Annotated in this window: 55 protein-coding genes, 1 tRNA gene and 1 riboswitch (2 of these 57 running past the window's edge); of the genes, 30 read left to right on the forward strand and 26 right to left on the reverse strand. The window is 67.4% G+C overall.

Translation table 11 applies throughout. The features are described 5' to 3' along the window. The 10 genes from cyoD to murJ form a co-directional block, all read right to left on the reverse strand. A protein-coding gene (gene cyoD, locus IB227_RS03400; RefSeq protein WP_132864505.1) for a cytochrome o ubiquinol oxidase subunit IV crosses the window boundary here: on the reverse strand, positions 1 to 30 show its 5' portion. It extends 312 nt beyond the left edge of the window; 30 of the gene's 342 nt are visible here — the first part of the coding sequence; its start codon is at positions 28 to 30; the stop codon falls past the left edge of the window. Further along, positions 30 to 659 (reverse strand): cytochrome o ubiquinol oxidase subunit III, encoded by a 630-nt coding sequence (gene cyoC, locus IB227_RS03405; protein ID WP_192286311.1) that lies wholly within the window; start codon positions 657 to 659, stop codon positions 30 to 32. The genes cyoD and cyoC overlap by 1 nt, the downstream gene beginning before the upstream one ends. Then, positions 656 to 2653, reverse strand: coding sequence for a cytochrome o ubiquinol oxidase subunit I (gene cyoB, locus IB227_RS03410; RefSeq protein WP_132864507.1), 1998 nt, complete (start codon positions 2651 to 2653; stop codon positions 656 to 658). Before cyoB ends, cyoC begins: the two co-directional genes overlap by 4 nt. A gap of 2 nt (positions 2654 to 2655) precedes the next feature. Beyond that, entirely contained in the window at positions 2656 to 3717 is a 1062-nt protein-coding gene (gene cyoA, locus IB227_RS03415; protein WP_192286312.1) for a ubiquinol oxidase subunit II, read from the reverse strand. Positions 3718 to 3990: 273 nt separating this feature from the next. After that, positions 3991 to 4066 (reverse strand) — tRNA-Thr (locus IB227_RS03420). Positions 4067 to 4101: 35 nt separating this feature from the next. Next, entirely contained in the window at positions 4102 to 5052 is a 951-nt protein-coding gene (gene ispH, locus IB227_RS03425; RefSeq protein ID WP_132864509.1) for a 4-hydroxy-3-methylbut-2-enyl diphosphate reductase, read from the reverse strand. Positions 5053 to 5103: 51 nt separating this feature from the next. Further along, positions 5104 to 5610, reverse strand: a complete 507-nt coding sequence (lspA, locus tag IB227_RS03430) for a signal peptidase II (RefSeq protein WP_192286313.1) — start codon at positions 5608 to 5610, stop codon at positions 5104 to 5106. An 87-nt stretch (positions 5611 to 5697) separates the two neighbouring features. Continuing rightward, positions 5698 to 8532 carry an isoleucine--tRNA ligase gene (gene ileS, locus IB227_RS03435; protein WP_192286314.1) on the reverse strand — a complete coding sequence of 945 codons (2835 nt, stop codon included), beginning with the start codon at positions 8530 to 8532 and terminating at the stop codon, positions 5698 to 5700. Continuing rightward, positions 8529 to 9476 carry a bifunctional riboflavin kinase/FAD synthetase gene (locus IB227_RS03440; protein WP_192286315.1) on the reverse strand — a complete coding sequence of 316 codons (948 nt, stop codon included), beginning with the start codon at positions 9474 to 9476 and terminating at the stop codon, positions 8529 to 8531. The genes ileS and IB227_RS03440 overlap by 4 nt, the downstream gene beginning before the upstream one ends. Positions 9477 to 9542: 66 nt before the next feature. Continuing rightward, on the reverse strand, positions 9543 to 11135 hold the full coding sequence (murJ, locus tag IB227_RS03445) for a murein biosynthesis integral membrane protein MurJ (RefSeq protein ID WP_192286316.1): 1593 nt from the start codon (positions 11133 to 11135) through the stop codon (positions 9543 to 9545). 116 nt (positions 11136 to 11251) lie between these two features. On the opposite strand from murJ, the gene rpsT reads away from it, so the two are divergent. Beyond that, positions 11252 to 11521, forward strand: a complete 270-nt coding sequence (gene rpsT, locus IB227_RS03450; RefSeq protein WP_057629708.1) for a 30S ribosomal protein S20 — start codon at positions 11252 to 11254, stop codon at positions 11519 to 11521. 212 nt (positions 11522 to 11733) lie between these two features. On the opposite strand, the gene obgE is transcribed toward rpsT, so the two are convergent. The 3 genes from obgE to rplU form a co-directional block, all read right to left on the reverse strand. Continuing rightward, positions 11734 to 12792: a GTPase ObgE gene (obgE, locus tag IB227_RS03455; RefSeq protein WP_132864514.1), complete on the reverse strand. Its 1059-nt coding sequence runs from the start codon at positions 12790 to 12792 to the stop codon at positions 11734 to 11736. Between the two features lie 182 nt (positions 12793 to 12974). Next, positions 12975 to 13235 carry a 50S ribosomal protein L27 gene (gene rpmA, locus IB227_RS03460; protein WP_132864515.1) on the reverse strand — a complete coding sequence of 87 codons (261 nt, stop codon included), beginning with the start codon at positions 13233 to 13235 and terminating at the stop codon, positions 12975 to 12977. 17 nt (positions 13236 to 13252) lie between these two features. Continuing rightward, positions 13253 to 13561 (reverse strand): 50S ribosomal protein L21, encoded by a 309-nt coding sequence (rplU, locus tag IB227_RS03465; protein WP_057634525.1) that lies wholly within the window; start codon positions 13559 to 13561, stop codon positions 13253 to 13255. A 280-nt stretch (positions 13562 to 13841) separates the two neighbouring features. Between rplU and uvrA the strand changes: the two genes are divergently transcribed. Together uvrA and IB227_RS03475 are read left to right on the forward strand one after the other, a co-directional pair. Continuing rightward, complete coding sequence (uvrA, locus tag IB227_RS03470) at positions 13842 to 16802, forward strand: excinuclease ABC subunit UvrA (RefSeq protein WP_192286317.1); 2961 nt, start codon at positions 13842 to 13844, stop codon at positions 16800 to 16802. Further along, entirely contained in the window at positions 16802 to 17209 is a 408-nt protein-coding gene (locus IB227_RS03475) for a thioesterase family protein (protein ID WP_192286318.1), read from the forward strand. Before uvrA ends, IB227_RS03475 begins: the two co-directional genes overlap by 1 nt. An 85-nt stretch (positions 17210 to 17294) precedes the next feature. On the opposite strand, the gene IB227_RS03480 is transcribed toward IB227_RS03475, so the two are convergent. Further along, positions 17295 to 17828, reverse strand: coding sequence for a peroxidase-related enzyme (locus IB227_RS03480; protein ID WP_132864519.1), 534 nt, complete (start codon positions 17826 to 17828; stop codon positions 17295 to 17297). 118 nt (positions 17829 to 17946) lie between these two features. On the opposite strand from IB227_RS03480, the gene IB227_RS03485 reads away from it, so the two are divergent. Next, entirely contained in the window at positions 17947 to 18879 is a 933-nt protein-coding gene (locus tag IB227_RS03485) for an AraC family transcriptional regulator (protein WP_192286319.1), read from the forward strand. On the opposite strand, the gene IB227_RS03490 is transcribed toward IB227_RS03485, so the two are convergent. Beyond that, entirely contained in the window at positions 18858 to 19310 is a 453-nt protein-coding gene (locus IB227_RS03490; RefSeq protein WP_192286320.1) for a copper chaperone PCu(A)C, read from the reverse strand. The genes IB227_RS03485 and IB227_RS03490 overlap by 22 nt on opposite strands. Before the next feature lie 37 nt (positions 19311 to 19347). Between IB227_RS03490 and IB227_RS03495 the strand changes: the two genes are divergently transcribed. The 4 genes from IB227_RS03495 to IB227_RS03510 all read left to right on the forward strand — a co-directional run bounded on the left by IB227_RS03495 (position 19348) and on the right by IB227_RS03510 (position 22934). Next, positions 19348 to 20130, forward strand: coding sequence for an enoyl-CoA hydratase/isomerase family protein (locus tag IB227_RS03495; RefSeq protein WP_132864522.1), 783 nt, complete (start codon positions 19348 to 19350; stop codon positions 20128 to 20130). Between the two features lie 67 nt (positions 20131 to 20197). Continuing rightward, complete coding sequence (gene tesB, locus IB227_RS03500) at positions 20198 to 21097, forward strand: acyl-CoA thioesterase II (protein WP_132864523.1); 900 nt, start codon at positions 20198 to 20200, stop codon at positions 21095 to 21097. 3 nt (positions 21098 to 21100) lie between these two features. Then, positions 21101 to 21610 carry a DUF2007 domain-containing protein gene (locus tag IB227_RS03505; RefSeq protein ID WP_132864524.1) on the forward strand — a complete coding sequence of 170 codons (510 nt, stop codon included), beginning with the start codon at positions 21101 to 21103 and terminating at the stop codon, positions 21608 to 21610. A gap of 124 nt (positions 21611 to 21734) precedes the next feature. Beyond that, complete coding sequence (locus IB227_RS03510) at positions 21735 to 22934, forward strand: sigma-70 family RNA polymerase sigma factor (protein ID WP_192286321.1); 1200 nt, start codon at positions 21735 to 21737, stop codon at positions 22932 to 22934. Positions 22935 to 23001: 67 nt separating this feature from the next. On the opposite strand, the gene IB227_RS03515 is transcribed toward IB227_RS03510, so the two are convergent. Next, entirely contained in the window at positions 23002 to 23577 is a 576-nt protein-coding gene (locus IB227_RS03515; RefSeq protein ID WP_192286322.1) for an EF-hand domain-containing protein, read from the reverse strand. Between the two features lie 150 nt (positions 23578 to 23727). Here IB227_RS03515 and IB227_RS03520 point away from each other — a divergent pair, with 150 nt between their 5' ends. The 3 genes from IB227_RS03520 to IB227_RS03530 all read left to right on the forward strand — a co-directional run bounded on the left by IB227_RS03520 (position 23728) and on the right by IB227_RS03530 (position 26250). Then, on the forward strand, positions 23728 to 24489 hold the full coding sequence (locus IB227_RS03520; RefSeq protein ID WP_132864527.1) for an arginyltransferase: 762 nt from the start codon (positions 23728 to 23730) through the stop codon (positions 24487 to 24489). 94 nt (positions 24490 to 24583) lie between these two features. Next, on the forward strand, positions 24584 to 24961 hold the full coding sequence (locus IB227_RS03525) for a hypothetical protein (protein WP_192286323.1): 378 nt from the start codon (positions 24584 to 24586) through the stop codon (positions 24959 to 24961). A 116-nt stretch (positions 24962 to 25077) separates the two neighbouring features. Continuing rightward, complete coding sequence (locus IB227_RS03530) at positions 25078 to 26250, forward strand: endonuclease/exonuclease/phosphatase family protein (RefSeq protein WP_225591691.1); 1173 nt, start codon at positions 25078 to 25080, stop codon at positions 26248 to 26250. 207 nt (positions 26251 to 26457) lie between these two features. Here the strand turns inward: IB227_RS03530 and purT are convergent, their stop codons facing one another. Continuing rightward, positions 26458 to 27642: a formate-dependent phosphoribosylglycinamide formyltransferase gene (gene purT / locus IB227_RS03535; protein WP_192286325.1), complete on the reverse strand. Its 1185-nt coding sequence runs from the start codon at positions 27640 to 27642 to the stop codon at positions 26458 to 26460. Positions 27643 to 27855: 213 nt separating this feature from the next. Here purT and IB227_RS03540 point away from each other — a divergent pair, with 213 nt between their 5' ends. Genes IB227_RS03540 through IB227_RS03575 form a run of 8 tightly spaced genes read left to right on the forward strand, consistent with a single transcriptional unit; the run spans position 27856 to position 33490 of the window. Beyond that, a complete protein-coding gene (locus tag IB227_RS03540; protein ID WP_132864531.1) occupies positions 27856 to 28737 on the forward strand; it encodes an SPFH domain-containing protein in 882 nt (293 codons plus the stop codon). A 10-nt stretch (positions 28738 to 28747) separates the two neighbouring features. Further along, the gene (locus IB227_RS03545) at positions 28748 to 29032 is read left to right on the forward strand and encodes a hypothetical protein (protein ID WP_192286326.1); all 285 of its coding nucleotides are present in this window, start codon (positions 28748 to 28750) and stop codon (positions 29030 to 29032) included. Then, positions 29029 to 29211, forward strand: coding sequence for an Arc family DNA binding domain-containing protein (locus IB227_RS03550; RefSeq protein WP_132864533.1), 183 nt, complete (start codon positions 29029 to 29031; stop codon positions 29209 to 29211). The genes IB227_RS03545 and IB227_RS03550 overlap by 4 nt, the downstream gene beginning before the upstream one ends. Further along, the gene (locus tag IB227_RS03555) at positions 29208 to 29390 is read left to right on the forward strand and encodes a DUF4177 domain-containing protein (RefSeq protein WP_132864534.1); all 183 of its coding nucleotides are present in this window, start codon (positions 29208 to 29210) and stop codon (positions 29388 to 29390) included. The genes IB227_RS03550 and IB227_RS03555 overlap by 4 nt, the downstream gene beginning before the upstream one ends. Further along, on the forward strand, positions 29390 to 30682 hold the full coding sequence (locus IB227_RS03560; RefSeq protein ID WP_225591579.1) for an alpha/beta fold hydrolase: 1293 nt from the start codon (positions 29390 to 29392) through the stop codon (positions 30680 to 30682). The genes IB227_RS03555 and IB227_RS03560 overlap by 1 nt, the downstream gene beginning before the upstream one ends. After that, positions 30679 to 31245, forward strand: coding sequence for a PH domain-containing protein (locus IB227_RS03565; RefSeq protein WP_192286327.1), 567 nt, complete (start codon positions 30679 to 30681; stop codon positions 31243 to 31245). Before IB227_RS03560 ends, IB227_RS03565 begins: the two co-directional genes overlap by 4 nt. Positions 31246 to 31254: 9 nt before the next feature. Then, entirely contained in the window at positions 31255 to 32073 is an 819-nt protein-coding gene (locus IB227_RS03570) for a M15 family metallopeptidase (protein ID WP_192286328.1), read from the forward strand. Next, on the forward strand, positions 32054 to 33490 hold the full coding sequence (locus IB227_RS03575) for an FAD-binding oxidoreductase (RefSeq protein ID WP_318639521.1): 1437 nt from the start codon (positions 32054 to 32056) through the stop codon (positions 33488 to 33490). Before IB227_RS03570 ends, IB227_RS03575 begins: the two co-directional genes overlap by 20 nt. Positions 33491 to 33640: 150 nt before the next feature. Here the strand turns inward: IB227_RS03575 and IB227_RS03580 are convergent, their stop codons facing one another. From IB227_RS03580 to IB227_RS03600, 5 genes are all read right to left on the reverse strand, one after another. After that, positions 33641 to 34315 carry a DNA-3-methyladenine glycosylase gene (locus tag IB227_RS03580; protein ID WP_192286329.1) on the reverse strand — a complete coding sequence of 225 codons (675 nt, stop codon included), beginning with the start codon at positions 34313 to 34315 and terminating at the stop codon, positions 33641 to 33643. 4 nt (positions 34316 to 34319) lie between these two features. After that, the gene (locus tag IB227_RS03585; protein WP_192286330.1) at positions 34320 to 34691 is read right to left on the reverse strand and encodes a DUF423 domain-containing protein; all 372 of its coding nucleotides are present in this window, start codon (positions 34689 to 34691) and stop codon (positions 34320 to 34322) included. A gap of 102 nt (positions 34692 to 34793) precedes the next feature. Next, a complete protein-coding gene (locus IB227_RS03590; protein WP_192286331.1) occupies positions 34794 to 35936 on the reverse strand; it encodes an SRPBCC family protein in 1143 nt (380 codons plus the stop codon). Positions 35937 to 36215: 279 nt separating this feature from the next. Then, on the reverse strand, positions 36216 to 36857 hold the full coding sequence (locus tag IB227_RS03595; protein ID WP_132864540.1) for a response regulator transcription factor: 642 nt from the start codon (positions 36855 to 36857) through the stop codon (positions 36216 to 36218). Beyond that, a complete protein-coding gene (locus IB227_RS03600; protein ID WP_132864541.1) occupies positions 36857 to 38056 on the reverse strand; it encodes a sensor histidine kinase in 1200 nt (399 codons plus the stop codon). Before IB227_RS03600 ends, IB227_RS03595 begins: the two co-directional genes overlap by 1 nt. 153 nt (positions 38057 to 38209) lie before the next feature. On the opposite strand from IB227_RS03600, the gene IB227_RS03605 reads away from it, so the two are divergent. The 5 genes from IB227_RS03605 to IB227_RS03625 all read left to right on the forward strand — a co-directional run bounded on the left by IB227_RS03605 (position 38210) and on the right by IB227_RS03625 (position 41211). After that, complete coding sequence (locus IB227_RS03605) at positions 38210 to 38800, forward strand: GNAT family N-acetyltransferase (RefSeq protein ID WP_132864542.1); 591 nt, start codon at positions 38210 to 38212, stop codon at positions 38798 to 38800. A 2-nt stretch (positions 38801 to 38802) separates the two neighbouring features. Continuing rightward, entirely contained in the window at positions 38803 to 39564 is a 762-nt protein-coding gene (gene minC / locus IB227_RS03610) for a septum site-determining protein MinC (protein ID WP_192286332.1), read from the forward strand. 33 nt (positions 39565 to 39597) lie between these two features. Continuing rightward, complete coding sequence (gene minD / locus IB227_RS03615; protein ID WP_132864544.1) at positions 39598 to 40410, forward strand: septum site-determining protein MinD; 813 nt, start codon at positions 39598 to 39600, stop codon at positions 40408 to 40410. A 2-nt stretch (positions 40411 to 40412) separates the two neighbouring features. Further along, positions 40413 to 40664, forward strand: coding sequence for a cell division topological specificity factor MinE (gene minE, locus IB227_RS03620; RefSeq protein WP_132864545.1), 252 nt, complete (start codon positions 40413 to 40415; stop codon positions 40662 to 40664). Positions 40665 to 40743: 79 nt separating this feature from the next. Beyond that, a complete protein-coding gene (locus tag IB227_RS03625; RefSeq protein WP_192287261.1) occupies positions 40744 to 41211 on the forward strand; it encodes a hypothetical protein in 468 nt (155 codons plus the stop codon). Between the two features lie 124 nt (positions 41212 to 41335). On the opposite strand, the gene IB227_RS03630 is transcribed toward IB227_RS03625, so the two are convergent. Then, positions 41336 to 42625 carry a HAMP domain-containing sensor histidine kinase gene (locus IB227_RS03630; RefSeq protein ID WP_192286333.1) on the reverse strand — a complete coding sequence of 430 codons (1290 nt, stop codon included), beginning with the start codon at positions 42623 to 42625 and terminating at the stop codon, positions 41336 to 41338. Then, positions 42622 to 43314, reverse strand: coding sequence for a response regulator transcription factor (locus IB227_RS03635; protein ID WP_192286334.1), 693 nt, complete (start codon positions 43312 to 43314; stop codon positions 42622 to 42624). The genes IB227_RS03630 and IB227_RS03635 overlap by 4 nt, the downstream gene beginning before the upstream one ends. A 250-nt stretch (positions 43315 to 43564) precedes the next feature. On the opposite strand from IB227_RS03635, the gene IB227_RS03640 reads away from it, so the two are divergent. From IB227_RS03640 to IB227_RS03660, 5 genes are all read left to right on the forward strand, one after another. Continuing rightward, a complete protein-coding gene (locus tag IB227_RS03640) occupies positions 43565 to 45202 on the forward strand; it encodes a glycosyltransferase family 39 protein (protein ID WP_225591694.1) in 1638 nt (545 codons plus the stop codon). A 133-nt stretch (positions 45203 to 45335) separates the two neighbouring features. Next, complete coding sequence (locus tag IB227_RS03645) at positions 45336 to 46106, forward strand: phosphatase PAP2 family protein (RefSeq protein ID WP_192286336.1); 771 nt, start codon at positions 45336 to 45338, stop codon at positions 46104 to 46106. Continuing rightward, the gene (locus tag IB227_RS03650; RefSeq protein WP_192286337.1) at positions 46103 to 47764 is read left to right on the forward strand and encodes a phosphoethanolamine--lipid A transferase; all 1662 of its coding nucleotides are present in this window, start codon (positions 46103 to 46105) and stop codon (positions 47762 to 47764) included. Before IB227_RS03645 ends, IB227_RS03650 begins: the two co-directional genes overlap by 4 nt. Positions 47765 to 47945: 181 nt before the next feature. Beyond that, positions 47946 to 49949: a M2 family metallopeptidase gene (locus tag IB227_RS03655; protein WP_192286338.1), complete on the forward strand. Its 2004-nt coding sequence runs from the start codon at positions 47946 to 47948 to the stop codon at positions 49947 to 49949. A 68-nt stretch (positions 49950 to 50017) separates the two neighbouring features. Next, positions 50018 to 50716, forward strand: coding sequence for a hypothetical protein (locus IB227_RS03660; RefSeq protein ID WP_192286339.1), 699 nt, complete (start codon positions 50018 to 50020; stop codon positions 50714 to 50716). A 362-nt stretch (positions 50717 to 51078) separates the two neighbouring features. On the opposite strand, the gene IB227_RS03665 is transcribed toward IB227_RS03660, so the two are convergent. After that, a complete protein-coding gene (locus IB227_RS03665; protein WP_192286340.1) occupies positions 51079 to 51495 on the reverse strand; it encodes a hypothetical protein in 417 nt (138 codons plus the stop codon). Positions 51496 to 51565: 70 nt separating this feature from the next. Beyond that, positions 51566 to 52786, reverse strand: a complete 1221-nt coding sequence (locus IB227_RS03670) for a multidrug effflux MFS transporter (RefSeq protein ID WP_192286341.1) — start codon at positions 52784 to 52786, stop codon at positions 51566 to 51568. 326 nt (positions 52787 to 53112) lie between these two features. Next, a riboswitch (glycine riboswitch) is annotated at positions 53113 to 53221 on the forward strand. Positions 53222 to 53331: 110 nt separating this feature from the next. Between IB227_RS03670 and gcvP the strand changes: the two genes are divergently transcribed. Then, on the forward strand, positions 53332 to 56152 hold the 5' portion of the coding sequence (gene gcvP / locus IB227_RS03675; RefSeq protein ID WP_192286342.1) for an aminomethyl-transferring glycine dehydrogenase. 44 nt of this gene lie beyond the right edge of the window; 2821 of the gene's 2865 nt are visible here — the first part of the coding sequence; the start codon lies at positions 53332 to 53334; its stop codon lies beyond the right edge, outside the window.

Below are 56152 nucleotides of genomic sequence, written 5' to 3' on the forward strand. Positions count from 1 at the left end.
ACCGTGTGCATGATTGTCATGTGCGGACATTACATAGCTCCCGACAGGTAGACGACAGAGAACACGCCGATCCAGACCAGATCCAGGAAGTGCCAGAACAGGCTCAGGCACGCCATGCGGGTCTTGTTGCGCGGGGTCAGGCCATCGCGCTTGAGCTGGATGAACATCACCAGCAGCCACAGCAGGCCGGCGGTCACGTGCAGGCCGTGGGTGCCGACCAGGGCGAAGAACGCCGACAGGAAGGCACTGGAGTCCGGACCGTTGCCGTTATGGATCAGGTGGTTGAACTCCCAGATTTCCATGCCCATGAAGCCTGCGCCCAGCAGCCAGGTGATGGCCAGCCAGAAGAACATCAGGCCCTGCCTGGACTGGTGCATGGCGATCATGCCCAGGCCGAAGGTCAGCGAGGACACCAGCAGCAGCGCGGTTTCCCAGGCCACGAACGGCAGCTCGAACAGCTCCTTCGGGCCCGGACCACCATTGGTGCCGCCGGACAGCACCACGTAGGTCACGAACAGCGAGGCGAAGATGAGCAGATCGCTCATCAGGTACACCCAGAAACCGAAGACGGTGTTCTCGCCCGAATCGTGGTGCTCGTGGTCGTGGCCGGCTGCATCTGCAGCCGAACCGTGGTTCAACGTGTGGGCGTTCGTGCTCATGCCTTCACCTCGGTCTTCACCAGCCCCTGTGCTTCCAGGTGGCGGCGGTGTTCGTTCTCGATACGTTCCACTTCAGCGGCCGGCACCCAGTAGTCCACGTCCTTGTCGAAGGTACGGACGATGAAGGTACCGATCATGCCGACCAGGCCGATGATGGCCAGCCACCAGATGTGCCAGACCATCGCAAAGCCCAGCACCAGGCTGAACGCGCCGATCACCACGCCGGCACCGGTGTTGCGCGGCATGTGGATGTCGGTGTACTTGGCCGGCTTCGGCCAGGCTTCACCACGCTGCTTGCGCTGCCAGAAGTCGTCGTGCTCCTCGCCCTTGGGCAGGGTCGCGAAGTTGTAGAACTGCACCGGGGAAGCGGTTTCCCACTCCAGGGTACGGGCATCCCACGGGTCGCCGGTCAGGTCCATGTTCTTCTTGCGGTCGCGGATGGACACGTAGATCTGGATCACCTGGCACAGGATGCCCAAGGCGATGATCGCAGCGCCGACGGCGGCGACGACGAAGAACGGCTGGTACTCCATGTTCGGGTAGCTCTGCATGCGGCGGGTAGCGCCCATGAAGCCCAGGGCGTACAGCGGCATGAAGGCCACGTAGAAGCCGATGAACCAGCCCCAGAACGCACGCTTGCCCCAGGTCTCGTCCAGCTTGAAGCCGAACATCTTCGGCCACCAGTAGGTGATGCCGGCGAACATGCCGAACACCACGCCGCCGATGATGACGTTGTGGAAGTGGGCGATCAGGAACAGCGAGTTGTGCAGCACGAAGTCGATGGCCGGGATCGCCAGCATCACGCCGGTCATGCCGCCGATGGTGAAGGTGACCATGAAGCCGATCGTCCACAGCACCGGCGAGGTGAAGTGCACGCGACCGCGGTACATCGTGAACAGCCAGTTGAAGATCTTCACGCCGGTCGGGATCGAGATGATCATCGTCGTGATGCCGAAGAAGGCATTGACGTTGGCACCCGAGCCCATGGTGAAGAAGTGGTGCAGCCACACGATGAAGGACAGCACGCCGATGCAGGCCGTCGCGTACACCATGCCCTTGTAGCCGAACAGGGTCTTGCGCGAGAAGGTCGCGATCACTTCGGAGAACACACCGAATGCCGGCAGCACCAGGATGTAGACCTCCGGGTGGCCCCAGATCCAGATCAGGTTGATGTACAGCATGGCGTTGCCGCCACCGTCGTTGGTGAAGAAGTGCGTCCCCAGGTAACGGTCCAGGGTCAGCAGCACCAGGGTGACGGTCAGCACCGGGAAGGCGGCGATGATCAGCACGTTGGTCACCAGCGCGGTCCAGCTGAAGACCGGCATGGTCATCAGCTTCATGCCCGGGGTGCGCATCTTGAGGATGGTGATGAAGAAGTTGATGCCGCTCAGCGTGGTACCCAGGCCGGACACCTGCAGCGCCCAGATGTAGTAATCCATGCCCACGCTTGGACTGTATTCCAGCCCCGACAGCGGCGGGAACGCCAGCCAACCGGTCGCGGCGAACTCACCGATCCACAGCGAGATCATCATCAGGCCGCAGCCTGCGACGAACAGCCAGAAGCTCAGCGAGTTCAGGAACGGATAGGCAACGTCGCGCGCACCGATCTGCAGCGGCACCACCAGGTTCATCAGGCCGGTGATCAGCGGCATGGCCACGAAGAAGATCATGATCACGCCGTGGGCGGTGAAGATCTGGTCGTAGTGGTGCGGCGGCAGGTAGCCCTCGGCGCCGCCGGCGGCGACGGCCTGCTGGGCACGCATCATGATCGCGTCGGAGAAGCCGCGCAGCAGCATCACGAACGCCACGATCAGGTACATCGCGCCGATCTTCTTGTGGTCCACCGAGGTGAACCACTCCTTCCACAGGTAGCCCCACAGCTTGAACTTGGTGATGGCACCCACGACTGCCAGGCCACCGATGATCGCGCCGATCAGGGTGGTCAGCACGATCGGATCGTGCGGCAGTGAATCAAATGAGAGTTTTCCGAGCATCGTCATTCTCCCGAGCCACCGTGGCCAGCGTGAGCGGCCCCGGCGTTCGCGTCTGCATTGTGACCGTCGTGGCCGTCAGCCTCGCCTGCGGCGGGGGCCGCTGCGGCGTCGTGACCTTCGTGGCCCATGGCTTCATGGTTCATCGCCTCGTGGCCTGCGCCCTCGTGCGACATCGCCTTGCCGTCATGCTTCATGCCGAAGTGGTGGTTGTCGCCCACGTGCTTGGCGATGATCCAGTCGAACAGGCCCTTCTCGGTGCTGCCGTAGTAGGTCACCGGGTGCCAGTCGTGGTTGCGCTCGGCGCTCAGCTCGGCGAAGGACGCCTGGTCCATCACCTTGGCATCGGCGCGCACCTTGGCCAACCAGGCCTGGTACTCGTCGTTGCTGACCGCGTGCGCGTCGAAATGCATCTTGCTGAAGCCCGCGCCGCTGTAGTGCGAGGAGCGGCCGTGGTAGGTACCGGCTTCGTCCGCGATCAGGTGCAGCTTGGTCTCCATGCCGGCCATCGAGTAGATCATGCTGCCCAGATGCGGAATGAAGAACGCGTTCATCACCGTGTCGGCGGTGATCTTAAGGTTCAGCGGGGTGTGCACCGGGAAGGTCAGTTCATTGACCACGGCGACGTTTTCTTCCGGATAGACGAACAGCCACTTCCAGTCCAGCGAGATGGCCTCGACCACGACCGGCTTGGCGTCCGACTCCAGCGGCTTGTACGGGTCCAGGGCGTGCGAGGAGCGCCAGGTCAGCACGGCCAGCACCAGCACGATCATGCAGGGGATCGACCAGACCACCACTTCGATGGCGGTGGAGTGATGCCAGGTCGGCTCGTAGCGGGCCTTGGTGTTGGAAGCGCGGTACTTCCACGCGAACACCAACGTCAGCACGATCACCGGGATGACGACCAGCAGCATCAGCACCGTGCAGGTGATCAGCAGCGTGAGTTCGTCCCGGGCGATCTGGCCCTTCGGGTCAAACAAGGCCCAGTCGCAGCCCGTCATCAAGACGGCCATCGCGACAATCAGGCCCGGACGCAACAAGCGTCCAAGAGATTTCAACGGAATCATCGGTCGATCCAATTGCGGTGGAGGTACTGGCCCCCACGCCCCATGCCACAAGCGCGAACAGCCGCCCGGGGATTGCCCGCCGGGACGACGCTGAACAGGGAACGTGAGTCAGTGCCGCAATTTTAGGCCTTCACGCAACACTTAGGATAGGCATTGACAATGATTTCACGCAGGAAACAGGCACCTGGACGTGCGACACGTTGTCGCACCGGCGGCGCACGCGCGCAGGCCGGAAAGCAAAAAAGCCGACTTGGCAAAGTCGGCTTTCTGCTTTGGTGCCGGAAACAGGAGTCGAACCTGCGACCTACGCATTACGAATGCGCCGCTCTACCAACTGAGCTATTCCGGCGTGGCCGCGAAGTTTAATGAATGCCGGCGGCGTGGTCAATCGACCAGGCGCAGCCGCAGTTCCTTCGGCAGCGCGAACACCATCGATTCCGGTTCACCATCCAGCTCGGCCACGCCGCTGGCGCCGAGCTCGCGCAGGCGGGCGATCACGCCATCCACCAGCACCTGCGGTGCCGAGGCACCGGCGGTCAGGCCGATGCGCTGCTTGCCGGCCACCCAGGCCGGATCGATCTCCTGTGCACCGTCGATCAGGTAGGACTCCACGCCTTCACGGCGGGCCAGTTCACTGAGGCGGTTGGAGTTGGAGCTGTTCGGCGAACCGACCACCAGCACCAGGTCGCACTGCTTGGCCAGGTCACGCACCGCGTCCTGGCGGTTCTGCGTGGCGTAGCAGATGTCGTCGTTCTTCGGGCCCTGGATGGCCGGGAAATGGGTACGCAGGGCTTCGATCACCGCGCGGGTGTCATCCACCGACAGCGTGGTCTGGGTGGTGTAGGCGAAGTTCTCCGGCTGGCTGACCTGCAGCGCCTCCACGTCCTCCACGCTCTCCACCAGGTAGATGTGGCCCTTGCCCTTCTCGCGGTTCCATTGGCCCATGGTGCCTTCCACTTCCGGATGGCCTTCGTGGCCGATCAGCACCACGTCGCGGCCGGCGCGGCAGTGCCGCGCCACTTCCAGGTGGACCTTGGTCACCAGCGGGCAGGTGGCGTCGAACACCTTCAGGCCGCGGCGCTCGGCTTCGCCGCGCACCGCCTGCGACACGCCATGCGCGCTGAAGATCACCGTGTTGCCGTCCGGCACTTCGTCCAGTTCCTCGACGAAGATCGCCCCGCGCGCCTTCAGGTCATCGACCACGAAGCGGTTGTGCACCACCTCGTGGCGCACGTAGATCGGCGCCCCCAGCGTCTCGATCGCACGCTTGACGATCTCGATGGCGCGGTCGACGCCGGCGCAGAAACCACGGGGATTGGCGAGCAGAACGTCCATCTTTCAGATACTCCGGCCGGCAATGGCCGGTTTCGGTGAAACAGGTGGGAATTATCCGGCTTTTTTGCCGGACTTGCCTTCAAACAGGCCCGACACGGCGATGCCGATGGCGCCAGCCACGATCGCCGAATCGGCGATGTTGAACGAGGGCCAGTAATGGTTGCCCACGTACCACTGGATGAAGTCCACCACGTGACCGTGGATCTGCCGGTCGATCACGTTGCCGATCGCGCCGCCGATCACCAGTGCATACGGCAATGCGCTGCGCCAGTTGGCACGCGGCGTGCGCGACAGCCAGAACGCCATCAGGCCGCTGATCGCCACCGCCAGGAAGGTGAAGAACCACAACTGCCAGCCACCGGCGTCACTGAGGAAGCTGAACGCCGCGCCGGTGTTGTAGGTGCGGTACCAGTTCCAGAAGCCGTCGATCACCGGTACCGGGGTGAACTCGGGCAGGCTCGACAGCACCCACGCCTTGCTCCACTGGTCCAGCCCGATCACCGCCACCGATACCAGCAGCCAGATCAACGCATTGGGTTTAACCGCTTTCGACTGCATGTGTGCATCCATAGAAATTCTTCAGGAAAGACGCGGGCGCCCGGCCATGGCCGTCGGCACCCCCGCCCCTTCGACCGCCGTGGCTGGTCAGAACCAGCGGCGATCCTCGCCCGCACCTTCGATGTTGCTGACGCAGCGGCCGCACAGTTCCGGGTGCGCGGCCACCGCGCCGACGTCGGCGCGGTAATGCCAGCAGCGCACGCACTTGGCCTTCTCGGTCGGCTGCGCGCTGACGAACACCTCGTCGGTGGTCGCCGGGCGCACGCTCACGTCGCCGCTGATGAACAGGAAACGCATTTCATCAGCCAGCGGCTGCCAGCGTGCGGCCTGCTCCTCGTTGGCGGCGACGGTGATCTCCGCTTCCAGCGCCGCGCCGATGGCACCGTTGGCGCGCATCGGCTCCAGCACCTTGGCCACCTGCTCGCGCAGCGCCAGCAACTGGTCGAAGTCGGCCGCCGACAGCTGTGCATCGGCCGGCAACGGGGCCAGGCCGTCGTACCAGGTGGTGAACAGCACGTTGCCGGCGCGTTCGCCCGGCAGGTAGCCCCACAGCTCCTCGGCGGTGAAGGTCAGGATCGGCGCCACCCAGCGCACGAACGCCTCGGCGATGCGGTACATCGCGCTCTGCGCCGAACGGCGGCCGCGCGAATCCTCCTGCATCGTGTACAGGCGGTCCTTGGTCACGTCCAGGTACAGCGAGCCCAGGTCCACGCTGCAGAAGTTCAGCAGCAGCTGGACGATCTCGGCCATGTTGTAGCTGGCGTAGGCGAGCTTGATCTTCTCCTGCAGCTCGAACGCGCGGTGCACGATCCAGCGGTCCAGCGCGACCATGTCTTCCAGCGGGCGCAGGTCCCGGGCCGGGTCGAAGCCGTCCAGGTTGCCGAGCAGGAAGCGCGCGGTGTTGCGCAGGCGGCGATAGGCATCGGCGTTGCGCTTGAGGATCTCCTGCGACAGCGACATCTCGTTGCTGTAGTCGGCCGAGGCGATCCACAGGCGCAGGATGTCCGCGCCCAGCTTGTTCATGATGTCCTGCGGCTCGATGCCGTTGCCCAGCGACTTGGACATCTTGCGGCCGTGCTCGTCCACGGTGAAACCGTGGGTCAGGCACTGCCTGTACGGCGCCGCCTTGTCGATGGCCACGCCGGTCAGCAGCGAGGACTGGAACCAGCCGCGGTGCTGGTCCGAGCCTTCCAGGTACAGGTCGGCCGGCTTGCCGAAGCCACGCGCCAGCAGCACGCCTTCGTGGGTGACGCCCGAGTCGAACCAGACATCGAGGATGTCGGTGACCTTCTCGTATTGCGCGGCCTCATCGCCGAGCAGTTCGCTGGCATCGAGCGAGTACCACACGTCGATGCCCTCGACCTGCACGCGGTCAGCCACCTGCTGCATCAGCTCGACGGTGCGCGGGTGCGGCTCGCCGGTCTCGCGGTGCATGAACAGCGCGATCGGCACGCCCCAGGTGCGCTGGCGCGAGATCGTCCAGTCCGGGCGCCCGTCCACCATGCTGGCGATGCGCGCCTTGCCCCAGGTCGGGAACCAGCCCACGGTGTCGATGGCCTTCATCGCATCGGCGCGCAGGCCGGCCTTGTCCATCGAGATGAACCACTGCGGGGTGGCGCGGAACACCAGCGGCGTCTTCTTGTGGCGCCAGCAATGCGGGTAGCTGTGCTGGATTTCGACGAACGCCAGCAGCGCGCCGCTCTGGCGCAGCACCTCGATGATCAGCGGCTGGGCCTTCCAGATGTGCAGCCCGGCCAGTTCCTGCGTGCCGGCCGGCGGCGTCGACGGCAGGTACACGCCCGCACCGTCGATCGGGTTGATCTGGCCGGCGTTGTAGTGCTCCAGCAGGCCATAGGCCTGGCTGACCACATAGTCCTCCTGGCCGTGGCCGGGCGCGGTATGCACCGCACCGGTACCGTCGGCATCGGACACGTGCTCGCCGTTGAGCAACGGGATGTCGCGATTGGCGTAGAACGGGTGCGCCAGCAGCTGGTTCTCCAGCGCCGCGCCCTTGGCATGGCCGTGCACCACCACCTCGGCCACGCCATAGCGGGCCAGCGAACGCTCGGCCAGCGCCGAGGCCAGCACCAGCCAACGCGGCTGGCCGTTGTGGGCCGGGCCCTCGACCAATGCATATTCGATGTCCGCGCCCAGCGACACCGCCAGCGAGGCCGGCAGCGTCCACGGGGTGGTGGTCCAGATCGGCACCGCCACTTCCACGCCCGCCGGCAGCGTGACGCCGAAGCTGGCGGCCAGCGCCTTGGCATCCCGCGCGGCGTAGGCCACGTCCACGGCCGGCGAGGTCTTGTCCTGGTATTCGATCTCGGCCTCGGCCAGCGCCGAGCCGCAGTCGAAGCACCAGTGCACCGGCTTGGCGCCGCGCACCAGGTGGCCGTTGGCCACGATCTTGGCCAGCGCGCGGATCTCGTTGGCCTCGAAGTCGAAGCTCAGCGTCTTGTACGGGTTGTCCCAGTCACCGATCACGCCCAGGCGCTTGAAGTCGCGGCGCTGGATCTCGATCTGCTCCTCGGCGTACTCGCGGCACTTCTGGCGGAACTGGACCGCGTCGAGCTTGACGCCGACCTTGCCCCACTTCTTCTCGACCGCGATCTCGATCGGCAGGCCGTGGCAGTCCCAACCCGGCACGTAGGGCGCGTCGAAGCCGTCCAGGTAGCGCGACTTGACGATGATGTCCTTCAGGATCTTGTTGACCGCGTGGCCCAGGTGGATCTGGCCATTGGCGTACGGCGGGCCATCGTGCAGCACGAACAGCGGCCGGCCCTTGGCGTTCTCGCGCAGCTGCGCGTAGATGCCCTGCTCTTCCCAACGCGCCAGGATGCCCGGCTCGCGCTTGGGCAGGTCGCCGCGCATCGGAAACTCCGTTGCCGGCAGATGGAGGGTGGCTTTGTAATCCTGGCTCACGCGGTGGCTCGCAATCTGTGTTCGGAAAGGATGCGACGCGCCTGTTCGGCGTCGCGGTGCATCTGCTCGGTCAGCGCCGGCAGATCGTTGAACTTCTCTTCATCGCGCAGCTTGGCGACGAATTCCACTTCGATGTGGCGACCGTACAGGTCGCCCTGGAAATCGAACAGGTGGGCCTCCAGCAGCGGCTCCACGCCCTCCACGGTCGGCCGCGTGCCGAAGCTCGAGACCGACGGCCACGGCTGCTCGAAGACACCGTGCACCCAGGTAGCGTAGATACCTGAAAGTGCGGGTGTTTTGGGGAAACGCAAGTTGGCCGTGGGGAAGCCCAGCGTACGGCCCAGCTGCTGCCCGCGCACCACCCGGCCGCCGATCGCGTACGGGCGGCCCAGCAGGTCGGTGGCGTGGCCGAAGTTGCCGGCCACCAGCAGCTCGCGGATGCGGGTGCTGGAGATGCGCTCGCCGTTCAGGTGCACCGGCTCGATCTCGCCGGCCACGAAGCCCAGCTCGGCGCCCATCGCCTGCAGCAGCGCGATATCGCCGCCACGGCGGTTGCCGAAGTGGAAGCGGGGGCCGATCCAGACCTCGCGCGCCCCCAGCCGGCGCACCAGCATGTCGCGCACGAAGTCCTCGGCGGTGATCGCCGCCATCCGGGCGTCGAAACGCAGCAGGCCGACCTGGTCGATGCCCAGCTCGCGCAGCGTGGCCACCTTGTCGCGGGCCAGCATCAGCCGCGGCGGCGGGTTGTCCTTGGCGAAGAACTCACGCGGCAGCGGCTCGAAGCCCAGCGCCACGGCGGGCACGCCCAGCGCGCGGGCACGGGCAACGGCGTGGCGCACCAACGCCCGATGGCCCAGGTGCAGGCCGTCGAAGGCACCGATGCAGACCACGCTTCCCTGCGGGGCAAGCACCCCGCCATCGACGTCTCTAAAAAGCCTGCTCATTCCATCCGGATCCGGCCCTTTCCGGGCCGGTTCTGTCTCATGTAGCCCGGAAGTATAGCGGGCGCCTCAATGCCCGCGCAGGTCGCGCGGGCGGAAGCCCATGGCCACCATCGCCAGCAGGTAGGTCAACCCGCCACCGCCGACCAGCAGCGCCAGGCTGCCGATCCGATGCCACTTGTCCATCGGGGTGAACGCCGGCAACCAGTACAGCAGGGCCAGCAGTACCGCCACCATCGCCGCACAGGACAGCAGCAGGCGCACCACGTACCCGCCCCAGCCGGGTCGCCGCTGGTAGACGCCGGTCTTGCCCAGCCAGTACCACAGCAATCCGAGGTTCAGGTAACTGGACAGCGCGCTGGCGATGCCCAGTGCCAGGTGCAGGCCCGGCTGCTTGGCCAGCGCGGCCATCACTCCCTGCGCCTTCAACGCCTCCGGCACCATGATCTGGTAGACCACCGCCAGCAGGATGAAGTTGAACACCATGTTGGCCACCAGCGCGACCAGGCCGGCGCGCACCGGGGTCTTGGTGTCTTGCCGCGAGTAGAACGCCGGCAGCACCACCTTCAACAGCGCAAACGCCGGCAGGCCGAAGCTCAGGCCATAGACCGACAACGCCGTCATCCGGGTATCGAACGGGGTGAACTGGCGGTACTGGAACAGGGTCGCGATCAGCGGCTCGGCCAGCAGCAACAGGCCAAGCATGGCCGGTACGGCGATCAACAGGGTCATCCGCAGGCCCCAATCCAGCGCGTTGGAGAAGCCTTCCCCATCGGTCTTGACGTGATGGCGGGCCAGCGCCGGCAGAATCACCGTGCCCAGCGCCACCCCGAACACGCCCAGCGGCAGCTCCAGGAAGCGGTCGGCCAGCGACAGCCAGGACTGCGAACCGTCGCTGAGCTTGGCCGCGATCACCGTGTCCAGCATCAGGTTGATCTGCGCCACCGAGGAGCCGAACAGGGTCGGCACCATCAGGGTCAGCACCCTGCGCACGTCCGGGTGGTTCCAGCCCCAGCGCGGCAACGTCAGCAGGTTGATGCCCCTCAGCGAGGGCAGCTGGAACAGCAACTGCAGCACGCCGGCCGCCAGTACCGACCAGCCCAGCGCCAGGATCGGCACCTCCAGCCGCGGCGCCAGCCACAGCGCGCCGGCGATCATGCACAGGTTGAGGATCACCGGCGTCAGCGCCGGCATGGCGAACTTCTGGAAGCTGTTCAGCGCCCCGCCGGCCAGCGCGGTCAGCGACACGAACAGCAGGAACGGGAAGGTCAGCCGCAGCAGGTCCACCAGCAGCCCGTACTTGACCGGGTCGGCGGCATCGGCGTCGGCGAACAGCCAGGCGATCTGTGGCGTGAAAATCAGCCCCAGCGCGGTCAGGACCAGTAGAATGCCCCCCAGGGTCCCGGACACCCGGGACATGAGCTCGCGCAGGTCAGCGTGCGGGCGGGTTTCCTTCACCTCGGTGAATACCGGTACGAACGCCGTGGCGAACGAGCCCTCGGCAAACAGCCGGCGCAGGAAATTGGGCACGCGGAAGGCCACCCAGAACGCATCGGTGGTCGCATTGGCACCGAAGGTGATGGATATTGCCTGATCGCGCACGAGCCCGAGGACCCGCGAAATCATCGTCATGCTGCTGAACGACAGCAGCCCCCGCAACATGCGCGGCGAACTCACTTAACAGCCCCCTTGACAACTCGACTTGACGTTCATTTGGTCTGCCATCATACTTGTGAGCTTGCTGTTCCCACCACATCGATTTTCAGGAAACCACCACTGTGGCCAATATCAAGTCCGCCAAGAAGCGCGCCAAGCAGACCGTTGTGCGCAACGCGCGTAACACGGCTCAGCGTTCGATGCTGCGCACCGCCGTCAAGAAGGTGATCAAGGCTCTGGACGCCAACGACGCCGCCGGCGCCGAGGCTGCCTTTGCCGTCGCCCAGCCGATCCTCGACCGTTTCAGCGCCCGTGGCCTGATTCACAAGAACAAGGCTGCGCGTCATAAGAGCCGTCTGACCGCCCGCATCAAGGCCATCAAGGCCGCCTGATCCGGCGATCACCTGGGGCCGCAAGGCTCCCGGCATGAAAAGCCCGGCCCCGCGCCGGGTTTTTTGTTGCCCGTGATCCCCATGGAGCGGAGCCAAGCCCCGCCGGGCTTTCCCGGGAAGACCCTTGCCGAGCCTGGCTCGGCACTGCCGGCATAAAAAAACGCCGCCCTCCCCTTCGGGAGCGCGGCGCTTCTGCCTGCAGCACGGGAGACTCAGCCGCCCTGCGCTTCGCGCTCCTCGGCTTCCAGCAGCTTCTGGTGGTCGAAGAAGGCCATGATGTCCTTCATGATCGGCCAGGTACCTTCACGACCCAGCGCCGAGACCAGGTACCACGGGCCGGTCCAGCCCAGCTCCTTGACCACCTGCTCGGCCGCGGCCTGCGCCTCGTCCTCGAACATCAGGTCGGCCTTGTTCAGCACCAGCCAGCGCGGCTTCTCCAGCAGCTCCGGGTCGTGCTTGCCCAGCTCACGCTCGATCGCACGCACCTGCTCGACCGGCGAGATGCCCTCCACGCCCCCTTCCATCGGCGAGATGTCGACGAGGTGCAACAGCAGGCGGGTGCGCTGCAGGTGACGCAGGAACTGCGCACCCAGGCCGGCGCCGTCGGCAGCGCCTTCGATCAGGCCCGGGATGTCGGCGATCACGAAGCTGCGGTAGTTCTCCACCTTCACCACGCCCAGGTTCGGGTACAGCGTGGTGAACGGGTAGTCAGCCACCTTCGGCGTCGCCGCCGAGACCGCGCGGATCAAGGTGCTCTTGCCGGCGTTCGGGAAGCCCAGCAGGCCGACGTCGGCCAACAGCTTCAGCTCCAGCTTGAGCAGGCGGTCCTCGCCCTCCTCGCCCGGCAGCGCCTGGCGCGGGGCACGGTTGGTCGAGCTCTTGAAGTGCATGTTGCCCAGGCCGCCCTTGCCGCCCTTGGCCACCAGCAGGCGGTCACCATGCTGGACCATGTCACCGATCACTTCGTCGGTGGCCACATTGATCACCACGGTGCCGACCGGCACGGTGATGACCAGGTCCTCGCCACCCTTGCCGTAAGCCTGGCGGCCCATGCCGTTCTCGCCGCGCTGCGCCTTGAAGATGCGGTCATGGCGGAAGTCGACCAGGGTGTTCAGGTTCTCGTCGGCACGGATCCACACACTGCCGCCGTCGCCGCCGTCACCACCATCGGGACCACCGAGCGGAATGAACTTCTCACGGCGAAAGCCCACGCAGCCGTTACCGCCGTTGCCAGCGATGACCTGGATCTCCGCTTCGTCTACAAGTTTCATGATTCTGGTTGCCCACTGATGGCGGGAGGCAGGACTGCCTGGCCGCTGATTCTATGCAATGCCCCGGCCTGGCCGGAACGACGGACCGCTGGCCCGCCAATATATCTGCCAACGAAAAACCCCGCCGAAGCGGGGCTTTCGTCAGCTGCCCACGCTGGACGTGGGCGCCTGCGCGTGCGGAATCAGACTTCCGCGACGACGCTGACGGTGCGACGCTTCTTGGCGCCCTTCACCGAGAACTCGACCTTGCCGTCGACCAGCGCGAACAGCGTGTGGTCACGGCCCAGGCCCACGCCTGCACCCGGGTGGAACTGGGTGCCGCGCTGACGCACGATGATGTTGCCTGCCTCGATGGCCTGGCCACCGAAGATCTTGACGCCCAGGTACTTCGGGTTGGAGTCGCGGCCGTTGCGCGAGGAGCCTACGCCCTTTTTATGTGCCATGACGGATTCTCCTTTGCTTAGCCGGCGATGCCGGTGATTTGGATTTCGGTGTAGTACTGACGGTGACCCTGACGCTTCATGTGGTGCTTACGGCGACGGAACTTGATGATCCGGACCTTGTCGGCGCGGCCATGGGCCACGACGGTAGCGGTCACCGAAGCGCCCTTCAGCGCATCACCCAGCTTGATGCCGTCGGCATCGCCGAGCATCAGGATGTTGTCGAACTTGATCTCGCTGCCGGCTTCGACTTCGAGCTTTTCAACGCGCAGGGTTTCACCCTGAGCGACGCGGTACTGCTTACCGCCAGTTACCAGAACTGCATACATGACCAGACTTCCTCTGTAGTTATTGTGGTCGCCGTGCCCGCCATCGAGGGCGGACAGAAGCGGAATTTTACCGACACAACCCAACCCGGGTCAACCCACCCCCTGCTCGGGAAAACCGTGTCTGAACAATCACCTGCCTACCGTCCAGTCTCAGCTTTTCGGACTGGCAAATGCGGTAATTGCCCCAAAATCACAAGGCCGCTAGGCTGATCGACTGCCGTCAGCTACGCCCCCCACTTCCGCCGCCGGCCTGCCGGCGGCGGTCCAATACGGATCTCCCATGGCGATGGATTTCATCCGCATCCGCGGTGCGCGGACGCACAACCTCAAGAACATCGACCTCGACCTGCCCCGCGACAAGTTGATCGTGATCACCGGCCTGTCCGGCTCGGGCAAGTCCTCGCTGGCGTTCGACACCATCTATGCCGAAGGCCAGCGCCGCTACGTCGAGTCGCTGTCGGCCTACGCACGCCAGTTCCTGAGCGTGATGGAGAAGCCGGACCTGGACCACATCGAGGGGCTGTCCCCGGCCATCTCGATCGAGCAGAAGTCGACCTCGCACAACCCGCGCTCGACCGTGGGCACCATCACCGAGATCTACGACTACCTGCGCCTGCTCTACGCCCGCGTCGGCAGCCCGCGCTGCCCGGACCACGGCTACCCGCTGGAAGCGCAGACGGTCAGCCAGATGGTCGACCAGGTGCTGGCGCTGGACCCCGAGCAGCGCTACATGCTGCTGGCCCCGGTCATCCGGGACCGCAAGGGCGAGCATGTGCAGGTGTTCGACCAGCTGCGCGCGCAGGGCTTCGTGCGCGTGCGGGTGGACGGCGAGCTGTACGAGATCGACGCGGTGCCGCCGCTGGCGCTGCGCCAGAAGCACACCATCGAGGCGGTGATCGACCGCTTCCGCCCGCGCGAGGACCTCAAGCAGCGCCTGGCCGAAAGCTTCGAGACCGCGCTCAAGCTGGGCGACGGCATGGCCTCGGTGCAGAGCCTGGACGACGCCAAGGCCACCCCGCAGCTGTTCTCCTCCAAGTACTCCTGCCCGGTCTGCGACTACGCGCTGCCGGAGCTGGAGCCGCGCCTGTTCTCGTTCAACGCGCCGATGGGCGCCTGTCCGGGCTGTGATGGCCTGGGCATGGCCGAGTACTTCGACCCGTCGCGGGTGGTGATCCACCCGGAGCTGTCGCTGGCCGCCGGCGCGGTGCGCGGCTGGGACCGCCGCAACGCCTACTACTTCCAGCTGATCGCCTCGCTGGCCAAGCACTACAAGTTCGACGTCGACGCGCCGTGGCAGTCGCTGCCGGAAAGCGTGAAGCAGGCCGTGCTGTACGGCAGCGGCGAGGACCAGATCACCTTCACCTACTTCACCGAGGCCGGTGGCCGCAGCCAGCGCAAGCACCGCTTCGAGGGCATCATCCCCAACCTGGAACGCCGCTACCGCGAGACCGAATCGCCGGCGGTGCGCGAGGAGCTGGCCAAGTACATCAGCGAGCGGCCATGCCCGGAGTGCAAGGGCGCGCGCCTGAACAAGGCCGCCCGCAACGTGTTCGTCGCCGACCGCCCGCTGCCCGAACTGGTGGTGATGCCGATCGACGAGGCCCTGACCTTCTTCAACCAGCTGACCCTGCCGGGCTGGCGCGGCGAGATCGCCACCAAGATCGTCAAGGAGATCGCCGAACGGCTGGGCTTCCTGGTCGATGTGGGCCTGGATTACCTCACCCTGGAGCGCAAGGCCGACACCCTGTCCGGCGGTGAGGCGCAGCGCATCCGCCTGGCCAGCCAGATCGGCGCCGGCCTGGTCGGCGTGATGTACGTGCTCGACGAGCCGTCCATCGGCCTGCACCAGCGCGACAACGAACGCCTGCTCGGCACCCTGACCCGCCTGCGCGACCTCGGCAACACGGTGATCGTGGTCGAACATGACGAAGACGCCATCCGCCTGGCCGACTACGTGCTGGACATCGGCCCCGGCGCGGGCGTGCACGGCGGCGAGATCGTCGGCCAGGGCTCGCTGCAGGACATCCTCGATGCGCCGCGCTCGCTGACCGGCCAGTACCTGTCGGGCAAGCGTGCCATCGAGATCCCGGCGCGCCGGCACAAGGCCAACCCGAAGATGACGCTGCACCTGCGCGGTGCCAGCGGCAACAACCTCAAGGGCGTGGACCTGGACATCCCGGCCGGCCTGCTGACCTGCATCACCGGCGTGTCCGGCTCGGGCAAGTCGACGCTGATCAACGACACCCTGTTCTCGCTGGCCGCCAACGAGATCAACGGCGCCTCGCACCCGATCGCGCCGTACAAGGAAATCGATGGCCTGGACCTGTTCGACAAGGTGGTGGACATCGACCAGTCGCCGATCGGCCGCACCCCGCGCTCGAACCCGGCCACCTACACCGGCCTGTTCACGCCACTGCGCGAACTGTTCGCCCAGGTGCCAGAGGCGCGCGCGCGCGGTTACTCGCCGGGCCGCTTCAGCTTCAACGTGCGTGGCGGCCGCTGCGAGGCCTGCCAGGGCGATGGCCTGATCAAGGTGGAGATGCACTTCCTGCCGGACGTGTACGTACCCTGCGACGTCTGCCACGGCAAGCGCTACAACCGCGAGACGCTGGAGATCCTCTACAAGGGCTACAACATCAACGACGTGCTGGAGATGACCGTCGAGGATGCGTTGCGCCTGTTCGAACCGGTGCCGACCATCGCCCGCAAGCTGGAAACGCTGGTCGACGTGGGCCTGAGCTACGTCAAGCTGGGCCAGAGCGCGACCACGCTGTCCGGTGGTGAAGCGCAGCGCGTGAAACTGTCCAAGGAACTCTCGCGCCGTGATACCGGGCGCACCCTGTACATCCTCGACGAGCCGACCACCGGCCTGCACTTCCACGACATCGAGGCCCTGCTCGGCGTGCTGCACAAGCTGCGCGACGAGGGCAACACGGTGGTGGTGATCGAGCACAACCTGGACGTGATCAAGACCGCCGACTGGATCGTCGACCTGGGGCCGGAAGGTGGCCATCGCGGCGGCACCATCCTGGTCACCGGCACCCCTGAAGACGTGGCCGCGCATCCGGACTCGTACACCGGCCAGTTCCTGGCGCGGATGCTGCCGTCCACGCAGGCGCGCCCGGAGCAGCCGGCCGCGGTGGCCAACAAGCCCGATGCGCGCCCTCCGCGCAAGGAAAAGCCCGCCAAGAAGACGGCCACCAAGAAAGCCGCCGCCCCCCGCAAGAAGAAGGCCTCGTGATGAGCAGCGAACACAAGCAACTGGCCCGCGTACCGATCAGCGTGCGCTGGCGCGACATGGACTCCATGGGCCACGTCAACAATGCCAAGTACGTCTCCTACCTGGAAGAGGCGCGCGTGCGCTGGATGCTGGGCGTGGAAGGCGTGTCGATGAGTGACCGCATCGCACCGGTGGTGGCCAACACCAACATCAACTACCGCCTGCCGATCGTGTGGCCCAACGACATCGTGGTGGAACTGTTCGTCGAGCGGCTGGGCAACAGCAGCGTGACCATCGGCCATCGCATCGTCGACCAGCAGGACAACAGCAAGCTGTACTCCGACGGCAATGTGGTCGTCGTGTGGATGGATACGCAAACCGGCAAGAGCGCGCCGTTACCGGAACCGGTGCGGAACGCTTCGAGCTGAGTTGCCGTATGCATTGCTGGAATGAGGAAAGCCGCCCTTGGGGGCGGCTTTCCTTCTCCCGGCTGAAGCGCAGCAGCGCCCCCCGTTACTTCAACGCCACCTTCGGGAAATCCACCGGCACATCCAGCGCCACGTTGATGTAGTTGGTGAACAGGTTGAGCGCGACGTGGGCCAGGATCTCCACGATCTGCCCGTCATCGAATCCGGCCCCACGCAGGTGCGCGACATCCGTGTCGGTGAGCTGCGCACGCTGCTCCACCACCTTCAGCGCAAACGCCAGCGCCGCCGCGGTACGGGCATCACGGGAGCGACCAAGCTGCGCCTCGGCCATGTCGGTGGCGGTCGCGCCGGCCTGCTGGCCGAGCACGGTATGGGCGGCCAGGCAGTACTCGCATCGGTTGCGGTTGGCGATGGCCACGGCGATCTGCTCACCCAGGCGCGCGCCGAGCGTGCCCTTGCCCAAGGCACCGAAAGCGGCCCACATGCTCTGCAGTGCGGCCGGGGAGTTGGCAACGGCCTTGAACATGTTCGGGGTGGCGCCGAAGGCCTGCTGGATCTGGGCGAGCAGCGGCTGGCTGGCGGCGGGAGCGGATTGGGACTGAAGGCTGACACGGGACATGGTGATCTCCTGATCGGTGGGGTGGGACGCATCGGGCGGGCTGCCCGTGGAGCCAGTCTCCGCCATCCGAACGGATCATTTGATACGATTCGTACGCCAAACAAACCAATTGATACAAATGAACGCCACTCCCCCGATGGATCGGCTGGCCGGCATCCTGGACAACTTCCGCTTCCGGGCGCGGCTGTACCACTCGGGCCCCCTGTGCGGACTCACCCATTTCGACGCCGGCCAAGGCCACGCCTTCCTGCACGTGCTGCGCCGCGGCCAGCTCGAGGTCAGCCACCCGGGCCGCCGCGACCTGCCGGAGCGGATGCATTTCGATGTCCCCAGCCTGCTGTTCTATCCCCGTCCGCTGACCCACCGGTTCCACAACCCGCCCCGCGACGGTGCCGACTTCACCTGTGCCCGGCTGGACTTCGATGGCGGCCTGGCCCATCCGCTGGTCCGGGGGCTGCCGCCACTGGTCGCGCTGCCACTGGACCGGGTACCCGGACTGGCGCTGTCACTGGAGCTGCTGTTCGCCGAAACCGACCAGGCACGCTGTGGACAGCGCCTGCTGACCGACCGCCTGTTCGAGGTCGTGGTCATCCAGCTACTACGCTGGTTGCTTGATCACCCGGAGGAAGCGGGCATCCGTCCCGGCTTCATCACCGGCCTGTCCGAGCCGCGGCTGGCCCGTGCGCTGGTGGCGATGCATGACACGCCGGGCCATCCATGGACACTGGCACGCATGGCCGAACGCGCCGGCATGTCACGCACCACCTTCGCCAACACCTTTCGCACGTGGGTCGGGCAGACCCCGGCCGACTACCTGACCGATTGGCGCATCGCGCTGGCGCAACGCGACCTGCGGCGTGGCCGGCCGATCACCGCGCTGGCCGAAGAGCTGGGGTATGCCAATGCCTCGGCGCTGTCCCGCGCCTTCACCGCGAAGGTGGGCGCATCACCGCGCGACTGGATGAAGCAGGTGCGGCACGCCCACCAGGCGGCTCCCAGCCCGGACGCGGATCCAGTTGCGTGGGGCGGTCAGGGCTGCCCCGGCGCCTGACGCCGCACCTGCAAGGTGCCGTCCACCCTGGCCCCGTCCTCCAGGCTCAGCCGCAGGGGCACCTGCGTGCCCTCGGCCAGCGTCAGCGCAGGCTGCATCAACATCAGGTGCAGGCCACCGGGCTTGAGCTCCACCGTCGCCCCGGCCGGGATCGGCAGCCGCGCCACCTCGCGCATCCGGCTGACCCCCTGCACCTGCGTGGTTTCATGCAACGACACCTCGCCGAACGCGCGGCTGCCCGCGGCCACCACCACCACCTCGGTACGGCAGTCGTTGCGGAGGCGCGCGTAACCGGCCGTCATCGGCATGGCGCCCGGTGGCAGCCGCGCCCAGCCATCGGTGATCGTCACGCAGGCCGGCGCGCGCGTTTGAGCCGCGGCCCCGAACCCACACAGGCCCAACAGTACGCACACGAATGGTTTGGTTATCATCGAAACCACGACTCCCTGCCGTACGAGAAACCGCAGCATGACCACGCTCATCGAAGTGATCAACCATGGCCCCATCCGCGAACTGCGCCTGGCCCGGCCGCCGGTCAACGCGCTGGACACCGAGCTTTGCCGGTCGCTGATCGCCGCGCTGAGCCAGGCCATGGCCGAGGACGTGCAGGGCATCGTGCTGTCCGGCAGCGAACGTATCTTCACCGGCGGCATGGACGTGCCGTACCTGCTGCGCCATGGCCAGGACAAGCACAAGCTGCTGGACAGCTGGCAGGCCTTCTTCGGCGCCGCCCGCACGTTGGCCGAAAGCCGCATCCCGGTGGCGGCGGCATTGACCGGCCACTCGCCGGCCGGCGGCTGCGTGCTGGCGCTGTGCTGCGACTACCGGGTGATGGCACGCAGCGTTGACCCGGCCAAGCCCTATGTGATCGGCCTGAACGAAGTACAGGTCGGCCTGGTCGCGCCGGAAGGCATCCAGCGCCTGATGCGGCGCGTGGTCGGCACCCACCGTGCCGGCGTGCTGCTGGCCGGCGGCCAGCTGGTCACCGCCGAGCGGGCGCTGGAGATCGGCCTGGTCGATGAACTGGCCAATGGTGCCGACGCGGTCGTCGCGCAGGCGGTTGCCTGGCTGCAGGCACAGCTCAAGCTGCCGCGCCAGCCGATGCTGCAGACCCGCGCCATCGCCCGCGCCGACCTGCACGACGCCATGCAGCCGGAGCACATCCAGCTTGAGCGGTTCGTCGAGGCCTGGTACTCGGCCGACGCCCAGGGCGCGCTGCAGGCGCTGGCCGCACGCCTGGGCAAGAACTGAGCCCCGCCGGCGGGCGGCGCGCTGCCGCCCGCTATAATCGCGGCCTGTCGAACCGAAGGCCGCCGTCTTGTCCGCCAATGCCGAACCCGTTGTCCCCGAACTGATTGACCTGTTGTCGCTGGAGCGGCTGGAGGACAACCTATTCCGTGGCCAGAGCCGCGATATCGGCACCAAGTACGTGTTCGGCGGGCAGGTGCTGGGACAGGCGCTGGCCGCCGCCCAGGCCACCATCGACAACGGCCGCCACGTGCATTCGCTGCATGCCTATTTCCTGCGTGCCGGCAACATCGACCACCCGATCATCTACGACGTGGACCGCACCCGCGACGGCGGCAGCTTCTCGGTGCGCCGCGTCACCGCGATCCAGCACGGCAAGGTGATCTTCTTCTGCGCGGCCTCCTTCCAGCAGGCCGAACGCGGCGCCGAGCACCAGCACAAGATGCCGGAGGTGCCGGCACCGGAAGACATCGAGCCCAACCGCCCGCTGCCGGCCGACGTGCTCGAGCGGCTGCCGGTGAAGGTGCAGCGCTGGCTTTCGCGCGGCGGCCCGTTCGAGTTCCGCCATGTCTATCCGCGCGACGAACTGCACCCGCCCAAGCGCCCGCCCTACCACCAGGTGTGGCTGCGACTGAACGAAAAGGTCGGCGATGCACCGGAGCTGCACCAGGCATTGCTGGCCTATGCCTCCGACTTCCACCTGCTCGGCACCGCCACGTTCCCGCACGGCATCAGCTACTACCAGCCGCACGTGCAGATGGCCTCGCTGGACCATGCCATCTGGTTCCATCGCCCGTTCCGGGTCGACGACTGGCTGCTGTACTCGCTGGACAGCCCGAGCGCACAGGACGCGCGCGGCCTGGCGCGGGGCCAGTTCTTCACCCGTGACGGCGTGCTGGTGGCCAGCACCGCGCAGGAAGGCTTGATCCGCGTCACGCCTTCCACCGGCGCCGATGGCGGCAAGGAGTAAGCCATGCGCAAGATCTTCAGCAGCCAGCGCGTGGAGAACGCCGAGGCGGTGGCGCAGATGCTGCGCGATGCCGACATCGAGGTCCGCGTCACCAACGGCCACTCGTACCACAGCAAGCGCCGCGGCCAGTTCAGTTACCTTGACAAGAGCGACGGGACCAACCATCCCGCGGTGTGGGTGGTGCATGCCAATGACCAGCCGCGTGCGCGCGAGATCCTGCGCGGCGCCAACCTGCTGCAGACCACCCGTACCGACCATCCCGTCGCCGAGTACGCATTCCGCGAAATGCCGCAGCAGGAAAGCGGCGGCCGCGGCTGGGCATGGCGCATCCGCATCATCCTGCTGGCGGTGATCGCCGGCGTGGTGCTGCTGATGATGCTGCGCCGGCAGGCCGCGCCCACCCCGCCAGCACCGGCGCCCGCCCCGCAGGCCCAGCCCGCGGCGCCGCAGGCGCCGGAGGAAGTACGCGTGCGGATCCAGCCGACCACCGCGCCGGACGCCGGCAAGAAGTAACCCGGATCCGAAACGGGGAAACGCCAGTGCCACCACCCTGCCCGGCCTTCTCCCCGTTTCCCCGTCCCCGGTCACATCCAGCGCTGGCCTGCGTCATGTATTGCGAACCCCGAGGGAAGCGCCCATGACCACCGCCACGCTGGACACCCTGCTGCAACAGGAACTGCCCGCCGCCCGCCGCGGCTGCACCCGCTCCTACGGGCGCATCGTGCTGGGTTGCCAGAACACGGTGACCGCCATCGCCCTGGCGATCACCCGCGACGTGCAGGCCAGCGAGGACATCGCCCAGGAGGCCTTCATCAAGGCCTGGCAGCAGCTCAACCAACTCAACAACGGCGCCAGCTTCCTGCCGTGGCTGCGCCAGATCACCCGCAACCTGGCCCGGGACTGGCTGCGAGCCAACCACAACCGCCCCCTCAGCGGCGAGGCCGCCGAGATCGCCATCGGCATGGCCGCCGACCCCGCACCGGATGCGGTCGAGGCAATGAGCCGCGTCGAAGAGGAACTGGTCGCCGAGGAAATCATCTCGGCCCTGCCCGAGGACAGCCGCGAGACCCTGCTGCTGTTCTACCGCGAAGGACAGAGCTCGCAGCAGGTCGCACGGCTGCTGGGCCTGAGCGATGCCGCCGTGCGCAAGCGCTTGTCGCGTGCCCGCGCCACCGTGCGCGACGAACTGCTCAAGCGCTTCGGCGAGTTCGCCCGCAGCACCGCGCCGGGCACAGCCTTTGCCGCGGCGGTCTGCTCGACGGTGATGCTGGCCGCGCCCGGCACCGCCAGCGCCATCGTGGTCGGGACCGCCGCCGGCGCCGGCAAGCTGGGGGCCAGTGGCCTGGGCACGACCACCCTCGGTGGCGGTGCCGCCGCCGGCACGCTCGGGGCGGCGGTGAACACCCTGATGCCCAACTCCCACGACATTCTGCTGGTCATCGGCAGCATCGCGTTCGGCATGCTGTCGGCCTACCTGTCCAGCCTCTACCTGCTGCGCTATGCCGAGACCGCGCAGGAGCGCACGCAGTTGCGCCGTTTCCTGCGCCTGCATGTCACCACTGCCTTCCTGTTCTGCACCAGCACGATGGCGACGGTGCTGCTGCGGATGGGCCCCTTGCCCGGGGTGCTGGTCATCGCCGTGGGCATGACCGTGCTGAACTACCAGTACCTGGTCAGCCTGCCGCGGGTGATGGCGCCGATGCTGGCGCGCGACGCCGCGCGCCACGGCCGCCGTGGCCCGACCTGGGTCTATCGCAGCCTGTTCGGCCGCAGTGCGGTGGTTGGCGCGTCGCTGCTCGTGGTGGTCGCGGTGGCGTACGCCTTGATGGGCAACTGAGGCCGGACATGAAACACCCCCGCTGTTGCCAGCGGGGGTGCTGTCGATCGGCGCCTCTCCGGAAGGGTTACTTCGCAGCCGGAGCCTGCGGCGGCATCGGACCGCGCGGGCCGCGCGACCGCTCCTTGCCGCGTGCTGCGTCCAGTTCGGCCTGGCTCAACTTGCCGTCCTTGTCGGTGTCGGCCTGGTTGAACCATTCGGTGCGGCGCTGCTCGGCGCGGGCCTGGCGGTCGGCCTGGTCGATGAAGCCGTCCTTGTTGACGTCGAGACGGTCGAAGTGGGCCCGGTATTCGGCGGCGCTGATCCGGCCGTCATTGTCGGTGTCCATGCCGCGCAGCATGAAGCCATCACGTCCGCCGTGGCCCGCATGGCCATGGCCGCCCCGGCCATGCCGGCCGGCGAAACGCGGGGCCGGTAGCTCCTCGCGCGACAGCTTGCCATCCTTGTTCTTGTCCAGCTCGTCGAAGCGCTGGGCCAGGCGCGGGTGCGAGGCGGCTTCCTGGCGATCGATCACGCCATCACCGTTGGCATCCATGCGCGGCGGCGTGGGCCGCTGGCCGGCGGGACTGGCAGCCAGTGCAACACCGGTGGCCGACGTGGCCAGCAGCAGGGCCAGCAGGAGGAAGGGCTTGCGTTGGGTCATGGTGCGACTCCGTTGGTGGAAGAACGGACGCGACAGTGCGTCCTCGCTACCGTCAACGCGCGGGGGAAGCACCGGTTGACGCCTCCACCGGCGATATTCATCGGGCAGACAGACGCAGGTTCTGCGACGACGCGGGGCTATGCTTGCCCCATGGCAGTACATGACGAAACCAATCAGGAACTACGCCTGTTCCAGACCGGTGAACACCCCTGCGGCTACTGGCCGGAGCGGCAGGCGCGCGATCTCGTGCTCGATCCCCAGGACGAGCGCCTGGGCACGCTGTACCCGATGGCCTTGAGCTGGGGCTTCCGCCGCTCCGGCGACCTGGTCTACCGCCCGCACTGCCAGAACTGCCGTGCCTGCGTGCCGGTGCGCATCCCGGTGGCGCGCTTCGCGCCGGACCGCAGCCAGCGCCGCTGCCTGGCCCGCAACGCCGACCTGGAATGCCGGGTGCTGCCGGCCGAACGCACCGACGAGCAGTTCGCGCTCTACCAGCGCTACCTGCAGCACCGCCATGCCCGTGGCGGCATGGATGACCATGGCCCACACGAGTTCGACCAGTTCCTGATCGGCAGCTGGTCGCACGGGCGCTTCATGGAGATCCGCAGCCCGACCGTGGACCACCAGCGCGGCCGGCTGCTGGGCGTGGCGGTGACCGACGTCACCGAACTTGGCCTGTCGGCGGTGTACACCTTCTTCGACCCGGAGCAGGACAAGCGCAGCCTGGGCACCTTCGCGATCCTGCAGCAGATCGCCTGGGCCCAGCGCGGTGGCCTGCCCCACCTGTACCTGGGCTACTGGATCCACGGCCATCGCAAGATGGACTACAAGCGCCGCTACCATCCGCTGGAGTATTTCGACGGGCGGCACTGGCGGCAGGCCGATCCGGGGAACGAAGCGTTGCAGTCTTGATTTGAATTTAACCAAAGTTCACGCAAAGTTACGCCCGTCGCCGCGGACCTCGCGGCGGCCAAAAGGAAGAACCCCTGTCCAACTGGAGCTATGCGTGAAGATCAAGATCCTGGCTGTTGCCGCTTTTGCCGTCCTGTCCCTGGCCGCCTGCAAGAAGGCCGAGACGCCTGCCGACCCGGCAGCCCCCGCAGCTCCGGCCGCCTCCGCCCCGGCCGCCGTCACCCCGGCGCCGACCACCGACACCGTTGATGCCGGCACCGGCGTCCCGGAATGCGACCAGTACCTGGAGAAGGTCTACGCCTGCATCAGTGACAAGGTTCCCGAAGCCCAGCGCGACATGATGAAGCAGGGCATCGAGCAGTCGAAGAACGCCTGGAAGGGCATCGCCGACAAGACCGCCCTGGCCGCCCAGTGCAAGACCGCCATGGACCAGGCCAAGACCAGCTTCGGCGCCATGGGCTGCACGTTCTGATCCCACGCTGAGCCGGACCTCGGACGCCCCGCCCCCGCGGGGCGTTCGTGCTTCTCGTACCGGTCATGAGGTCGTGAGAAAATGCCCGGATGCGCATTCCCACTTTCCTGCTCCCCATGACCCTGCTGCTGGCAGCCTGTTCCACCTCCGCGAACACCGCCAGCGTGCCCTCTTCCGCCGACCACCTGCGGCTGGCCACGTACAACACCTCGCTGTACTCCGACGAGGAAGGCGGCCTGATCCGCGAACTGCAGGGCGACAGCGCCCATGCACGCAAGATCGCCGCGGTGCTGCAACAGGCGCGCCCGGACCTGGTGCTGCTCAACGAGTTCGACTTCGACCCGGCCCACCGGGCCGCCGAGCTGTTCCAGCAGCGCTACCTCGAAGTGGCCCAGCCCGGTGGCGGCGAACCGCTGCACTACCCCTACCGCTACCTGGCACCGGTCAACACCGGCGTGCCCAGCGGCCTGGACCTGGACAACAACGGCAGCGTCGGCGGCACCGGCCGCGAGCGTGGCAACGATGCGTGGGGCTACGGCCTGCACCCGGGCCAGTACGGCATGCTAGTGCTGTCCCGCTACCCCATCGACGAGAAGCACGTACGCAGCTTCCAGCTGCTGAAGTGGAGCGCCATGCCCGGCGCGCTGCGCCCGACCGAGCCGGGCACCGGCAAATCGTTCTGGCCCGATGCGGTGTGGTCACAGCTGCGCCTGTCGTCCAAGTCGCACTGGGACGTTCCGGTGGAAACCCCGCTGGGCACCGTGCATGTGCTGGCCTCCCACCCCACCCCGCCGGTGTTCGATGGCAAGGAGAAGCGCAACGCCGCACGCAACCATGACGAGCTGCGGCTGTGGAAGGACTATCTCGATGGCGGCAACGACGCCTGGCTGTGCGACGACCAGGGCCGCTGCGGCGGGCTGGCCGCCGATGCGCGGTTCGTGATCGTCGGCGACATGAACAACGACCCGGTCGATGGCGACGGCCGCCACGACGCCATCCTCGAACTGCTCGAGCATCCGCGCGTGCTGCGCTACCCCACGCCGAGCAGCGAGGGCGCGCGCGAGACCAGCCTGGCCTATGCCGAAAAGGGCCTGGTCCGGCGCGGCGCACCGCAGCACGCCACCGGTGATTTCGGCCCGCGCTCGGGCACGATGCGCCTGGACTACGTGCTGCCATCCACGGGTTTCAGCTACATCGGCAGCGGCGTGTTCTGGCCGGCCAACGCCAGCCCCGAGGCGAAGATCGCCGACGGCAGCGACCACCATCTGGTCTGGGTGGACGTGCACTGAGGGCTTACGGAAAACGCCGGCGGAAGCCGGCGTTTCTTGTTGCGGCAAGGCCAACGGCTTACCCCTCCCCCGCCCTCCCCTTGGCGGCGCCATAGGGAGGCGGCGGTTCTGCGCGGCGCTTCAGGCTGCAACGAACCCTGCTTTTGCCCCTCCCTTTGGCACAACCAAGGGGAGGGTTCGGGAGGGGGCTCCAAAAACGCGCTCAGCTCAGCGCAGCTCAATCCCGATCGCAGCCGCCGCATCGCGCGCGATCGCACGCGCCTGGTCCACGTCGGCCGCGCGTGCCAGGGTGACGCCGACGCGGCGCTGGCCCTGCACCATCGGCTTGCCGAACAGGCGCAGCGCCGAATCCGGGTGCAGCAGCGCTTCGGCCACGTTGCTGAAGAACGGCACGCCGTTGCCCTGCGCCAGCATCGCGCACGAGGCCGATGCGCCGAGGTGACGGATCACCGGGATAGGCAGGCCCAGGATCGCGCGGGCATGCAGCGCGAACTCACTGAGCTCCTGCGATACCAGCGTGACCAGGCCGGTGTCGTGCGGACGCGGCGAGACCTCGCTGAACCAGACATCGTCGCCCTTCACGAACAGCTCCACGCCGAACAGGCCCCAGCCACCGAGGTCGTCGGTGATGGCGCGGGCAATCTGCTGCGCGCGCTCCAGCGCCTTGGGCGACATCGCCTGCGGCTGCCAGCTTTCGCGGTAGTCACCGTCGCGCTGCAAGTGCCCGACCGGATCGCAGAACGACGTGCCGCCGGCATGCCGCACGGTCAGCAGGGTGATCTCGTACTCGAAGTCGATGAAGCCCTCGACGATGCAGCGACCGGCACCGGCGCGGCCGCCGGTCTGCGCGTAGTCCCACGCCGGGCCGATGTCGGCCTCGCTGCGCAACGTGCTCTGGCCCTTGCCCGAGGACGACATCACCGGCTTGACCACGCACGGCAGGCCGATCGCGGCCACCGCATCGCGGTATTCGGCCTCGGTATCGACGAAACGGTACGGCGAGGTCGGCAGGCCCAGCGTCTCGGCTGCCAGCCGGCGGATGCCCTCGCGGTCCATGGTCAGGCGCGCGGCGCGGGCGGTCGGGATCACCCGCAGGCCCTGTTCGGCTTCCAGCTGCACCAGGGTTTCGGTGTGGATGGCCTCGATCTCCGGCACGACCAGATGCGGCTGCTCCTGGGCAATCACGGCCTTCAGCGCCGCCGGGTCGAGCATGTCCAGCACGTGGCTGCGGTGCGCCACCTGCATGGCCGGCGCGTCGGCATAACGGTCGGCGGCAATCACTTCCACCCCGAAGCGCTGCAGCTCGATGGCGACTTCCTTGCCCAGTTCACCGGAGCCGAGCAGCAGGACACGGGTGGCGGAGGGCGACAGCGGGGTACCGAGCGTGGTCATCAGGCGATTCCGGGGGCAGGACCAAAAGGGATGCACATTCTAGGCAAGCCGGCCCTTGGGCGGGGGCCGCGCGCGCCGCACCGCCAGGCGGCCGGCGGCACGGGGTTCCGTCCACCACCCCGCTTCCGGGTGCCAATCCCGGCCGTCCGCGGGGCACTTGCTAATTGATATCAATTTGATATCTTCACACTCAACCACCACGGAAGACGTGCCATGAAAGAGAAGCCTCTCAGTTCGCTGTCCGGTATCCCCACCCTGCTTGGCACCCTCGCCCTGATGCTGGCGGGCACGGTCGCCATCATCTTCGCCGTGGTCCTGACCAAATCCGGCCTGGGCGGCGGCGGGTTGATGGTGCTTGCCGGCATCGTGCTGGTGACCGTCGGCATCTTCCTCAGCTGCGGCCTGTATATGGTCCAGCCCAACCAGGCCGCGGTGCTCAGCCTGTTCGGCAAGTACGTCGGCACGGTCAAGGACAACGGCCTGCGCTGGAACAACCCCTTCCTGACCAAGCGCAAGGTCAGCCAGCGCGTGCGCAACTTCGAGAGCGGCAAGCTCAAGGTCAACGAGCTGGACGGCTCGCCCATCGAGATCGCCGCGGTCATCGTCTGGCAGGTGGTCGATGCCTCCGAAGCGGTCTACAACGTCGATGACTACGAGAGCTTCGTGCACATCCAGTCCGAGTCGGCGCTGCGCGCGATGGCCACCAGCTACCCCTACGACCAGCACACCGACGGGCAGCTGGCCCTGCGCAGCCATGCCAGCGAGATCTCCCAGCACCTGAAGGACGAGTTGGCCGAACGCCTGGCCGATGCCGGCGTGCAGGTGCTCGATGCCCGCATCAGCCACCTGGCCTACGCGCCGGAAATCGCCCAGGCCATGCTGCAGCGCCAGCAGGCCAGCGCGGTGATCGCCGCACGCACGCAGATCGTGGCCGGGGCCGTCGGCATGGTCGAGATGGCCCTGGTCGAACTGCAGAAGAACGCCGTGGTCGAGCTGGACGAGGAGCGCAAGGCGCACATGGTCAGCAACCTGCTCACCGTGTTGTGCTCGGACCGCGGCACCCAGCCGATCGTCAATGCCGGCTCGCTGTACTGAGGATCTCCCGTTGAATGCCCTTGCCCCCCTGATCATCGCCGCCACCGGCATCCCCGCCCTGTGCTTCGCCGCCTGGAGCGGCCGCCCCGGCACCGCGCATGCGCGCGGACTGGGGCTGCGCTGGGCATTGATCGCGCTGTGCCTGTTCGTCGGCGCGGTTGGCGTGTACCTGGCCGGCGACAACCGCAACATCGCCTACGGCGTGGTGATCGCGCTGGTGATCGCGGTCAACGCGCTGGGCATCTCGCTGGTGGTGCACCTGCGCCGCGAGCGCAACGGAGTCCCCCGCAAGTGAGTGAGAAGAAGGCCTACCCGCTGCGCATCAACGCCGACGTACTGGCGGCGGCCCAGCGCTGGGCCGACGATGAGCTGCGCAGCCTCAACGCGCAGATCGAGTACGTGATCCGCGACGCCCTGCGCAAGGCCGGGCGTCTTCCCAGACCCGACGCTGACACGAAACAGGAAGACCCATGAGCAAGCAATGGAAGTACCTCGTCGTTGAAGTGAAGACCGGCCTGATGGGCGGCTTCAGGCATGAAGCACTGCAGGAAGAACTGGACAAGCAGGGCCGGCTCGGCTGGGAACTGGTCAACGTCGTGCACGCCACGCCGACGATTTCCTCGCCCACGCTTGTGTTCAAGAAGGAGCAATGATGAACACCGTGACGGCCTGGATTGCCGCGGCGATGCTCACCCTGTCCGGCAGTGCGTTCGCGGCGGAGCCGGAAGCATTGGCCACGCGCCTGCTCGACCAGCTCGACGCCGGTCAGTACGCCCAGGCCGAGGCCATGTTCTCGGCGCAGATGAAGGCTGTGGTCCCGGCCGACAAGCTCCGCGCGGTCTGGGAGTCGCTGCCGGCGCAGATGGGGGCCGCCACCGGCCGAGGCGATGCACGCACCAGCGAAGCCGACGGCGTGCGCATCGTGGTCATCCCGTTGCAGTACGCCAACGGCGCACTGCAGGCACGGGTCGCCCTGGACAGCGATGACCGGATCACCGGTTTCCTGGTCCAGCCGGCCGGCCCGCCAGCGGCCGCCGCGCCGGCCGCCGATGCGGCCTTCATCGAGCAGGACTTCCAGGTGCCTGCCAGTGCAGCGGGCAAGGCCGCCCTGCCCGGCACGCTGGCCCTGCCCAAGGGCAAGGGCCCGTTCCCGGCGCTGGTGCTGGTGCATGGCTCCGGCCCGCAGGACCGCGACGAAACCATCGGTTCCAATCGCCCGTTCCTGGACATCGCGCGCGGCCTGGCCGCACAGGGCATCGCGGTGCTGCGTTACGAGAAGCGCACCCATGCACGCCCACAGGAGTTCCAGGGCGCCTTCACCGTCGATGACGAAACCACCAACGATGCCGCTGCCGCGGTGCAGGCCCTGGCGGCCACGCCCGGCATCGATCCGCAACAGGTCTACCTGCTTGGCCACAGCCAAGGCGGCCTGCTCGCCGGCCGGATCGCCAGGGCCACCGACGGCAAGCTGGCCGGGCTGATCCTGCTGGCCGCACCGGTGCGGCCGATCCTGGACATCCTGGCCGAGCAGAACCGCTACCTGGCCAACCTCGACGGCAGTGTCAGCACCGATGAGCAGGCGCAGCTGGACGCACTGGACGCCGCCATCGCCCAGGTACGGCGTGATCCCGACGCCACGCTGATGAACCTGCCCGGGCGCTTCTGGCAGCAGCTGGAACAGGTCGACCCGGTCGCCGATGTCCGCGCTAGCGGCCTGCCGGTGCTGCTGTTGCAGGGTGGGCAGGACTTCCAGGTGGTCGATGCCGAGTGGCAGTTGTGGCGCAAGGGCCTGCAGGGCGAACGCTACCGGTTCCATCACTACCCCGCGCTCAATCACCTGGCCATCCGTGCCAGCGGCAAGCCGGCCCTGCAGGACTACCAGCAGCCCGGTCACGTCGATGCCGGCCTGATCAACGACATCGCCCGGTGGATCCACACCCGATGATCCCCCCGGCCCATGCCGCCGCCCACCCGATCCCGCTGGCCGCAGCGGGCCGCGGCGCGCTGTGGTGGCTGTGGGGGCCGATCCTGCTGGCCATCAGCCTCGAGCCGCTGCTCCGCCTGTTTGCCGGCAAATCCCCGGTCACCACCGCTTTCACCTCGTGGGGACCACTGGTGGTGCTGCCACTGCTGGCGCTTGCACTGAGCCTGCTCTACCGGCGTCGCTCGATCACGCTCGACGGCGGGCAACTGGACATCGTCAGCACGCTGTACCGCAAGCGCGTGGCGCTGAGCGAGTTGCGCCTGGACCGTGCACGCGCGGTCCGCTTCGACGAGTATCCGGACTTCAAGCCTGCATCCAAGGCCAATGGCTTCCAGTTCCCCGGCTTCCGCTCGGGCCACTTCCGCATGCCCGATGGCGGCAAGGCGTTTTGCCTGATCACCGACAACCAACGCGTGCTGGTGTTGCCACTGCGCGATGGTTCGGTCGTGCTGGTCAGTCCCGAGCAGCCCCGGCAGCTGCTCGATGAACTCCGCCGGCTGGCCGAGCGGCGTGTGCGCCCCTAAGCTGGGCGGATGCGCAACGCCCCCCATCTCCTGATCAACACCCCGGATATCGAAATCTGGCCCGGCGGGTTGCTGCACGCACGCAGCAACCACGATGCACGCCTGCTGGCGCGGGCCAGCCATGTCCTGCGCCGCAAGCAGGACGGGCGCTACCTCGCCGCGCAGCTTGCTGGCGGGCTGATGCCCCTGCTCCCCCGCCTGGCCGATGCCGCCGGCATCAACGAAGCCCTGGCCGCGCTGGAAACCCGCCTCACGCAACCGGCGCGCATCCCACCACCGCCGGGCACGCTTCCGCTGGACCGCCTGCAGCAGCGCCTGGACCAGCTCGGCCTGGATGAGGCCCGCTATGCCGAACGCACCGGTCTGGCGCTGGTGGCCGAACCCGCACACCTGGCCTTGGCCGGCTTCGACCGCTACCGCCGCCCCCTGTGGCTCACCCGTGCCGCGGCGCGCGCGTGGCAGCGCATGCAGCAGGCCGCCGCGGCCGACGGCATCGCCCTGGAGGCGATTTCCGGGTACCGCAGCCACGCCTACCAGCTGGGCATCTTCGAGCGGAAGCAGGCGCGCGGGCTGTCGGTGGAACAGATCCTCACCGTCAATGCCGCACCGGGCTACAGCGAACACCACGGCGGCAACGCGCTGGACATCAGCAGCCCCGGCGAGCCGGCCGCCGAGGAATCCTTCGAGCACACGGTCGCGTTCGCATGGTTGCAGCAACACGCCGCCACGTTCGGCTTCCACATGAGCTATCCCCGCAACAATCCGCACGGCATCGTCTACGAGCCGTGGCATTGGTGCCTTGCCAGCCGTGACGACGCACCGAACTGATCCGCGCCGCCGTGCGGTGCTGCAGGGCACGCTGTCGGCAGGCCTGCTTGGCGGCTTGACGGCGTGCCGTCGCGACGCCGGGCAGCGGCAGGCGAGCGATGTGGCGCAACTGGACCAGACCCGGATCGCCGGCACGTTGCACCCCACCGGCAGCGCCGGCATTGCCGCGGCACTGCGCCGTTGGCCCGGGGTGGTCTGCATCGCAGGCGGCCGCTACAGCATGGGCGGGCAGACCCGCGAACCCGACGCGCTGCAGCTGGACATGACCACGATGAACCGCCTGGTCTGGCTGGACACCGCCCACCGGCGGGTGCGCGTGCAGGCCGGCATGCGCTGGCGAGAGCTGCAGGCGTTGATCGACCCGCACGACCTGTCGGTCAAGGTCATGCAGAGCTACAGCAACTTCTCCATCGGCGGATCGGTCTCGGTCAACTGCCATGGCCGCTACATCGGCAATGGTGCGTTGGCTGGCACGGTGCGCGCCCTGCAACTGGTCACCGCGGCCGGTGAAACGCTGGAGCTCTCGCGCATGCAGCAGCCGGAGCTGTTCGCCGCGGTGATCGGCGGGTACGGCGGGCTCGGCGTGATCACCGAGGTCGAACTCGACCTGGCCGACAATGAAGTGATCGCGCGCAAGGTCGAGCAGGTTGCACTGGCCGACTATCCGGACTGGTTCCAGGCGCAGGTGCTCGGCCGGGACGACGTGGTGCTGCACAACGCCGACCTGATCCCGCCGGACTTCGACAGGCCCCTGGCGATCAGCTGGCGCCGCAGCCATGCGCCGCTGACCGACCCGCTGCGGCTGATGCCCGGCCAATCCAGCTACCCCAAGCAGCAGAACATGATCTGGGCCGCCTCCGAGCTGCCGGGAGGCGACCAGTTGCGCGACGTCTACCAGACCCGGCAATTGCTGGCCCAGCCACGCGTGATCCGGCGCAACCTGGAGGCCAGCCTGGACGCGACCGCGCTGGAACCCCGCACGCGGCGCATGTCGTCCTATCTGCTGCAGGAGTACTTCGTCCCGATGTCGGCCTTCGCATCGTTCGCACGGGCGATGGCGCGCATCCTGCGCGAGGGCGAGGCCAATGCGCTGAACATCTCGATCCGGCACGCACCGGCGGACACCACCTCGCTGATGCGCTGGGCGCGCGAGGACGTGTTCTGTTTCGTGCTGTACCACAAGCAACGCAACTGGAATGCGGCCGAGCAGAACACCCGTCGCTGGACCCGGCAGCTGATCGCCGCCGCGCTGGCACATGGCGGTTGTTACTACCTGCCCTATCGCCTGCATGCCACGCTGGCGCAGTTCCGCAGCGCCTACCCGCAGGCGCCCCGCTTCGCCGCGATCAAGCGCCTGGTGGATCCGGACAACCGCTTCCGCAACCTGCTGTGGGACCGCTATCTGCCGCACGGCTGATCCCGCGGGAGCGGCCGCCACGAACGACGGAACTGCACCGGGCGAGGCAACTGCCCCGCGGCAGCGAAGCGGCGCGAGTCACGCCGTGAATCCTGACCGGGACCGGGAGCCTGCCCACTTCGCGGCCGAAGCCGCACCTACCGGCGGCGCTCAATCCTGAGAGCGGTTGGTGGCCGGCTTCGGATCAGCGCTGAAGTCCGCGATCCGCCACAGGTACAGGCTGGCGTAGGTGCGGTACGGCCCCCAGCGCTCACCCCGTTCGGCCAGCGCCTTGGGCGTCGGCACCGCCCCGGCCTTGTCCACGCGCTGCGCGCCCTTGCGGATGCCCAGGTCATCGATCGGCAGGATGTCCGGCCGGCCCAACCGGAACATCAGCATCATCTCCACCGTCCAGCGCCCGATGCCGCGCACCGGCACCAAGGCCCGGATGATGTCCTCATGGTCCATCGTCGACATCTGCCGCAACGTCGGCAGTTCGCCGGCGGCCTCGCGCCGGGCCAGGTCACGCAGCGCCAGCGACTTGTTGCCGGACACGCCGCACGCGCGCAGCCCGGCATCATCGATCAACGACAAGGTATCGGCATGCAGGCGCCGGCTGCCGATGGCCGCCTCCACCCGGCCCACGATCGTGGAGGCCGCCTTGCCGCTGAGCTGCTGGAACAGGATCGCGCGCGCCAGCGCATCGACCGGATCGAACGATCGCTTCCAGCCATCCGGCGCCGGCAACGGCCCCAGCCGGCGGATCCAGCCGGCCAGCTTCCGATCACTGCGCTGCAGGTGCGCCAGCGCCTGATCGACATCGAAACCACGCGCATGACGCGGCATGGGGTCAGCGCTTCAGCGCACTGAGTGCCAGCAGCACCCAGCCCCCCATCAGGGTCGTGCCGCCGGCCGGTGCAAGCGTGGTCGGCCACTGCGCCAGCACGCTGCCGGCCAGGCTGCCGGAGAACAGCAGCGTCCCCAGCAGCAGCACATACAGCGCGACCCGCGCGAGACCGTTCAACGACGACCCGCCCAGCACCGCCAGCACCGCGCCATGGCCCAACGCATACAGCGCGGCGGTGTTCAGGTGCGACTGCGCCAGCGGCTCGCTCACGCCGTGCGAGGCATAGGCCGACAGCCCGATCGCCACGGCCGCCAGCAAGCCGCCACAGAACGCCAGGAAAGAAGGTTTACGCGAACGTCGTTCCTGTCCAAGCATGTGCCTGCTCCCGTCTGCGGGCCGGCCGGGCCGGCCCAAAAAAAACGCGCCGCAGGGAGCGGCGCGTTTTCGTGTATCACTTCACCAGCAACATCCGGCCGCTTACTTGACGGCCCAGTAGATGTCGTAGGTGCCGTCGGTGGTGAACGCCTTGTCCACGCCACCCTTCCACGACTCGTACGGACGATCCACCACTTCGTTGCCCATGGTGGTTGCCCAGGCACGCAGCGCGTTGCGGGCGACATCCAGGCCAGCCATGTGGCCGGTGTAGGCAGCGGTGGCAGCACGGTGCGGCGTGGTGTGCACGTAGGTGACCGGGTTGCCGGACGGGATCTTGACGGTCAGTGCATCACCGGAAGCGGCAACCGGCGCCGCCGGGGCGGCAGCTTCGCCGTCCTTCTTGTCCTTGTCGCCGGCGGCAGCCGGAGCAGCACTGCCCTTGCGGACCGGCAGGACCACGTCGAAGGCGTACTTCTCGGCACCGAAGTCGGTGGTCACGATGCGCACCGGACCGGCGGCGACCAGGCCGTTGGCATCCATCGCACGCTTGATCCACTCCATGTTGTCGTTGATCGACTGCTTGATGGAGTCGTTGTTGCGGTCGATGTTGCCGGCGTTGACGACCAGCAGGTTCTCGGCCGGCAGCTCGACGACCTTCAGGTCGGTCAGCGGCGCTTCGGCAGCGGCGTAGTCAACGTTCGGCACCGAGGCCAGCATGTTGGCCATGCGCGACAGGCCCAGCTTCAGGTCGTCGCCGACGTGGCGGCTGACGTACAGGCCGGCGTAACGGCCGAACAGGTCGAAGCCGTACTTGACCGAGTAGTCCTGGGTGATCTTGACGTTGCGGTCGTTCTTGCCGGTCGGCTCCAGGGTGAAGGTGGTCACCTTGTCCGTGCCGCGGGTCACGTCGTCGATGGCGATCACGACGCGCTTGTTCTTCTCGCTTTCCTTGATCTCCCAGCTGCCCTGGCCCAGGGCGTCATTCTTGGAGGAGTACTCCATGCGGGCACCGACGCCAGCATCCGGACCGCTGTACTTCAGCTCGACCGCCTTGTCGCGCAGCACCAGCGGGTTCCAGTCCTTGAAGCGGCGCAGGCTGTTGACCGTGTCATACACGATCGTCATCTTGCGGTTGGTTTCGATGCTTTCGGAAATGTGGCGCTCACCCGGCAGACACACGCCGATGATGACAAACAAGCCAGCCACGATCCCCAAGGCAATCAGGAACTCGATAATACGGGTCATTCAGGAGTCTCCGGGGCCGATCCCACGGCCGGGTTGATTGAAGCGAAGCCCCCATCCTATCAGGCTTTTCGCACGATGTTGATTACAAATGGCGTACCGGTTTCCATCCCCGGATGGCGGCGTCAGATCGACAGACCGCAGGGTAGCGCATCAACCGCCAAGCAGATGTGCCTTCATGCATTCGTCAAGGCCACGTGATGACCCTGAGCCGCCCATTCTCACTCCAGTGGCACCGCCGGCACCAGTACCCCACGCGTATTCATCCAACTCTCCCACCGCTCAGACCAGCTGCAGCTCGAAGGCCTTGAGCACCGCACGGGTACGGTCGCGCACACCGAGCTTGGACAGGATGTTGGAAACGTGGTTCTTGATGGTGCCCTCGGCCACGCCCAATGAGTTGGCGATCTCCTTGTTGGAGAAGCCGCTGGCCATCAGCCGCAGGATCTCGGTCTCGCGGTCGGTCAACGGGTCCGGGCGGTCCAGGCTGACGAACTCGTTGCGCATGTGCTCCAGCCCGGACAGCAGCCGCTGGGTCACCGCCGGCTGCACCAGCGAGCCGCCCTCGGACACGGTGCGGATCGCACCGACCAGCTGCTCCAGGGTGACGTCCTTGAGCAGGTAGCCCTTGGCCCCGGCCTTGAGCCCGGCCAGCACCAGCTGGTCGTCGTCGAAGGTGGTCAGGATGATCGACGGCGGCAGCTGGCCCAACCGGCTCAGGGTCTGCAACGCCTCCAGCCCGGACATCACCGGCATGCGCATGTCCATCAGCACCACGTCCGGCTTCACGGTCGGGATCATCTCCACCGCCTGCCGGCCGTCGGTGGCCTCGGCCACCACTTCGATGCCGTCGTCCAGCGCCAACAACGAACGGATGCCCTGCCGTACCAGGGTTTGGTCGTCCACCAGGCAGACACGGATCATCAGTTCACTCCTTGTGGCCCCGAGGCCAACATCATATGGGTAGTCACCGGCAGGCTGGCGCGAAGGCGGAAGCCCTCCCCCTTGCGTGCCGATACATCGAGGCTGCCCTGGTACTGGGCCAGCCGCTCACGCATGCCGCGCAGGCCATTTCCCGGCAGGATCTCGTCAACTTCACCGCCAATGCCGTCATCATGGGCATCAATGACGATCTCACCCCCTTCCCGCTCGACCTGGATCCAGAGGTTGCGGGCGCCGGCATGACGCACCGCATTGGTGATGATTTCCTGGGTGCAGCGCAGCAGCACATGGGCGCGCTCGGGGTCCTCGACGTTCAGCGGGTCGTCCATCTGCAGATGGATGTCCAGCGACGGCACCCGCTCGGTCAGCGGCCGCAGCGCCGCGGCCAGGTCGATGGCCCCGCTTTCGCGCAGCTGGCTGACTGCCTCGCGCACGTCGGTGAGCAGCAGCTTGGCCAGCGTGTGCGCCTGCCGGACATGCTCCTGGGCCTGGCCCTCGGTGATGTGGCCGGCCACTTCCAGGTTCAGGCTCAACGCCGTCAGGTGGTGCCCGAGCAGGTCATGCAGCTCGCGGGAAATACGGGTGCGCTCGTTGACCCGGGCACTTTCGGCCAGCAGCAGGCGCGTGGCGCGCAGTTCGGCGTTGAGCCGGCGCTGCTCCTCGCGGGCCAGCGTCTGCTGGCGGGCGACCAGGCTGGTGACGAACACGAACATCGAGAAACCGCCGTACAACAGCGACTGCAGCAGCGCCTCGAACAGCGGCAGGCCGATGATCAGGCTGTAGACCGGCAGCACCGCCAGCTGGCTGACCACCAGCCACAGCACGCCCACCCATTTGCTCAGCAGCCACGGGATCACCCCCGCCGCCACCATCATCAGGATGCTGCCCAGCCCGGTGCCGGATATGTAGCTGACCACCAGCGCCGAGATGGTCAGCAGCAGCAGGGCCAGCCGGTCGTACCAGCCGGTATGCCCGGCGGCATTGAGCCCCCGGGTCAGCCAGAAGTAGCAGCCACCGAAGGACAGGTAGGCGATGAACAGCCAGGCGGCCTCGTTGGCGCCCGGCTGCATCATCCCTTCTTCGGGCGCGTACTGCGTATAGATCAGCGGCAGGCTGACCAGGGCCCAGGTGAACAGGCCGGCCAGGCGGAGGACGCGGGTATGGCTGAGGTATCCCAACATGCGTGCATGGTAAGGATTGCAGGGCCCGTGCGCTCTCCCACGGAAGTCATGCCCGCCAACGGCATGGGGCCGCTCGCCGCCTCCGCGCCAGCCATGCGATAATCGCGGCAAAGCCCGCAGGGCCGACGACCGTTTCACCCCCACGGAGTCACAATGTCGATTGTCATCCGCGACGTGCGCGAGCACGAGCTTGATTCCGTTCTGGCACTGAACAATAACGCTGGCTTGGCGATCCTCCCGCTGGATGCGGCCAAGGTCCGTCGCTTCTACGAGACGGCCGAGTATTTCCGCATCGCCGAGCGCGACGGCAACATGGCCGGCTTCCTGGTCGGCTATGGCAGCCACGCCGAGCACGACAGCTGCAACTTCGCCTGGTTCCAGAAGCGTTACCCCAGCTTCTTCTACATTGACCGCATCGTGGTGGCCAGCCGCCGCCGCGGTGGTGGCGTGGGCCGGGCGTTCTACGCCGACGCCCAGAGCTACGCCGAGCTGCGCTATCCGCAGATGGCCTGCGAGGTGTTCCTCGACCATGGCGCCGATGCCGCGCTGCTGTTCCATGGCAGCTTCGGCTTCCGCGAGGTCGGCCAGAACACCATGCCGGACGTGGACGTGCGGGCCAGCATGCTGCTCAAGGACCTGTGCAGCTACGAATGGGTGAAGGAAACCTATGGCGACAACCTGCCCGACGTTCCTTGGGTGGGCAACACACGCCGGCCGCTGCAGCAGCGTCCGACGGGAACCTGAACATGGCAGTGAATTTGGATTACGAACAGGCAGGTGAACTGAAAATCGGGCAGGTCGGCATCGCCAACCTGCGTATCCGCACCCTCGATGTGGCGCGACTGACCCAGGAAATGCACGAGCGCGTGGCGCGTGCGCCGAAGCTGTTCGGCCGTGCCGCGGTGATCCTGGACTTCGGCGGGCTGATCCAGCTCCCCGACCTGGCCACGGCCCAGGCACTGCTCGCCGGCCTGCGCGAGGCCGGCGTACTGCCGGTCGCCCTCGCCTACGGCACCCAGGAAACCGAGCGCCTGGCCGAGCAGCTGGGCCTGCCGCTGCTGGCCAAGTTCCGCGCCCAGTACGAACGGGCCGATGCCGAACCGGCAGCGCGCCCGCGCGCACCGGAACCGGCACCCGCCCCGGTACCGGCGCCCCCCGCGCCTCCGGCCGCTTCGCCGCAGCCGGGCCGCATGCAATTGACCAACGTCCGCTCCGGCCAACAGCTGTACGCGGAGAACTGCGACCTGACCGTACTCTCAACGGTGGGTGCCGGCGCCGAGGTCATTGCCGATGGCAGCATCCATATCTACGGTACCCTGCGTGGCCGTGCCCTGGCTGGCGCGCAAGGCAATGAAGCGGCTCGCATCTTCTGCCGCGACTTCCATGCTGAACTCGTTGCCATTGCAGGACGCTACAAGGTGCTGGACGATATTCCGGACAATCTGCGTGGCAAGTCCGTGCAGGTTTGGCTGGAACAGGACCAGATCATGATCGCTGCGCTGGATTGACGCAGCCCACCCCGAATATTCAGGAGAAATCCTTTGGCTGAAATCATCGTTGTCACTTCCGGCAAAGGCGGCGTGGGCAAGACCACTTCCAGCGCCAGCATCGCGTCTGGCCTTGCACGCCGCGGCAAGAAGGTTGCCGTCATCGACTTCGACGTCGGCCTGCGCAACCTGGACCTGATCATGGGCTGCGAGCGCCGGGTGGTGTACGACTTCGTCAACGTCGTCCATGGCGAGGCCACGCTCAAGCAGGCCCTGATCAAGGACAAGCGTTTCGAGAACCTGTACGTGCTGGCTGCCTCGCAGACCCGCGACAAGGACGCGCTGAACAAGGAAGGCGTGGAGAAGGTCCTCAAGGACCTGGCCGCCGACGGCTTCGACTACATCATCTGCGACTCCCCGGCCGGCATCGAGAAGGGCGCGTTCCTGGCGATGTACTTCGCCGACCGCGCCGTGGTGGTGGTGAACCCGGAAGTGTCCTCGGTGCGTGACTCGGACCGCATCATCGGCCTGCTCGACTCCAAGACCGCCAAGGCCGAGACCGGCAACGGCGGCGTGCCGGCCTTCCTGCTGCTGACCCGCTACAGCCCGGTCCGCGTGGAAAGCGGCGAGATGCTCAGCATCACCGACGTGGAGGAAGTGCTGGGGCTGAAGGCCATCGGCGTGATCCCCGAATCCGGTGACGTGCTCAACGCCTCCAACAAGGGCGAACCGGTCATCCTGGACGCCGAATCGCCGGCCGGCCAGGCCTATGAAGACGCGGTGGGCCGCATCCTCGGCGAGGAGCGCCCGATGCGCTTCACGACGGTCGAGAAGAAGGGCTTCTTCAGCAAGCTGTTCGGAGGATAAGCATGGGACTGCTCGATTTCCTGAGGCAGAAAAAGAACACCGCCGAAACCGCGAAGAACCGCCTGCAGATCATCATCGCGCAGGAGCGCAGCACCCGCGGCGGCCCGGATTACCTGCCGCTGCTGCAGCGCGAGCTGCTGGAAGTGATCAAGAAGTACGTCAACATCGATGCCGACGCGGTCAAGGTGGACCTGGTCAAGGACGGCGCCAACGACGTGCTCGACATCTCCGTCGCCCTGCCCGACGACAAGTGATACCCACCCGGCGGCCACGGCCGCCGGGCACCCCGTACCCGTGAACGAAACCCTTTCCCCCGAACCGACCGCCACGGTGATGTGCGTCGGCGACATCCAGTGGGACGACGCCGTCGCCCTGCTCGCCCGCCACGGGCTGCGTCTGAACCACGTCGCTGCCGGCGAGACCATCCCCGGCAGCTACTGGGGCGAGCCGGAGGCCGGCATCATCGCCAACGACGTATACGTGCGCGATGACACGCCGATCCATTCGATGCTGCACGAGTCCTGCCACCTGATCGTGCTGCCGCCCGAACGGCGCGCGCAGGTGCATACCGACGCCACCGATTCGGTGCCCGAGGAAGACGCCACCTGCTACCTGCAGATCGTGCTGGCCGGGCAGTTGCCCGGCGTGGGCAGCGCGCGGCTGATGGCCGACATGGACGCCTGGGGCTACACCTACCGGCTGGGATCGACGCAGGCCTGGTTCGAGCAGGATGCCGACGACGCCCGGCGCTGGCTGGTTGAACGCGCGCTGCTGCCGTCGTTGGATGCGGCCGCGCCGTAGCAGCGCCCTCAGGCGCGAAGCCAGCCGTCTGCCCGCCCCTTCGCCGCGATCGCCGCCGGCCGCATTGACGCGGGCACGCCCCGCACCCTGCCGCGCCTTCCCGGTTTCGCGGCCGAAGCCGCGCCTACGCCGAGTCCGGCGGCAACGAACTGCCCATGTCGAGGGTGACGCGGGTGCCGCGCTCGGGTTGCGACTGGATAGTCAGCTCCCAGCCCAGGTGGTCGCACAGGCGTGCGATCAGGTCCATGCCGATGCCCGAGCCCGGGTTGCGCTCGCCCTTGGCCAGCCGCGCGTAGAGCTGGGCGACCTCCTCCGGGCTCATGCCGTGACCGGGGTCCTCGATGGTCACCACCGCCTGCGCCGAAGCGCTTATCCGGATCATGCCGCGGTCGCTGTTCTCGATCGCGTTGCGCAGCAGGTTGCCGATCGCCGCCTGCACCACGCCCATCGGCGCGATGATCCGGCAGGGCTCCGCGTGCAGCTGCATGTCCAGCTCCTTGCCGCAGGCCAGATGCCGGTGGTCCTCGATGATTTCCGGCAACAGCTGCTCCACCGCCAGCAACTCGCTCATCGCCGACAACCGCGCCGGGTCCCGCGCCAGCACCAGCAGCAACTGGATCAGCTGCTCCACGCCCTGCGCGGTACCACGCACCCGCTCCAGCTGCTGGCGCGCGCGCGGCGGCAGCTCCGGCTGTTCCAGCGCCAGTTCGGCGGCGCCGCTGATCACGGCCACCGGCGTGCGCAGCTCATGGCTGGCCGCGCTGATGAAGGCGCGCTCGCGCTCGACGAAGTGCTCGTTGCGCTGCAGGTAGTCGTTCAACGCACCGGCGATGACCTCCATCTCGGCCGAACCGCGCCGGTCCACCGCCACCCGCTGCCCGCGCTGTTCGGGCCGCAGCGCGGCGATGTCGCTTGCGAGCGCGGACAGGGGGCGCACCAGCCGTGCCACGCCCAGCCATGCCATCAACAGGGTCACGATGACCAACGCCACGCCAGCCAGCAGCGACCAGCGGGTGATGAAGTGCTCCAGCTCACCGAAGTCGGTGATGTCCAGCGCCAGGATCACCCGTCCGTAATCGGAGGTATCGCGCACCATCACGGCGGTCTGCTTGCCCAGGAACAGCGCACCGTCATGCAGGCCGGGATGCAGCGTGGCCATGCTTTCCGGGATGGGCGCGCCACCACGCTCGATGAACAGGTGCAGGGTGTCCGAATCCTGCCAGTGGTAATCCCGGTCCATGCGCATGTGCGCCAGCACGCTGTCCAGTTCGGTGTTCAGCAGGGAGCGCCAGACCGCATGCTCGGCGTGCTCGTGCACGTAGTTGGCGGCGCTGAACACCACCAGCGTGATCAACGCCAGGTAGATCCCCAACCAACCCAGCAGCTTGCGCCGCAGCGTGGAGCGCCGGCTCATCCAGTGGTTCCGGGCGACGGCGCCGACAACCGGTAGCCGACCCGCGGCAGGGTATGCAGCAGCTTCTGGGCGAACGGGCCATCCACCGCACGCCGCAGCTCATAGATATGGGAGCGCAGCATGTCGCCATCCGGCGGTTCGTCGCCCCACAAGGCGTACTCCAGCTGGTCGCGGGTGACCGCCGCCGGGCTGGCGCGCATCAGCACCTCCAGCAGCTTGCGGCAGGCCGGGTACAGGTGCAGCACCTGCCCGTCGCGCCGGGCCTCCAGCGAACCCAGGTCCAGCTGCAGGTCGTGGACCTCCAGCACCTTGCGCGGGTTGCGTCCCTTGATCCGCGCCAGCACCGCATCCAGCCGCACTTCCAGTTCGGGCAGGGCGAACGGCTTGGTCAGGTAGTCGTCCGCCCCGGCACGGAAGCCGGCGATCTTGTCCGGCAGCTCGTCGCGGGCGGTGAGCATGATCACCGGCACTTCGGAGCGGTGTTCCTCGCGCAGGCGGCGCAGCACTTCCGGCCCCTCCATGCGCGGCAGCATCCAGTCCAGCAGGATCGCGTCGTAGTCCTGGGTCGCGGCCAGGTGCAGGCCGGTCACCCCGTCCGGCGCCACGTCGAGCACGTGCCCGCGGGCCTCGAAGTAGTCGAACAGGTTGGCGATCAGGTTGCGATTGTCTTCCACGACCAGCAGCCGCATTGCGTTGGACCTCTCCGGTCCCGGCCAGGCCCGGGATCAATTCGGCGATCATCCTAGCGCCCCGGCCGTCGGAATGCCGTCGAAACGCGCGACAATTTCGACGCGCTTCCTACGTCGGGAGCGTCATCATCCATGCCGACCCCTCTGTGAGCCGCACGTGCGCCCGTCCAACCACCGCTCATCCTCCACCCGACTCTGGTTCGCCATCCTCATCGCGCTGGTGGTCGCCAGCCTGCTGGCCGGCCTGGGCATGCGCTCGCCGACCCCGCCGGACGAACCCCGCTTCGTGCTGGCGGCCCGGCACATGGTCGAGACCGGGCAATGGCTGCTGCCCCATCGCGGCAGCGAGCTGTATGCCGAGAAGCCGCCGACCTTCATGTGGATCCAGGCCGGCACCTACAAGCTGCTGGGCAGCTGGAACCTGTCCTTCCTGCTGCCGTCCCTGCTGGCGGCGCTGCTGACGCTGTGGCTCACCTGGGACATGGCACGCCGCCTTTGGAATCCCCGGGTAGCGCGCTACGCGGTGCTGGCGCTGTTCGTCAGCCTGCAGTTCGGCCTGATGGCCAAGCGCGCGCAGATCGACATGGTGCTGGTCGGCATGACCACGCTGGCGCTGTGGGGGCTGGTCCGGCACCTGCTGCTGGGGCCGAGCTGGGGCGCGCTGGCGCTGGCGGCATTTGCCGCCGGGGTCGGCACCGTGACCAAGGGCGTGGGCTTCCTGCCGCTATTGATGCTGGTCCCGTGGGTGATCTGGCGCTGGCGGCACCCGCAGGCGGCCGGCCCCGGCCGCAGCTGGAAGTGGTGGCTGCTGCTGCCGGCCTTCCTGGCCGGTACCGCCGTGTGGCTGGCGCCGCTGGGCATCGCGCTGCTGCAGAACCCCGACCCGGCCCTGCAGTCCTACGCGAAGGAACTGCTGTTCAAGCAGACCGGCACCCGCTATGCCAACGCCTGGCACCACCACCAGCCGTTCTGGTACTACCTGCAGGTGATGTTCACCCTGTGGGTGCCGGGCAGTCTGTTGTTCCCGTGGCTGGTGCCGGCGTGGTGGCGCCGCTGCCGCCGCGCCGACCCGCGCTACCTCCTGCTGCTGGGCTGGGCGCTGCTGGTGCTGGTGTTCTTCAGCGCCAGCCCTGGCAAGCGCGAGGTCTACATCCTGCCGATGCTGCCGGCGCTGGCGGTGGCCGCGGCCCCACTGCTGCCCGGCCTGCTGCGTCGCACCGGCGTGCGCTGGGTGCTGATGCTGTACGCGCTGCTGCTGTCCCTGGCCACGCTGGTGATCGGTTACGGTGCCGTGCATGGCGATGGCTGGGCGCAGCGCAATGCGGTCAAGCGGGCGATCGACCCGTGGGTGCTGCCGCAGGTGGGGTGGTGGCTGATCGGCTTTGCCGTGGCCACCCTGCTGGTCATCGCGGTACTGCGCCTGCGCCGGGCCGGGCTGGCCGTGGTCCTCACCACGGTGCTGCTGTGGTGCATGTATGGCCTGGGCGCGATGCCGGCGCTGGACCCGTACAGTTCCGCGTCGCGGGTGATGGACCAGGTACGTGAGCGGATCGGCCCCGATGCCGAACTGGGCATGGTGGCCTGGCGCGAGCAGAACCTGCTGCAGACCTGGCCGCAGGCCACCGACTTCGGCTTCAAGCGTCCGGTCGCCGGCCAATGGGAAGATGCAGCCCGCTGGGTGGCACAGGCACCGGAGCGCCGCTGGCTGTTCGTGCTGGACAAGGTGATGAGCCCCTGTGCCGACCGCAGCCAGGTGATCGACATCGGCAGCGCCAACCGCAACAACTGGCAATTGCTGCCCGGCACCGCGCTGCAGGCCGACTGCGTGGCGCGCACGCACGGCGTGGTCGACGATGCCGACGCGGCACTCCAGGACGACGGCGACTGAGCCGCCGTGGGCAACGCGCCGGGCCCGTGGACCGGCGCTGAACCTCCCACATATTTACGACATTGCTCCGACCCGTCTCCGACAGAACGGGGCACAGCATGCGCCCATCGACCCCTGATGGTGCGCCTGTTCCATGCCCCCCTTCGCTTCTGCCCGCCCGTGGCGCCCGGCGCTGCCGGGAGCCCGCCTGGAGTTCGCCACCCGGGCCCTGTTGATCCCCGCCGCGGTGCTGCTGCTTGCCAGCGTCGTGTTGATTGCCGGCAGCGGCGACCAATGGCTGGCTGACCAGCTGTATCGCTGGCAGGGCAGCCGCTGGGCACTGAAGGACGCCTGGTGGAGCAGCCACCTGGTCCACAAGGGCGGCCGCAACCTGAGCTTCCTCGCCGCCGCGCTGGTCATGCTGGCCCTGCTGCGCACCTGGTTCAACGCGTCATGGCGGCCATTGCGTCGCCCGCTGTCCTACCTGCTGATGGCGGTGGCCCTGTCCAGTGGACTGGTGTCCCTGCTCAAGAGCTGGACCCACATGGACTGCCCCTGGGACCTGGAACGCTACGGCGGACTGCGCCCCTTCATCGGCCTGTTCGAGTCGCGCCCGGTCTCACTGGGCCATGCGGCCTGTTTCCCGGCCGGTCACGCCAGCGCCGGCTACGCCTGGCTGGCCATCTACTTCTTCATGCTGCAGGTCCGCCCGCAATGGCGCTGGCCGGCGACCCTCTCCGTGCTGGGGATCGGCCTGGTGTTCGGCATCACCCAGCAGCTGCGCGGCGCGCACTTCCTGTCCCATGACCTGTGGTCGCTGGCGATCAGCTGGACCGTGGCCGTTGGCCTGTACCTGGTCATGTTCGAGCCCTCCCCGTCCACCACAACCGCAACCCTGCCAAAGGCACCGGGAGAACACGCATGAGCACCACCCTGCCCCGCCCCGGTGCTTCCCGCCTGTCCTGGAGCGCGCTGCGCGACTGGCGCCCGGAGATCAGCAGCGAAGCCTTGATCCTGCTGTCCAGCATCTTCTTCGCCGTGCTGTGCAATGGCCTGTTCTGGCGCAACGCCATGGCCACCAACCCGGGCAACGGCCTGTTCGCGTTGTCCCTGTTCACCCTGCTGGTCGGCGTGCACGCATTGCTGTTCGGGCTGCTGGTGTGGCGCTGGAACGCCAAGGTGCTGCTGAGCGTGCTGTTCATCACCACCGCGTTCGCGGTGCACTACATGAGCAGCTTCAACGTGTACCTGGACGCGGACATGCTGCGCAACGTGCTTGCCACCGACCACAAGGAGTCCGGCGAGCTGATGACCGCGGCATTGATCCTGCCCTTGCTCGGCTACGGCGTGCTGCCCACCGCACTGCTGTGGCGGCTGCGCATCCGCAGGCGCAGCCTCGGTCGCACCTTCCTGTGGCGTGGCGTGTTCCTGCTGGGCGTGGTGCTGGTCACCGCCGCCGGTGCGATGGCCTCCTTCCAGAACATCTCTTCGCTGATGCGCAACCACCGCGAAGTGCGCTACCTGGCCACGCCGGTGAACTACCTGATCGCGCTGAAGCAGAACCTGTCCAGTGCCAGCCCGATCAAGCACCAACCGAAGCAACCGATCGGCACCGATGCCCAGGCCACGCCGCGCGCGGCGGGCAGCAAGCCCCGCCTGCTGGTACTGGTGGTCGGTGAAACCGTGCGTGCCCAGAACTGGGGCCTGAACGGCTACGCCCGCCAGACCACGCCGGAACTGGCGCAGACCGGCGCGATCAACTTCCCCGACATGCATGCCTGCGGCAGCAGCACCGAAGTCTCGCTGCCCTGCATGTTCTCGCCCTACGGCCGCCACGACTACGACGAGAAGGCCATCCGCAACCACCAGTCGTTGCTGCACGTACTCGAGCATGCCGGCATCAGCACCCTGTGGCGCGACAACCAGTCCGGCTGCAAGGGCGTATGCGATGGCCTGCAGATCGAACGGCTGGACGATGCCACCCTGCCCGGCCTGTGCGCCAACGGCCGCTGCATGGACGAGATCCTGATCAACGACCTGGCCGCGCAGGTCCGCGCCAAGCCGGGCGACCGCGTGGTGGTGCTGCATCAGCTGGGCAACCACGGCCCCAGCTACTTCGAGCGCTATCCGGCGCAGTTCCGCCAGTTCGCCCCGACCTGCGACACGGCCGACCTGGGCAAGTGCAGCCGCGAACAGATCGTCAACAGCTATGACAACGCGATCCGCTACACCGACCATTTCCTGAGCCGCACCATCGCCAGCCTGCGCGAGATGGGCGACTACGACACCGCCATGATCTACCTCTCCGACCATGGCGAATCCCTCGGCGAGAAAGGCCTGTACCTGCACGGCATGCCCTATGCCATCGCGCCGGAGGAGCAGACCCGGGTGCCGTTGCTGATGTGGTTCTCGCCCGGCTTCGCCGCCGACCGCGGGCTGGACCTGCAGTGCCTGCGCCAACGCACCCAGCAGCGCGCCGACCAGGACAACCTGTTCCCCTCGGTGCTGGGGCTGATGCAGGTGCGGACCTCGGTGTACGACCGCAGCCGCGACCTGTTCGCCGATTGCACGACTCCGTCGTAGGAGCGCCTTCCGGCGCGGGGCCGATGACCCCGCGCCCTGCCAAAGCCGGGAGGCTGCCGGCATCCCGGCTTCGCGGCCAAGGCCGCTCCTGCCACGCCCCCTCCCTGACCTGGTCCACTTGCAGGGCACGCCCCGCCCCACTAGCCTTCGCCGGTATTCGCAACCATTACCGGGGATTTCCGTGAAACATCGTCATCTGTTGCTGGCCGCCGCCGTGGGCGTGGCCGTGCTCTCGCTGGCTGCCTGCAAGAAGGAAGGCACGCCGGAGGCCGCCAAGCCGGCCACCAGCGCCGCCGCACCGGCCGAAAGCGCCGACCAGTTCATTGCCCGCGTCAACGCCGAGTACAAGGCGATGTACCCGGAGATGACCTCGGCGCAGTGGCTGTCGTCCACCTACATCAACGACGACTCCGCGCGCGTGGCCGCCAAGGCGAACGAGCGCTGGCTGACCACCCTCAACGGCTGGATCGAGCAGGCCGGCAAGTACGAGGGCCAGCCGATGAGCGCCGACACCGCCCGCGCGATCAGCCTGCTCAAGCTGATGACCTCGATGCCCGCCCCGCGCGACCCGCAGAAGCTGGCCGAGCTGGCGGCCATCGCCACCAAGCTGGAAGGCGACTACGGCGCCGGCACCTACTGCGTGGGCGAAGGCGACAGCCGCAACTGCCGCCAGCTGGGTGACCTGGAGAAGGTACTGGCCACCTCGCGCGACTACGACAAGCAGCTCGATGCCTGGCAGGGCTGGCAGTCCACCGCCGTGCCGTCGCGCGCCAACTACCAGCGCTTCGTCGAACTGGTCAACGAAGGCGCCCGCGAACTGGGCTATACCGATGCTGGCCAGATGTGGCGCAGCGGCTACGACATGCCGGCCGACCAGGTTGGCCCGGAAACCGATCGCCTGTGGGAGCAGGTCAAGCCGCTGTACGAGCAGGTGCATTGCTATACCCGCGCCAAGCTGGACAAGGAATACGGCAAGGACAAGGCGGAAGTTGGCGGCGGCATGATCGCCGCGCACCTGACCGGCAACATGTGGCAGCAGGATTGGAGCAACCTGTGGGACATGACCGCGCCGTACCCGAACGCGGGCAGCCTGGACATCACCGCCGCGCTGGAAAAGCAGTACCAGACCAACCTCAGCGCCGCCCTGGCCAAGGCCGGTGGCAGCGACCCGGCGAGTCGCTTCAAGGCACAGCGTGACGCGGAGCTGGCCACCGCCCGGCAGATGACCGAGCGCGCGCAGGACTTCTACGTGTCGCTGGGCATGCCCAAGCTGCCGGAGAGCTACTGGCAGAACACCCAGTTCATCAAGCCGATGGACCGCAACGTGGTCTGCCACGCCAGCGCCTGGGACATGAACATGGGCGGTGACGGCAAGGATGTCGGCCCGGACGTGCGCACCAAGATGTGCATCACCCCAACCGAGGAAAACTTCACCACCATCTACCACGAGCTGGGCCACATCTATTACGACCTGGCCTACAACCCGCTGCCGCCGCTGTTCCAGGGCGGTGCCAACGACGGCTTCCACGAGGCCATCGGTGACACCATCGTGCTGGCGATGACGCCGAAGTACCTGAACTCGATCGGCCTGGTCGGTGCGCAGCAGGAAAGCCGCGAGGCCACCATCAACGCGCAGATGCGCATGGCCATGTCCGGCGTGTCGTTCCTGCCGTTCGGCCTGATGATCGACCGCTGGCGCTGGGGCGTGTTCGACGGTTCGATCAAGCCGGACCAGTACAACCAGAAGTGGTGGGAGCTGAAGGCCCAGTACCAGGGCGTGGCCCCGGCCAGCGCACGCGGCGAGGAGTTCTTCGACGCCGGCGCCAAGTACCACGTGCCGGGCAACACCCCGTACCTGCGCTACTTCCTGGCGCGCATCCTGCAGTACCAGTTCTACAAGGGCCTGTGCGATGCGTCCGGTTACACCGGCCCGCTCAACGAGTGCAGCTTCTATGGCAACAAGGAAGCCGGCCAGAAGTTCTGGGCGATGCTGAGCAAGGGCTCCAGCCAGCCGTGGCAGGCCACGCTCAAGGAGCTGACCGGCAACGACAAGCTCGACGCCGGCCCGATGCTGGAATACTTCGCCCCGCTGCAGGAATGGCTGAAGCAGCAGAACGAAGGCCAGATGTGCGGCTGGACGGCAGCACCGCCGGCGGCCGTCGCCGCACCGACGACCACGCCGTAAACACGACGGACCGGGTTGACCACGAAGGGCGCCGTTACGGCGCCCTTCGTTCATCCACGGTCAGGCGCATGACGGAGATCATGCGGATGCGGGCCAGGCTCCACCGGCCCGACATTGACAGCCCTCATTGGCATGAACATCTTGCCCGCCTATTCCTGGAGACCCGAATGCCCCCTGCAGCGCGCACCGTGTTTTTCCTCCTGCTCGCCACGCAGACTGCGGCCGGATGGGCTGCACAACACACCGAGCCCCTCCGCGTCGGCTACACCGAACGCGATCGCGCCTTCGGCTTCACGTTCACACCGCCCGCGGGCAAGGACTGGAAACAGGACAAGTGGGGCAGCGGAAACCTCAGCGTCGACTGGAACGCGGGCTCGACCACCGACAGCAGGAAGATCGAGGCCTACATGACCCGGCCCGATGTCCCGACCAGCCCCCTTTCCGGCTACATCGAGAACATCCGGCGCAAGCTGGAGCAGGACTTCTCCAACAGTCCCGCCGCCACCATCAACCACCTGCAGGTAAGCGAATACCCGACGGACAAGCGCTGCGCCAGCATCCACCTGCGGCTTGAGCTGCGGCAACCCGCCGCCGATGGACAACGGCAATGGGCCGAGCAATACACCTTGTCCTGCGGTTCGCCCCGCTACGCCGATGTTGGCTACGAACTGCGCTACTACCACCGCTACACCGACGCGCACCGCGACCCGAACCTGCAGGCCAAGGCCGAGCAGGTGCTGGGCAGCATGCGGATCGAAGAGGACTGATTACCGGGCCAGGCGGCTGGATGGAAGGCCGCTCCTGCGGATCCCTGGCAACCGGATCGGCGTGCCATCGGGGCCCATGGCGTCATCGTTGCCGCTTTTCCCAGCATCGTTGCCACTTCCTGCGGCATCGCTGGAACATCCCACCCGATGCGTGCCATCCGAAGCGGCATGACTGGCGCTTTTTTCGACATCCGTGCCGCTTCAACGGGCAATGCCGGCGCCCCATGCGACATCACCGGCACAGGGGCGACATCGCTGCACCTTGAAGGGAGGGGCCTGCCGCTCCAGGTGACACGCCTGCCGCAGAAACAACAAAGGCGCCCTCGGCGCCTTCGCTGATCCGGCAACTTCCCCGCAGACGCTCAATGCGTGCCAGCGGCGCTCTTCGCGCCCACGCCCAGCTCACCGGCCAGGTTGCGCTTGTAGGTGTCGAAATCGATACCCTGCTCGGCCACCTCCGCGTGCGCGGCGTCCTTCAGTGCGTCGGAATACATCAGGCGCACCGGGGTGTTGTTGTTCTCGTGCCATTCGGCGGCCTGCATGATCAGCGCCAGCACGCGTGCGGCGCTGGTGGTCTCCCCGGCGATCTTGCCGTCCATGCCCAGCACCCACTCGCCGTCGCGGCGGACGATGCCCGCCAGCAGGCTGCGCTGCTGGTCACGCAGTTCGGCGTGCGGCTCGACCTTGGCCTTCGGTGCCGGGTTGGCCTCGGCCTGGTTGCGGGCGCGCTCGGCCAGTTTCTTCTTCGCCTCGCGGCGGCCCTTGGATTGAATCGACATCGTGATGTGCTCTTTGCCGTCGCCGCTGATGGCGGCAGGGATAGTGTCCCCGATCGGGGGTGAAGATGGATCAGGCCGCCGGGGTGTTGCGTTGGGCGCGCTGGCTGATGCGCTCCCACTTCCACATCAGCCCGCTGCCCAGCGCGAACAACGCCGCGCCGATGGCCAGGCCCAGGCCACTGCGGCTGAGCAGCGGCGACAACACCCCGGCGATGACCGCATTGGTCACCAGCGTGCTGAAGGCCTGCATCGAGGAGGCCGTGCCGCGCTGGCGCGGGTACATGTCCAGGATCGCCAGGCTCAGGATCGGGAAGATCAGCGCCACGCCGAACGAATTGAGGGTCAGCGCCAGCACCGCCCACGGCACGCTCATCTGCGGGGCCAACGCGTTGTAGGCAATGTTGTAGACCGCCGCCACCGCCATGAACGCATAGCCGATCCGCACCGCGCGCGTTCCGGCGATGCGCCCGGCCGCGCGGCCGGAGGCATAGGCGCCCAGCGCCATGCCGCCGATGGTCGGGATGAACAACCAGGCGAACTGCTGCTCGTTCAGGTGCAGCAGGTCCAGGATGAACGCCGGTGCCGAGGCGATGTACAGGAACAGCCCGCCAAAGCCCAGCGAGCCGGCCAGGGCCAGGCGCAGGAAGCGCGGGTTGACCGCGATGCTCCAGTAATCCTGGGCCAGCCGTGCCGGGCGCAGGCTCAGCCGGGCCTGCGGCGGGTGGGTTTCCGGCAGCCACAGGCAGGTAACCACCAGCAGCAGCGTGGAGAACGCCACCAGGAACCAGAAGATGCCCTGCCAATGGCTCCAGCCCAGCAGCCAGCCGCCGATGATCGGGGCGATGGCCGGGGCGATGGAAAAGATCATCGACACCTGGCTCATCAGCCGCTGGGCGTCGTCGCCGTCGTACAGGTCACGGATGACCGCCCGGCCGATGATGTAGCCCACGCCGGCGGACAGGCCCTGCAGGCCGCGGAACAGCAACAGCGAGCCCATGTCGCGCGACAGCGCGCAGCCGATCGAGGCTAGGATGAACACCACCAGCCCGCCGATGATCACCCGTTTGCGGCCCAGCGCATCGGACAGCGCGCCGTGGACCAGGCTCATCAGCGCATAGGTGAGCAGGTAGACGCTGATGACCTGCTGCATGGCCAGTTTGTCGGCGCCCATCTGCGCGCCGATCTGCGGGAACGCGGGGAACACCGCGTCGATGGCGAACGGGCCGAACATCGACAACCCGGCCACCAGCGCGGCGATCCGTCGCAGCGAAACCTGCTTGCTTGCTTTCATGGCTTCCTGTGGAACAACGTGCATCGGCACCGGCAGGCACACCGGTGCGGGAGGGAAAATGAACAGGGCCGGACACGGTAACGCCGCGCGGCCATATCGCGCCTGTTTATCCGGACATGAACCCGCGTCAGCCCGCGGTACCGGCCTCCCCGCCCACCGCGTGCAACGCGCGATCCTCGGGCCGGGAACGGAATGGTAATCCAAGCCGGTGCGCAGGTCTGCCCCGGGCTATAATCGGCCGGCTGTACGAACACGGTGGGAGAAGCGGCTGACCCCGCTGCCGAAGGCGCAAACGCCCGTAAATCGCTCAGGCCCGATACCACCTGCACCAAAACTCTGGAGAGACCGGTTCAATCCGGCGCCGAAGGGGCACGAAGCACACGATCCTCGTCGCGTTGCTTCCAAACTCTCAGGCAAAAGGACAGAGGGGCGCGAGGCAAGCCACCGGCTTGCCGGCCGTGATGCCGCCTGCGCGGCAGCGGGGCCGTACCGGTGCTTGCCTGGCTCACCGCCCCAGCCCTGCATGCCTTCTCCGGACGTCAGCCATGACCCAGAACACCCCTTCGCTGCGCGAACTCGAACACTCCTCCGCGTTCGTCGACCGCCACATCGGCCCCAACGATGCCGAAATCGCGCAGATGCTGCGCACCGTTGGCCATGATTCGCTTGAAGCCCTGACCGACGCCATCGTGCCGGGCTCGATCAAGTCGCCGGCACCGCTGGCGCTGCCCGAATCGCTCACCGAGGTCGAGGCGCTGGCCAAGATCCGCGCCATCGCCGGCAAGAACAAGGTGCTGCGCAGCTTCATCGGCCAGGGCTACTACGGCACCCACACGCCGAACGTCATCCTGCGCAACATCCTGGAAAACCCGGCCTGGTACACCGCCTACACCCCGTACCAGGCGGAGATCTCGCAGGGCCGCATGGAAGCGCTGATCAACTTCCAGACCCTGGTCGCCGACCTGACCGGCATGGAGATCGCCAACGCCTCGCTGCTGGACGAAGCCACCGCTGCCGCCGAGGCGATGACCCTGGCCAAGCGTTCGGCCAAGTCCAGGTCCAAGGTGTTCTTCGTGCACGACGCCGTGCACCCGCAGACGCTGGAACTGATGCGCACCCGCGCCGAGCCGATGGGCATCGAGCTGCAGGTCGGCACCCCGGCCGAAGCCATGACCGCCGACGTGTTCGGCGTGCTGCTGCAGTACCCGGACACCACCGGCCACATCGGTGACCACAAGGCGCTGGTGGAGGCCATCCATGCCCGCCAGGGCCTGGTCGCCGTGGCCACCGACCTGCTCGCGCTGACCCTGATCGCCGCTCCCGGCGAATGGGGCGCGGACATCGCCATCGGCAACAGCCAGCGTTTCGGCGTGCCGTTCGGCTTCGGCGGCCCGCATGCGGCCTTCATGGCCTGCCGTGACGCCTACAAGCGCTCGATGCCGGGCCGCCTGATCGGCGTGTCGGTCGATGCCGAAGGCAAGCCGGCCTACCGCCTGACCCTGCAGACCCGCGAGCAGCACATCCGCCGCGAGAAGGCCACCTCCAACATCTGCACCGCCCAGGTGTTGCTGGCGGTGATGGCCTCGATGTACGCCGTCTACCACGGCCCGGAAGGCCTGCTGCGCATCGCCCGCCGCACCCACCGCCTGGCCGCGATCCTGGCTAGCGCGCTGCGCACGGCCGGTGTTGCTGTGGGCAATGACTTCTTCGACACCCTGCACGTCACCGGCGTCGACGCTGCGGCGGTACAGGCCAAGGCCGTGGCCGCGGGCATCAACGTGCGCGTGATCGATGCCGGCGCGGTCGGCATCAGCCTGGACGAAACCGCCACCCGCGCCGACATCGTCGCGCTGGGCCAGCTGTTTGGCGCCACGGTCGACGTGGATGCACTGGACGCCGCCACCACCGATGCCCTGCCCAAGGGCCTGCTGCGCACCAGTGCGTTCCTGACCCACCCGGTGTTCAACACGCACCACAGCGAGCACGAGATGCTGCGCTACCTGCGCTCGCTGGCCGACAAGGACCTGGCGATGGATCGCACCATGATCCCGCTGGGCAGCTGCACCATGAAGCTCAACGCCACCGCCGAGATGATCCCGGTGACCTGGCCGGAGTTCGCCAACATCCACCCGCTGGCACCGGCCGACCAGGCGCAGGGCTACAAGGAGCTGATCGACGGCCTGGAAGCGATGCTGGTCGAATGCACCGGCTACGACGCGGTGAGCCTGCAGCCCAATTCCGGCGCGCAGGGCGAGTACGCCGGCCTGCTGGCGATCCGCGCCTACCACCGCTCGCGCGGCGAAGGCCATCGCGACATCTGCCTGATCCCGGATTCGGCGCACGGCACCAACCCGGCCTCGGCGCAGATGTGCGGCATGACCGTGGTGGTCACCAAGACCGATGCCAACGGCAACGTCGACGTCGATGACATCCGCCTCAACGCCGAGAAGTACAGCGACCGCCTGGCCGCGATCATGATGACCTACCCGTCCACGCACGGCGTGTTCGAGGAAGAGGTGGTCGAGATCTGCCAGATCATCCACCAGCACGGCGGCCAGGTGTACACCGACGGTGCCAACATGAACGCCCTGGTCGGCGTGGCCAAGCCCGGCAAGTGGGGCTCGGACGTGTCGCACCTGAACCTGCACAAGACCTTCTGCATCCCGCACGGCGGCGGCGGCCCGGGTGTTGGCCCGTGCGCGGTCAAGTCGCACCTTGCCCCGTTCCTGCCGGGCAAGCTCGGTGACAACGGCCCGGTCGGCATGGTCAGCGCGGCCAGCTTCGGCAGCGCCTCGATCCTGCCGATCAGCTGGATGTACATCACCCTGATGGGCACCGCGGGCCTGCGCAAGGCCACCCAGGTGGCACTGCTCAATGCCAACTACATCGCCACCCGTCTGGCCCCGCACTACAAGACGCTGTACACCGGCCGCAACGGCCTGGTGGCACACGAGTGCATCCTGGACGTGCGTCCGCTGGAGAAGACCTCCGGCATCGGCGCCGAGGACGTGGCCAAGCGCCTGATCGACTTCGGCTTCCACGCCCCGACCCTGAGCTTCCCGGTCGCCGGCACGCTGATGGTGGAGCCGACCGAGAGCGAATCGCAGCACGAGCTGGACCGCTTCATCGACGCGATGATCCAGATCCGCGAGGAGATCCAGGCCATCGAGGACGGTCGCCTGGACCGCGAGGACAACCCGCTCAAGCACGCCCCGCACACCGCCGGCGCGGTGTCGGCCAGCGAGTGGACCCACGCCTATCCGCGCGAACTGGCCGCCTTCCCGCTGCCGTCGCTGAAGCTGCAGAAGTACTGGCCGCCGGTGGCACGCGTGGACAACGTGTACGGCGACAAGAACATCATGTGCG

The organism is Stenotrophomonas sp. STM01 (genome assembly GCF_014852135.1).
GTDB classification, from domain to species: Bacteria; Pseudomonadota; Gammaproteobacteria; order Xanthomonadales; family Xanthomonadaceae; genus Stenotrophomonas; species Stenotrophomonas capsici.

What these genes read in the sequence shown, in the direction of transcription:
- IB227_RS03475 (WP_192286318.1), top strand. Translation starts at nt 16,802, where the DNA reads ATGAGCAGCGAACACAAGCAACTGGCCCGCGTACCGATCAGCGTGCGC.
- cyoB (WP_132864507.1), bottom strand. Translation starts at nt 2,653, where the DNA reads ATGCTCGGAAAACTCTCATTTGATTCACTGCCGCACGATCCGATCGTG.
- rplU (WP_057634525.1), bottom strand. Translation starts at nt 13,561, where the DNA reads ATGTATGCAGTTCTGGTAACTGGCGGTAAGCAGTACCGCGTCGCTCAG.
- purT (WP_192286325.1), bottom strand. Translation starts at nt 27,642, where the DNA reads ATGACCACGCTCGGTACCCCGCTGTCGCCCTCCGCCACCCGTGTCCTG.
- uvrA (WP_192286317.1), top strand. Translation starts at nt 13,842, where the DNA reads ATGGCGATGGATTTCATCCGCATCCGCGGTGCGCGGACGCACAACCTC.
- IB227_RS03650 (WP_192286337.1), top strand. Translation starts at nt 46,103, where the DNA reads ATGAGCACCACCCTGCCCCGCCCCGGTGCTTCCCGCCTGTCCTGGAGC.
- IB227_RS03540 (WP_132864531.1), top strand. Translation starts at nt 27,856, where the DNA reads ATGAAAGAGAAGCCTCTCAGTTCGCTGTCCGGTATCCCCACCCTGCTT.
- cyoC (WP_192286311.1), bottom strand. Translation starts at nt 659, where the DNA reads ATGAGCACGAACGCCCACACGTTGAACCACGGTTCGGCTGCAGATGCA.
- IB227_RS03520 (WP_132864527.1), top strand. Translation starts at nt 23,728, where the DNA reads ATGGCAGTACATGACGAAACCAATCAGGAACTACGCCTGTTCCAGACC.
- IB227_RS03560 (WP_225591579.1), top strand. Translation starts at nt 29,390, where the DNA reads ATGAACACCGTGACGGCCTGGATTGCCGCGGCGATGCTCACCCTGTCC.
- IB227_RS03485 (WP_192286319.1), top strand. Translation starts at nt 17,947, where the DNA reads ATGAACGCCACTCCCCCGATGGATCGGCTGGCCGGCATCCTGGACAAC.
- IB227_RS03595 (WP_132864540.1), bottom strand. Translation starts at nt 36,857, where the DNA reads ATGATCCGTGTCTGCCTGGTGGACGACCAAACCCTGGTACGGCAGGGC.
- IB227_RS03645 (WP_192286336.1), top strand. Translation starts at nt 45,336, where the DNA reads ATGCCCCCCTTCGCTTCTGCCCGCCCGTGGCGCCCGGCGCTGCCGGGA.
- IB227_RS03440 (WP_192286315.1), bottom strand. Translation starts at nt 9,476, where the DNA reads ATGAGCAGGCTTTTTAGAGACGTCGATGGCGGGGTGCTTGCCCCGCAG.
- IB227_RS03565 (WP_192286327.1), top strand. Translation starts at nt 30,679, where the DNA reads ATGATCCCCCCGGCCCATGCCGCCGCCCACCCGATCCCGCTGGCCGCA.
- minC (WP_192286332.1), top strand. Translation starts at nt 38,803, where the DNA reads ATGGCAGTGAATTTGGATTACGAACAGGCAGGTGAACTGAAAATCGGG.
- IB227_RS03580 (WP_192286329.1), bottom strand. Translation starts at nt 34,315, where the DNA reads ATGCCGCGTCATGCGCGTGGTTTCGATGTCGATCAGGCGCTGGCGCAC.
- murJ (WP_192286316.1), bottom strand. Translation starts at nt 11,135, where the DNA reads ATGTTGCGGGGGCTGCTGTCGTTCAGCAGCATGACGATGATTTCGCGG.
- minE (WP_132864545.1), top strand. Translation starts at nt 40,413, where the DNA reads ATGGGACTGCTCGATTTCCTGAGGCAGAAAAAGAACACCGCCGAAACC.
- lspA (WP_192286313.1), bottom strand. Translation starts at nt 5,610, where the DNA reads ATGCAGTCGAAAGCGGTTAAACCCAATGCGTTGATCTGGCTGCTGGTA.
- IB227_RS03515 (WP_192286322.1), bottom strand. Translation starts at nt 23,577, where the DNA reads ATGACCCAACGCAAGCCCTTCCTCCTGCTGGCCCTGCTGCTGGCCACG.
- IB227_RS03600 (WP_132864541.1), bottom strand. Translation starts at nt 38,056, where the DNA reads ATGTTGGGATACCTCAGCCATACCCGCGTCCTCCGCCTGGCCGGCCTG.
- ispH (WP_132864509.1), bottom strand. Translation starts at nt 5,052, where the DNA reads ATGGACGTTCTGCTCGCCAATCCCCGTGGTTTCTGCGCCGGCGTCGAC.
- IB227_RS03480 (WP_132864519.1), bottom strand. Translation starts at nt 17,828, where the DNA reads ATGTCCCGTGTCAGCCTTCAGTCCCAATCCGCTCCCGCCGCCAGCCAG.
- IB227_RS03570 (WP_192286328.1), top strand. Translation starts at nt 31,255, where the DNA reads ATGCGCAACGCCCCCCATCTCCTGATCAACACCCCGGATATCGAAATC.
- IB227_RS03505 (WP_132864524.1), top strand. Translation starts at nt 21,101, where the DNA reads ATGCGCAAGATCTTCAGCAGCCAGCGCGTGGAGAACGCCGAGGCGGTG.
- IB227_RS03530 (WP_225591691.1), top strand. Translation starts at nt 25,078, where the DNA reads ATGACCCTGCTGCTGGCAGCCTGTTCCACCTCCGCGAACACCGCCAGC.
- IB227_RS03585 (WP_192286330.1), bottom strand. Translation starts at nt 34,691, where the DNA reads ATGCTTGGACAGGAACGACGTTCGCGTAAACCTTCTTTCCTGGCGTTC.
- IB227_RS03630 (WP_192286333.1), bottom strand. Translation starts at nt 42,625, where the DNA reads ATGAGCCGGCGCTCCACGCTGCGGCGCAAGCTGCTGGGTTGGTTGGGG.
- IB227_RS03670 (WP_192286341.1), bottom strand. Translation starts at nt 52,786, where the DNA reads ATGAAAGCAAGCAAGCAGGTTTCGCTGCGACGGATCGCCGCGCTGGTG.
- IB227_RS03605 (WP_132864542.1), top strand. Translation starts at nt 38,210, where the DNA reads ATGTCGATTGTCATCCGCGACGTGCGCGAGCACGAGCTTGATTCCGTT.
- IB227_RS03665 (WP_192286340.1), bottom strand. Translation starts at nt 51,495, where the DNA reads ATGTCGATTCAATCCAAGGGCCGCCGCGAGGCGAAGAAGAAACTGGCC.
- cyoA (WP_192286312.1), bottom strand. Translation starts at nt 3,717, where the DNA reads ATGATTCCGTTGAAATCTCTTGGACGCTTGTTGCGTCCGGGCCTGATT.
- IB227_RS03635 (WP_192286334.1), bottom strand. Translation starts at nt 43,314, where the DNA reads ATGCGGCTGCTGGTCGTGGAAGACAATCGCAACCTGATCGCCAACCTG.
- IB227_RS03640 (WP_225591694.1), top strand. Translation starts at nt 43,565, where the DNA reads ATGCGCTCGCCGACCCCGCCGGACGAACCCCGCTTCGTGCTGGCGGCC.
- IB227_RS03660 (WP_192286339.1), top strand. Translation starts at nt 50,018, where the DNA reads ATGACGGAGATCATGCGGATGCGGGCCAGGCTCCACCGGCCCGACATT.
- IB227_RS03510 (WP_192286321.1), top strand. Translation starts at nt 21,735, where the DNA reads ATGACCACCGCCACGCTGGACACCCTGCTGCAACAGGAACTGCCCGCC.
- IB227_RS03495 (WP_132864522.1), top strand. Translation starts at nt 19,348, where the DNA reads ATGACCACGCTCATCGAAGTGATCAACCATGGCCCCATCCGCGAACTG.
- obgE (WP_132864514.1), bottom strand. Translation starts at nt 12,792, where the DNA reads ATGAAACTTGTAGACGAAGCGGAGATCCAGGTCATCGCTGGCAACGGC.
- rpmA (WP_132864515.1), bottom strand. Translation starts at nt 13,235, where the DNA reads ATGGCACATAAAAAGGGCGTAGGCTCCTCGCGCAACGGCCGCGACTCC.
- IB227_RS03625 (WP_192287261.1), top strand. Translation starts at nt 40,744, where the DNA reads ATGTGCGTCGGCGACATCCAGTGGGACGACGCCGTCGCCCTGCTCGCC.
- IB227_RS03590 (WP_192286331.1), bottom strand. Translation starts at nt 35,936, where the DNA reads ATGACCCGTATTATCGAGTTCCTGATTGCCTTGGGGATCGTGGCTGGC.
- IB227_RS03490 (WP_192286320.1), bottom strand. Translation starts at nt 19,310, where the DNA reads ATGATAACCAAACCATTCGTGTGCGTACTGTTGGGCCTGTGTGGGTTC.
- IB227_RS03555 (WP_132864534.1), top strand. Translation starts at nt 29,208, where the DNA reads ATGAGCAAGCAATGGAAGTACCTCGTCGTTGAAGTGAAGACCGGCCTG.